At 70.1% G+C, this 57,192-nt stretch carries 49 protein-coding genes and 1 pseudogene (1 of these 50 only partly in view); 23 read left to right on the forward strand and 27 right to left on the reverse strand.

Annotated elements, in window-relative coordinates:
• From ACIBCK_RS27975 to glgB, 3 genes are all read left to right on the forward strand, one after another.
• Positions 1-942 (forward strand): alpha-glucosidase C-terminal domain-containing protein (locus tag ACIBCK_RS27975; RefSeq protein WP_399394644.1); only part of this gene is annotated, 942 nt, incomplete at its 5' end.
• 120 nt (positions 943-1,062) lie between these two features.
• Entirely contained in the window at positions 1,063-2,475 is a 1,413-nt protein-coding gene (locus ACIBCK_RS27980) for a maltokinase (RefSeq protein ID WP_399394646.1), read from the forward strand.
• A 159-nt stretch (positions 2,476-2,634) separates the two neighbouring features.
• A complete protein-coding gene (glgB, locus tag ACIBCK_RS27985) occupies positions 2,635-4,869 on the forward strand; it encodes a 1,4-alpha-glucan branching enzyme (RefSeq protein ID WP_399395301.1) in 2,235 nt (744 codons plus the stop codon).
• 25 nt (positions 4,870-4,894) lie between these two features.
• Here the strand turns inward: glgB and ACIBCK_RS27990 are convergent, their stop codons facing one another.
• The 7 genes from ACIBCK_RS27990 to ACIBCK_RS28020 form a co-directional block, all read right to left on the reverse strand.
• Entirely contained in the window at positions 4,895-7,135 is a 2,241-nt protein-coding gene (locus ACIBCK_RS27990) for a HelD family protein (protein WP_399394648.1), read from the reverse strand.
• A gap of 161 nt (positions 7,136-7,296) precedes the next feature.
• On the reverse strand, positions 7,297-7,635 hold the full coding sequence (trxA, locus tag ACIBCK_RS27995; RefSeq protein ID WP_399395303.1) for a thioredoxin: 339 nt from the start codon (positions 7,633-7,635) through the stop codon (positions 7,297-7,299).
• Positions 7,636-7,674: 39 nt separating this feature from the next.
• Complete coding sequence (locus ACIBCK_RS28000) at positions 7,675-8,067, reverse strand: MerR family transcriptional regulator (protein ID WP_399394650.1); 393 nt, start codon at positions 8,065-8,067, stop codon at positions 7,675-7,677.
• A gap of 42 nt (positions 8,068-8,109) precedes the next feature.
• Positions 8,110-8,472 (reverse strand): VOC family protein, encoded by a 363-nt coding sequence (locus tag ACIBCK_RS28005; protein ID WP_367045051.1) that lies wholly within the window; start codon positions 8,470-8,472, stop codon positions 8,110-8,112.
• A 33-nt stretch (positions 8,473-8,505) separates the two neighbouring features.
• On the reverse strand, positions 8,506-9,390 hold the full coding sequence (locus tag ACIBCK_RS28010; protein ID WP_399394652.1) for an NAD(P)-dependent oxidoreductase: 885 nt from the start codon (positions 9,388-9,390) through the stop codon (positions 8,506-8,508).
• Between the two features lie 183 nt (positions 9,391-9,573).
• On the reverse strand, positions 9,574-9,657 hold the full coding sequence (locus ACIBCK_RS28015; protein WP_399395305.1) for a hypothetical protein: 84 nt from the start codon (positions 9,655-9,657) through the stop codon (positions 9,574-9,576).
• Positions 9,636-9,956 (reverse strand): hypothetical protein, encoded by a 321-nt coding sequence (locus ACIBCK_RS28020; protein WP_399394653.1) that lies wholly within the window; start codon positions 9,954-9,956, stop codon positions 9,636-9,638. Before ACIBCK_RS28020 ends, ACIBCK_RS28015 begins: the two co-directional genes overlap by 22 nt.
• Positions 9,957-10,364: 408 nt before the next feature.
• Here ACIBCK_RS28020 and ACIBCK_RS28025 point away from each other — a divergent pair.
• A pseudogene (locus ACIBCK_RS28025) lies at positions 10,365-11,222 on the forward strand (glycoside hydrolase family 16 protein); the annotation flags it as partial.
• 33 nt (positions 11,223-11,255) lie between these two features.
• On the opposite strand, the gene ACIBCK_RS28030 reads toward ACIBCK_RS28025, so the two are convergent.
• From ACIBCK_RS28030 to ACIBCK_RS28040, 3 genes are all read right to left on the reverse strand, one after another.
• Entirely contained in the window at positions 11,256-12,140 is an 885-nt protein-coding gene (locus tag ACIBCK_RS28030; protein ID WP_399394655.1) for an SGNH/GDSL hydrolase family protein, read from the reverse strand.
• 462 nt (positions 12,141-12,602) lie between these two features.
• On the reverse strand, positions 12,603-13,073 hold the full coding sequence (locus ACIBCK_RS28035) for an HIT family protein (RefSeq protein WP_399394657.1): 471 nt from the start codon (positions 13,071-13,073) through the stop codon (positions 12,603-12,605).
• Between the two features lie 741 nt (positions 13,074-13,814).
• A complete protein-coding gene (locus tag ACIBCK_RS28040) occupies positions 13,815-15,557 on the reverse strand; it encodes an MFS transporter (protein ID WP_399394660.1) in 1,743 nt (580 codons plus the stop codon).
• 204 nt (positions 15,558-15,761) lie between these two features.
• Here ACIBCK_RS28040 and ACIBCK_RS28045 point away from each other — a divergent pair, with 204 nt between their 5' ends.
• Positions 15,762-16,400, forward strand: coding sequence for a TetR/AcrR family transcriptional regulator (locus tag ACIBCK_RS28045; RefSeq protein ID WP_399394662.1), 639 nt, complete (start codon positions 15,762-15,764; stop codon positions 16,398-16,400).
• Here ACIBCK_RS28045 and ACIBCK_RS28050 read toward each other — a convergent pair.
• Positions 16,397-17,809, reverse strand: a complete 1,413-nt coding sequence (locus ACIBCK_RS28050; protein ID WP_399394664.1) for a cation:dicarboxylate symporter family transporter — start codon at positions 17,807-17,809, stop codon at positions 16,397-16,399. The genes ACIBCK_RS28045 and ACIBCK_RS28050 overlap by 4 nt on opposite strands.
• A 19-nt stretch (positions 17,810-17,828) precedes the next feature.
• Positions 17,829-17,954: a hypothetical protein gene (locus ACIBCK_RS28055; RefSeq protein ID WP_399394665.1), complete on the reverse strand. Its 126-nt coding sequence runs from the start codon at positions 17,952-17,954 to the stop codon at positions 17,829-17,831.
• Positions 17,955-18,055: 101 nt separating this feature from the next.
• Here ACIBCK_RS28055 and ACIBCK_RS28060 point away from each other — a divergent pair, with 101 nt between their 5' ends.
• The 6 genes from ACIBCK_RS28060 to ACIBCK_RS28085 all read left to right on the forward strand — a co-directional run bounded on the left by ACIBCK_RS28060 (position 18,056) and on the right by ACIBCK_RS28085 (position 26,547).
• Positions 18,056-20,041, forward strand: coding sequence for an ATP-binding protein (locus ACIBCK_RS28060; RefSeq protein ID WP_399394667.1), 1,986 nt, complete (start codon positions 18,056-18,058; stop codon positions 20,039-20,041).
• A complete protein-coding gene (locus ACIBCK_RS28065; RefSeq protein WP_399394669.1) occupies positions 20,038-20,724 on the forward strand; it encodes a response regulator in 687 nt (228 codons plus the stop codon). The genes ACIBCK_RS28060 and ACIBCK_RS28065 overlap by 4 nt, the downstream gene beginning before the upstream one ends.
• A gap of 210 nt (positions 20,725-20,934) precedes the next feature.
• Positions 20,935-22,296, forward strand: coding sequence for an extracellular solute-binding protein (locus ACIBCK_RS28070; protein WP_399394671.1), 1,362 nt, complete (start codon positions 20,935-20,937; stop codon positions 22,294-22,296).
• Between the two features lie 129 nt (positions 22,297-22,425).
• Positions 22,426-23,370: a carbohydrate ABC transporter permease gene (locus tag ACIBCK_RS28075; protein ID WP_399394673.1), complete on the forward strand. Its 945-nt coding sequence runs from the start codon at positions 22,426-22,428 to the stop codon at positions 23,368-23,370.
• 36 nt (positions 23,371-23,406) lie between these two features.
• On the forward strand, positions 23,407-24,234 hold the full coding sequence (locus tag ACIBCK_RS28080; RefSeq protein ID WP_399395307.1) for a carbohydrate ABC transporter permease: 828 nt from the start codon (positions 23,407-23,409) through the stop codon (positions 24,232-24,234).
• Positions 24,235-24,294: 60 nt separating this feature from the next.
• A complete protein-coding gene (locus tag ACIBCK_RS28085; protein ID WP_399394675.1) occupies positions 24,295-26,547 on the forward strand; it encodes a protein kinase in 2,253 nt (750 codons plus the stop codon).
• 6 nt (positions 26,548-26,553) lie between these two features.
• Here the strand turns inward: ACIBCK_RS28085 and ACIBCK_RS28090 are convergent, their stop codons facing one another.
• Entirely contained in the window at positions 26,554-26,934 is a 381-nt protein-coding gene (locus tag ACIBCK_RS28090; RefSeq protein WP_399394677.1) for an HIT family protein, read from the reverse strand.
• Between the two features lie 215 nt (positions 26,935-27,149).
• Between ACIBCK_RS28090 and ACIBCK_RS28095 the strand changes: the two genes are divergently transcribed.
• The 4 genes from ACIBCK_RS28095 (at position 27,150) to ACIBCK_RS28110 (ending at position 30,887) form a co-directional block, all read left to right on the forward strand.
• Positions 27,150-27,974: a hypothetical protein gene (locus ACIBCK_RS28095; RefSeq protein ID WP_399394678.1), complete on the forward strand. Its 825-nt coding sequence runs from the start codon at positions 27,150-27,152 to the stop codon at positions 27,972-27,974.
• A 130-nt stretch (positions 27,975-28,104) separates the two neighbouring features.
• Positions 28,105-28,758, forward strand: a complete 654-nt coding sequence (locus tag ACIBCK_RS28100) for a hypothetical protein (RefSeq protein WP_399394680.1) — start codon at positions 28,105-28,107, stop codon at positions 28,756-28,758.
• On the forward strand, positions 28,746-29,789 hold the full coding sequence (locus ACIBCK_RS28105; RefSeq protein ID WP_399394682.1) for a hypothetical protein: 1,044 nt from the start codon (positions 28,746-28,748) through the stop codon (positions 29,787-29,789). The genes ACIBCK_RS28100 and ACIBCK_RS28105 overlap by 13 nt, the downstream gene beginning before the upstream one ends.
• A gap of 465 nt (positions 29,790-30,254) precedes the next feature.
• Positions 30,255-30,887, forward strand: coding sequence for a helix-turn-helix domain-containing protein (locus tag ACIBCK_RS28110; RefSeq protein ID WP_399394683.1), 633 nt, complete (start codon positions 30,255-30,257; stop codon positions 30,885-30,887).
• A gap of 29 nt (positions 30,888-30,916) precedes the next feature.
• Here the strand turns inward: ACIBCK_RS28110 and ACIBCK_RS28115 are convergent, their stop codons facing one another.
• Positions 30,917-31,942 (reverse strand): 6-phosphofructokinase, encoded by a 1,026-nt coding sequence (locus ACIBCK_RS28115; RefSeq protein WP_399394685.1) that lies wholly within the window; start codon positions 31,940-31,942, stop codon positions 30,917-30,919.
• Positions 31,943-32,255: 313 nt separating this feature from the next.
• Between ACIBCK_RS28115 and pta the strand changes: the two genes are divergently transcribed.
• From pta to pyk, 3 genes are all read left to right on the forward strand, one after another.
• Positions 32,256-34,343 (forward strand): phosphate acetyltransferase, encoded by a 2,088-nt coding sequence (gene pta / locus ACIBCK_RS28120; RefSeq protein ID WP_399394687.1) that lies wholly within the window; start codon positions 32,256-32,258, stop codon positions 34,341-34,343.
• Positions 34,340-35,578, forward strand: a complete 1,239-nt coding sequence (locus ACIBCK_RS28125; protein WP_399394688.1) for an acetate kinase — start codon at positions 34,340-34,342, stop codon at positions 35,576-35,578. The genes pta and ACIBCK_RS28125 overlap by 4 nt, the downstream gene beginning before the upstream one ends.
• A gap of 109 nt (positions 35,579-35,687) precedes the next feature.
• Positions 35,688-37,118: a pyruvate kinase gene (pyk, locus tag ACIBCK_RS28130; protein ID WP_399394690.1), complete on the forward strand. Its 1,431-nt coding sequence runs from the start codon at positions 35,688-35,690 to the stop codon at positions 37,116-37,118.
• Between the two features lie 76 nt (positions 37,119-37,194).
• Here pyk and ACIBCK_RS28135 read toward each other — a convergent pair whose 3' ends face one another.
• The 4 genes from ACIBCK_RS28135 to ACIBCK_RS28150 all read right to left on the reverse strand — a co-directional run bounded on the left by ACIBCK_RS28135 (position 37,195) and on the right by ACIBCK_RS28150 (position 41,410).
• The gene (locus ACIBCK_RS28135) at positions 37,195-38,532 is read right to left on the reverse strand and encodes a hypothetical protein (RefSeq protein WP_399394692.1); all 1,338 of its coding nucleotides are present in this window, start codon (positions 38,530-38,532) and stop codon (positions 37,195-37,197) included.
• A complete protein-coding gene (locus tag ACIBCK_RS28140) occupies positions 38,522-39,076 on the reverse strand; it encodes a DUF6114 domain-containing protein (RefSeq protein ID WP_399394694.1) in 555 nt (184 codons plus the stop codon). Before ACIBCK_RS28140 ends, ACIBCK_RS28135 begins: the two co-directional genes overlap by 11 nt.
• A 138-nt stretch (positions 39,077-39,214) precedes the next feature.
• Complete coding sequence (locus ACIBCK_RS28145; protein WP_367045029.1) at positions 39,215-39,832, reverse strand: DUF6230 family protein; 618 nt, start codon at positions 39,830-39,832, stop codon at positions 39,215-39,217.
• A 591-nt stretch (positions 39,833-40,423) separates the two neighbouring features.
• Positions 40,424-41,410, reverse strand: coding sequence for a tetratricopeptide repeat protein (locus ACIBCK_RS28150; RefSeq protein WP_399394696.1), 987 nt, complete (start codon positions 41,408-41,410; stop codon positions 40,424-40,426).
• A 407-nt stretch (positions 41,411-41,817) separates the two neighbouring features.
• Here ACIBCK_RS28150 and ACIBCK_RS28155 point away from each other — a divergent pair, with 407 nt between their 5' ends.
• The gene (locus tag ACIBCK_RS28155; protein WP_399394698.1) at positions 41,818-42,465 is read left to right on the forward strand and encodes a TetR/AcrR family transcriptional regulator; all 648 of its coding nucleotides are present in this window, start codon (positions 41,818-41,820) and stop codon (positions 42,463-42,465) included.
• A gap of 649 nt (positions 42,466-43,114) precedes the next feature.
• Here the strand turns inward: ACIBCK_RS28155 and ACIBCK_RS28160 are convergent.
• Together ACIBCK_RS28160 and ACIBCK_RS28165 are read right to left on the reverse strand one after the other, a co-directional pair.
• On the reverse strand, positions 43,115-44,134 hold the full coding sequence (locus tag ACIBCK_RS28160; protein WP_399394700.1) for an SDR family NAD(P)-dependent oxidoreductase: 1,020 nt from the start codon (positions 44,132-44,134) through the stop codon (positions 43,115-43,117).
• On the reverse strand, positions 44,131-45,312 hold the full coding sequence (locus ACIBCK_RS28165; RefSeq protein WP_399395309.1) for a UDP-N-acetylglucosamine--N-acetylmuramyl-(pentapeptide) pyrophosphoryl-undecaprenol N-acetylglucosamine transferase: 1,182 nt from the start codon (positions 45,310-45,312) through the stop codon (positions 44,131-44,133). The genes ACIBCK_RS28160 and ACIBCK_RS28165 overlap by 4 nt, the downstream gene beginning before the upstream one ends.
• A gap of 79 nt (positions 45,313-45,391) precedes the next feature.
• Here ACIBCK_RS28165 and ACIBCK_RS28170 point away from each other — a divergent pair, with 79 nt between their 5' ends.
• Both ACIBCK_RS28170 and ACIBCK_RS28175 read left to right on the forward strand, forming a co-directional pair.
• Complete coding sequence (locus tag ACIBCK_RS28170; RefSeq protein ID WP_399394702.1) at positions 45,392-46,132, forward strand: response regulator transcription factor; 741 nt, start codon at positions 45,392-45,394, stop codon at positions 46,130-46,132.
• The gene (locus ACIBCK_RS28175; protein WP_367045022.1) at positions 46,129-47,514 is read left to right on the forward strand and encodes a HAMP domain-containing sensor histidine kinase; all 1,386 of its coding nucleotides are present in this window, start codon (positions 46,129-46,131) and stop codon (positions 47,512-47,514) included. Before ACIBCK_RS28170 ends, ACIBCK_RS28175 begins: the two co-directional genes overlap by 4 nt.
• A 14-nt stretch (positions 47,515-47,528) precedes the next feature.
• Here the strand turns inward: ACIBCK_RS28175 and ACIBCK_RS28180 are convergent, their stop codons facing one another.
• The 5 genes from ACIBCK_RS28180 to ACIBCK_RS28200 form a co-directional block, all read right to left on the reverse strand.
• Positions 47,529-48,629 (reverse strand): alpha/beta fold hydrolase, encoded by a 1,101-nt coding sequence (locus tag ACIBCK_RS28180; protein ID WP_399394704.1) that lies wholly within the window; start codon positions 48,627-48,629, stop codon positions 47,529-47,531.
• Between the two features lie 201 nt (positions 48,630-48,830).
• Positions 48,831-50,531 carry a methylmalonyl-CoA mutase gene (locus ACIBCK_RS28185; RefSeq protein ID WP_399394706.1) on the reverse strand — a complete coding sequence of 567 codons (1,701 nt, stop codon included), beginning with the start codon at positions 50,529-50,531 and terminating at the stop codon, positions 48,831-48,833.
• A 107-nt stretch (positions 50,532-50,638) separates the two neighbouring features.
• A complete protein-coding gene (locus ACIBCK_RS28190; RefSeq protein ID WP_399394707.1) occupies positions 50,639-50,971 on the reverse strand; it encodes a DUF3817 domain-containing protein in 333 nt (110 codons plus the stop codon).
• A gap of 68 nt (positions 50,972-51,039) precedes the next feature.
• Complete coding sequence (locus tag ACIBCK_RS28195; protein ID WP_399394708.1) at positions 51,040-51,549, reverse strand: MarR family winged helix-turn-helix transcriptional regulator; 510 nt, start codon at positions 51,547-51,549, stop codon at positions 51,040-51,042.
• A gap of 10 nt (positions 51,550-51,559) precedes the next feature.
• A complete protein-coding gene (locus ACIBCK_RS28200) occupies positions 51,560-52,873 on the reverse strand; it encodes an MFS transporter (protein WP_399394709.1) in 1,314 nt (437 codons plus the stop codon).
• Positions 52,874-52,945: 72 nt separating this feature from the next.
• Between ACIBCK_RS28200 and ACIBCK_RS28205 the strand changes: the two genes are divergently transcribed.
• Both ACIBCK_RS28205 and ACIBCK_RS28210 read left to right on the forward strand, forming a co-directional pair.
• Positions 52,946-53,932: a DUF5937 family protein gene (locus ACIBCK_RS28205; RefSeq protein WP_399394711.1), complete on the forward strand. Its 987-nt coding sequence runs from the start codon at positions 52,946-52,948 to the stop codon at positions 53,930-53,932.
• A 100-nt stretch (positions 53,933-54,032) separates the two neighbouring features.
• Positions 54,033-55,064 carry a glycoside hydrolase family 6 protein gene (locus tag ACIBCK_RS28210; protein WP_399394713.1) on the forward strand — a complete coding sequence of 344 codons (1,032 nt, stop codon included), beginning with the start codon at positions 54,033-54,035 and terminating at the stop codon, positions 55,062-55,064.
• 28 nt (positions 55,065-55,092) lie between these two features.
• On the opposite strand, the gene ACIBCK_RS28215 is transcribed toward ACIBCK_RS28210, so the two are convergent.
• On the reverse strand, positions 55,093-57,057 hold the full coding sequence (locus ACIBCK_RS28215; protein ID WP_399394714.1) for a galactose oxidase-like domain-containing protein: 1,965 nt from the start codon (positions 57,055-57,057) through the stop codon (positions 55,093-55,095).
• Between the two features lie 3 nt (positions 57,058-57,060).
• Positions 57,061-57,192, reverse strand: the end of a protein-coding gene (locus ACIBCK_RS28220; RefSeq protein ID WP_399394716.1) for a glycosyltransferase family 2 protein. Its footprint extends 1,686 nt past the window's final position; only the last 132 of its 1,818 coding nucleotides appear in the window; its start codon lies beyond the right edge, outside the window — the gene reads right to left on this strand; the stop codon is at positions 57,061-57,063.

A 57,192-nucleotide genomic window follows, 5' to 3' on the forward strand; every position in this document is an offset into this window, starting at 1 on the left:
GACACCGTCCTCCTCGCCGAAGCCAACCAATGGCCCGAGGACGTCGTCGACTACTTCGGCGACTTCAAAGACGGCGGCGACGAATGCCACATGGCGTTCCACTTCCCCGTCATGCCCCGCATCTTCATGGCCGTCCGCCGCGAATCCCGCTACCCCGTCTCCGAAATCCTCGCGAAAACCCCCGCCATCCCCGCCGGCTGCCAATGGGGCATCTTCCTGCGCAACCACGACGAGCTCACCCTCGAAATGGTCACCGACGAAGAACGCGACTACATGTACGCGGAATACGCCAAAGACCCCCGCATGCGCGCCAACATCGGCATCCGCCGCCGCCTGGCCACCCTCCTGGACAACGACCGCAACCAGATCGAACTCTTCACCGCCCTGCTCCTGTCCCTGCCCGGCTCGCCGATCCTCTACTACGGCGACGAGATCGGCATGGGCGACAACATCTGGCTCGGCGACCGCGACGCCGTACGCACCCCCATGCAATGGACCCCCGACCGCAACGCGGGCTTCTCCTCCTGCGACCCCGGACGTCTCTTCCTCCCCGCGATCATGGACCCCGTCTACGGCTACCAGGTCACCAACGTGGAAGCCTCCATGTCATCACCCTCCTCACTCCTGCACTGGACCCGCAGGATGATCGAGATCCGCAAACAGAACCCCGCCTTCGGACTCGGCTCGTACACGGAACTCCCTTCGTCGAACCCGGCGGTGATCGCGTTCCTGCGCGAGTACAAGGACGACCTCGTGCTGTGCGTGCACAACTTCTCGCGGTTCGCGCAGCCCACGGAGCTGGACCTGCAGGCCTTCAACGGCCGGCACCCGGTGGAGCTGATCGGCGGGGTGCGCTTCCCGGCCATCGGCGAGCTGCCCTACTTGCTGACTCTCGCCGGACATGGCTTCTACTGGTTCCGGCTGCGCAGGGACGCGGCGTAGGCTCCACCCCTGCTACACCGGTGCGGGGCGGTTTCCGCCGCCCCGCCCTGGGCACTCTCCCCGCACAACCGGCACTCCCGCACTCCTCCCTTGTCCGCACCGCGGAAAGGACGCGACGCCATGTCGGAAGCCGTCACCCGCCCGGGGATCACCGCGGACGCGCTGCTCGCCTCGCTCGATCCGCTCCTGCGCGCGTGGCTGCCACGGCAGCGCTGGTTCGCGGGCAAAGGCCGCCCCATCACCGACTTCAACCTGGTCGCGGCAACCGAACTCCTGCCACCGACCGCCGAGTTGGGGCTCCTGCATCTGCTCCTCCGGGTCCGGCAGCCCCAGGTGCCCGAGCAGGGCGGCGATACGCCCGCGCAACCGGCCGACTGCTATCAACTCCTGCTCGGCGTACGGCGTGAGCTGCCACCTCGGCTCGCGCCCGCGCTGATCGGACACGTGACGCGCGGGCCCCTCGCCGGGTTCACGCTCTACGAAGCGCTGCACGACTCCCGTATGTCCGGCTTCCTCCTTGAGGCACTGCGGGTGCGGGCACGCGTCGGCAAGCTCCGCTTCGAGCGCGACCCGCGCAAGGACATAGCCGACGACCTGGCACCGCGCCTGCTCACCGCCGAGCAGTCCAACTCCTCGCTCGTGTACGGAGATACGTTCATTCTGAAGTTGTTCCGCCGCGTGGTGCCCGGCACCAATCCGGACCTGGAACTGCCCCTGATGCTCTCCCGCGACGGCTGTCCGCAGGTCCCCGCGCCCGCCGCCTGGTTCCTGGCGGACATCGGGGACGACGAACATGTACTCGGGGTGCTCCAGCCCTACCTGAAGGGCACGGTCGACGGCTGGGAGCTGGCCCTGCGGGAGCTCGCCGCGGAGCGGGACTTCAGCGGTGAGGCGCGGGCGCTCGGCCGGGCCACCGCCGAGGTGCATCTGGCGCTGGCCCGCGCACTGCCCACCGTCACGCTGGGCCGCACCCAGCTGGAGCTGATCGCCGAGGGCATGGCCGAACGCCTGGACACGGCGGCCAGGGCGGTGCCCGCCCTGCAGCCGTACGCGCCCGCCCTGCACACCACCTACGAGGCGCTCGCCGACCTGGGGCGAGGTGAGGAGACCTGGACGGCACAGCGCGTCCACGGCGACCTGCACCTGGGGCAGTGCCTGCGCTCGCCCGCCGGGGAGTGGTCGGTCATCGACTTCGAGGGCGAGCCCTCACGCCCGCCGGCCGAGCGCAGGATGCCGCAGCATCCGGTGCGCGACGTGGCGGGCATGCTCCGGTCCTTCGACTACGCGGCGCGCTCCCACGAGCCATGGGCGCCCGAGTGGGCGGGCGACTGCCGGGCGGCGTACTGCACGGGATACGCGGAGGTCACCGGCCGTGACCCGCGTATGGACCCGGTGCTGCTGCGCGCCTACGAGACGGACAAGGCGGTCTACGAAGTCCTCTACGAGGCCCGTCATCGCCCCGACTGGCTCCCCGTACCCCTCGCCGCGATCAAACGCCTCGCCACGAACGGCCCCGCCACCGAAGCCCACTGACCCGCCATCGCCGAGGAGGCTCCCCCCGTGACCCCCCGCCCGCAGCCGCGCAAACCGTCCGACGAGGCCAGCAAGAAGGGCAAGCGGAAACCGGAGCCCACCGACCGGGCGCCCCGGCCGCCCCAGCAGAAGCAACCGAAGCAGCCCAAGCAGCCGAGGCTGCCCGAGCAACCTGGACAGCCGCCGCAGTCCGGCCGCCCCGCGTCGCCCGTCTCCCAGGCCGACCGTGCCCGTCTCCTGGACGGCACGCACCACGACCCGCACGGCGTGCTCGGCGCCCACGTCGTGCGCGAGGGCATCGCCTTCCGCGCGCTGCGGCCCTACGCCCGCTCCGTCGCCGTCGTCGCCAAGGATCTGCGGGCGGAGCTGCACGACGACGGTGACGGGTTCTTCTCCGGGGTGCTCCCGCTGCGCGAGGTCCCCGACTACCGGCTCCACATCACGTACGAGGACGCCGAACTGGAGATCCACGACGCGTACCGCTTCCTGCCCGCGCTCGGCGAGTTCGACCTGCATCTGATCGGCGAGGGACGGCACGAGCAGCTGTGGCACGCGCTCGGGTCGCGCCCGATGGTGCACGAAGGGGCGACCGGCACCCGCTTCACGGTGTGGGCGCCCAACGCCCTCGGCGTGCGCGTGGTGGGGAGCTTCAACTTCTGGGACGGCTCCGGGTTCCCGATGCGCTCGCTCGGCGGCAGCGGCGTCTGGGAGCTCTTCGTGCCGTCCGTCGGCGAGGGCGAGCTCTACAAGTACGAGATCACCCGGCCCGACGGCACGAAGACGCTGCGGGCCGACCCCCTCGCCCGCCGTACGGAGGTCCCGCCCGCGAACTCCTCGGTGGTGCACGAGTCGCACCACGAGTGGCATGACGCGGAGTGGCTGGTGCGCCGGGCCGAGCTGCCGGTGCACGCGTCACCGTTCTCCGTCTACGAAGTGCATCTCGCCTCCTGGCGACCAGGCCTGACCTACCGCCAGCTCGCCGAGCAACTCCCGGCATACGTGTCCGACTTGGGGTTCACACATGTCGAGCTGATGCCCGTCGCCGAGCATCCCTTCGGCGGCTCCTGGGGCTACCAGGTCACCGGCTTCTACGCGCCGACGGCCCGCCTCGGCACGCCCGACGACTTCAAGTTCCTGGTCGACGCGCTGCACCGGGCGGGCATCGGCGTCCTGATGGACTGGGTGCCCGCGCACTTCCCGCGCGACGACTGGGCGCTGGCGGAGTTCGACGGTCGGACGCTGTACGAGCACGAGGACCCGAACCGGGCGGCGCACCCCGACTGGGGCACCCTGGAGTTCGACTACGCCCGCAAGGAGGTCCGCAACTTCCTTGTCGCCAACGCCACTTACTGGTGCGAGGAGTTCCACATCGACGGCCTGCGCGTCGACGCCGTGGCCTCCATGCTGTACCTCGACTACTCGCGCGAGGACGGCGAATGGTCCCCGAACATATATGGGGGCCGCGAGAACCTCGACGCCGTCGCCTTCCTCCAGGAGATGAACGCCACCGTCTACCGCCGCGCCCCCGGCGTCGTCACGATCGCCGAGGAGTCCACCGCCTGGGACGGCGTGACCCGCGAGACGCACCACCAGGGCCCCGGCGGCTTCGGCGGCCTCGGCTTCGGTCTGAAGTGGAACATGGGGTGGATGCACGACTCGCTCGACTACGTGACGAAGGAGCCCGTGCACCGCAGGTTCCATCACCACGAGATGACGTTCTCGATGGTGTACGCGTACAGCGAGAACTACGTCCTGCCGATCTCGCACGACGAGGTCGTGCACGGCAAGCGGTCCCTGGTGTCGAAGATGCCGGGCGACTGGTGGCAGCAGCGCGCCAACCACCGCGCCTACCTGGGCTTCATGTGGGCCCACCCGGGCAAGCAACTCCTCTTCATGGGGCAGGAGTTCGCGCAGGGCGCCGAGTGGGCCGAGGGGCACGGACCGGACTGGTGGCTGCTCGATCCCGCCTACGGGGCGGAGGCCGACCACCGGGGCGTACGCGACCTCGTGCGCGACCTCAACACCGTCTACCGTGGCCGGCCGTCGCTCTGGCAGCGTGACACGGACCCGGGCGGCTTCGCCTGGGTCGAGGGTGACGCGGCCGAGGAGAACGTCTTCGCGTTCCTGCGGTACGCCGCCGAGGAGACGGACGAGGCGCCCCTCTTGGCCGTCTCGAACTTCTCGCCGGTGGTGCGGCACGAGTACCGCCTGGGCGTTCCCGGCGAGTTCACCGCCTGGCACGAGGTCCTGAACACGGACGCGGCACGCTACGGCGGCGGCGACGTCACCAACCCGGACCCGGTCAAGACCGAGCCGGTGGCGTCGCACGGCCGCCCCGCGTCCCTGCGCCTCACCCTGCCGCCGCTGGCCACGGTGTGGCTGCGACCCGTGTGAGGCGGCGCCCTGGGCGAACTGCTCGCTAGTCGAACCGCTTGAGCGCCACCGGCAGCTCCTCGGCGTGCAGGATGCCGAGGCGCTGTGTGGCCCGGGTCAGGGCCACGTACAGGTCACTCGTGCCGTAGCGGCCCGGCTCCACGACCAGGACCGTGTCGAACTCCAGGCCCTTCGCCTGACGCGGGTCGATCAGGACGACCGGCCGCGTCAGGTCCGGGGCCTCCCCGGCCGTCACACCGGGGAGCTTTCCGGCGAGCCGCTCATGCAGCTCGCGCGGGGCGATCACCGCGAGGCGGCCCTCGTCCCGCGTCTCGTCCGCCACCGCGTCGGCCACGGCCGCGGCGAGGTCGTCGGTGCGGCGCGCCCAGGGCAGCACGCCCGTGGACCGCACCGAGCTGGGCGGCTGGAACTCGGGGTACTCGGCGCGCGGCACCTCGGCGGCCACATCCATGATCTCCACCGGGGTGCGGTAGTTGACGCCGAGCCGTGTGTACTCCCAGCGGTCGTCGACGTACGGGGACAGGATCGTCTCCCAGGAGCCGCAGCCGCCGGCCTCCGCCGTCTGCGCGGGGTCGCCGACCAGCGTCATCGAGCGGGTCGGGCAGCGCCGCATCAGCAACCGCCAGGCCATGGCGGAGAGTTCCTGCGCCTCGTCCACGATGATGTGCCCGAAGGCCCAGGTGCGGTCCGCCGCCGCGCGCTCGGCGGCGCTGCGGTGGTCGGCCTCCTCCTGGCGCTCGGCCATCCGCTCCGCGTCGATGATGTCGTGCGCGAGCAGGACCTCGGAGTCCTCATCGTCCTTGTCCTCGAACTCGTAGGTACGGGACGCGTACGAGACGTCGAGCACACCCTGGGCGTAGGCGATCTGCTTGGCACGCTCGGCCTCCGCCATCGCCTTCGCCGCACTGTCGTCGCTGCCGAGCAGCTCGGCGGCCTCGTCCAGGAGCGGGACGTCGGCGGCCGTCCAGGCGGCGCCGCGCTCGCGCCGGACGATCCTGGCCTCCTCGTCCGAGAGATGCGGCGTCGGCTCCTCCAGGAAGTCGGCGAGAAAGCCCTCCGGGGTGAGCTGGGGCCACAACTCGTCGATGGCGGCGTGTACTTCGGGGCTGGCGGCGATCGCCTTGCCGAGCTGGGCGATGTCGTCGGGGCCGAGGAAGTTCGGGCCGCCGTACGGGTCGGCGCCGAGCCGCTCGGCGAGCTGCTCGGTGAGCATGTCGATGACGCGGAAGGCGAAGTGCGGGCGCCCGAGGTTGTGCGGGACGTCCGCCTCACGGGCCGCCTCCCGGGCTTCCTGCGCGATCGTCCAGTCCAGGACGAGGTCGCCGTCGTCGTGCTCGATGATCACGGGGGCGCCGGGCTCCGGGGTCCGCTGCCGGTCACGTACGGCGGCGGCGAGGACGTCCGCCATCTCCGCGCGGCCCTTCACCTCGGCGGCTTCGGGCGTTTCGGTGCCGGTGGCGTGCACGCCGGGGAACAGCTCACCGACCGTCGAGAGGAGCACGCCGGTCTCGCCGAGCGCGGGCAGGACCTCGCTGATGTAGCCGAGGAAGGCGGGGTTCGGGCCGACGATGAGGACCGCGCGCTTGGCGAGCAGCTGGCGGTGGGCGTAGAGGAGGAACGCGGCACGGTGCAGCGCCACGACCGTCTTGCCGGTGCCCGGCCCGCCCTCGACGACCAGGACACCGTGGTGCGGGGCCCGGATGATGCGGTCCTGCTCGGCCTGGATGGTCTGCACGATGTCGTGCATGCGCCCGGTGCGGGCCGAGTCGAGCGCGGCGAGCAGCACCTCGTCGGCGTCCGCGCCCTCGTGGCCGGTGCGGGTGTCGTCGCTGAGGTCGAGGATCTCGTCGTGCAGGGCCGTCACGTCGCGGCCCTCCGTGGTGATGTGCCTGCGCCTGCGCAGCCCCATCGGCGTATGACCGGTCGCGAGATAGAAGGGGCGCGCCACTTCCGCGCGCCAATCGATCACGAGTGGGGTGCGTTCGATGTCGGACGCGCGGATTCCGATGCGCCCGATGTGATGGTCACGGCCGTCGCGGAATTCGAGCCTACCGAAGCAGAGCCCGTTCTCTCCCGCGTTGAAGGCGGCCAGCAGTCCGGACCGCTCCGCCACCAGGACGTCACGCTCAAGCCTGGCCTGCAGACCGTTGCCCACCTGCGTCAACGACGCCTGCACGGCGGCCTCCGCCTCCTCGCGCAGCGCGTCGAGGCGCGCGTACAGCCCGGAGACGAATTGCTGCTCTTCCCGCAATTCCTCGGTTGACAATTCAGCCCCTCGCCAGTTACAGTGCTCTTATACAGATTCTCGCGATTCCGGTGTGCCCAAATGGGTAAGGGGTCGCGAAAGGATCCAATATACGCCAGGAAAAGCCCCGGACGCCAATGCGTCCGGGGCTTTTCTCTTTCTTGCTTGCCGCCGTATGCGCGTCAGAGCACCTCGGCCTCGGCGAGGTCGGCGAGCAGCTTGCGCTTGGGCCGCGCGCCCACCATGGACTTCACCGGCTCACCGCCCCGGAACACCAGGAGGGACGGCACCGAAAGAATCCCGTACGTGATCGCCGTCCGCGGATTGTGGTCCACGTCCAGCTGCACGATCTTCAGCCGGTCCTCCTCCTCGCGCGCGATCTCACTGAGCACCGGCGCGAGCTGCCGGCACGGCCCGCACCACTCCGCCCCGAACTCCACGAGTACCGGCAGATCCGCCTTGAGCACCTCGCCCTCGAAGTCGGCGTCCGTCACCTCGGCCACACCCTCGGCCTTGACCATCCCCATGTCCGCGTTCCCTCTCCCTCAGCCCGTCGCCCGTCAGCCCGTCAGCTCGCACTGCGGGTCCGGGCCGCCCGGGACCGCCGCCTCGGCGCGCACCAACTGCGCACTCACCTGTTCGCGCACCGCACTCAACTCGCTGATCAACGCGTCGAGTTCACCGATCTTGCGGCGGTACACGTCGAGCGAGGCGGGGCATGAGTCGCCCTCCGGGTGCCCCGACCGCAGACACTCCACGAACGGCCGCGTCTCCTCCAGACCGAACCCGAAGTCCTGGAGGGTCCTGATCTGCTCCAGGAGACGCACGTCGTCCTCGTCGTAGGTGCGGTAGCCGTTGCCACTGCGACGAGCGGGCAGCAGTCCCCGTGACTCGTAGTACCGAAGGGTCCGCGTGGTGGTGCCGGCCCGCTCCGCAAGTTCGCCGATGCGCATGCGTACGACGGTAATCCTTGACGTGGGCGTCAAGGCCAGCGTTCAGGACGCCCGGGGCGGCTGGTGCAGGCCGAAGGTCGACCCCTGGTCGTCCTTGCAGAGCCGGAACCGGCCGAACGCCGCATCCGACTCCTCGCTCTCGCCACCGATCGGCGCCTCGACGGTGCCGCCCAGCTTGATGACCTTGGCCAGAGCGGCCTCCAGGTCGTCGACCTGGAAGAAGAGGTAGGGCGCTGCCCCCGCGTCACCGCCGTGCATGCCGCCCGGCACACCCGGGGTCCCGATCACATACCCGTGCCCGGACGGCCCCGGCTCGAAGGACCAGCCGAGCAGTTCCCCGTAGAAGGCCCGCCCCCGCTCCGGGTCCTCGACACCGATCTCGAAGAAGCTCGGTTCACCAGTCATCTCACGGCTCCTGATCTGTGACGGCGGTCACTTTCACCGTACGCCGCGTACCGCTTCGATGGTGGCCGTCCAGCCGTCGGCGCCGTGCCCCTTGGCGATGGCCCGGTCCAGGACGGCCTTGATGCCGCTCAGGGCGCCCACGTCGAGGCCCCGGTGCTCGGAGGCGTGGATGATGTGGTCGACGTTGACGGCTTCCGTGACGAGCGGTGCCTGCTCGCCCGGGTACTTGCCGGAGTCGACCTCGCTGCCCATCTCCTCGATGATCGGCGGGAGGATGGCGATCAGGGCGCCCAGGTACGGGGCGAGCTCCACGCCCTTCACACCGTCCGCATCGGCCAGAGCGTACGCGTGGACGAGGCCGGACATGCTGGTCCAGAAGAAGTCCAGCAGGGCGTTGTCGTAGACCGCCGCGAGGCCGTGGTCCTCACCGAGGTACACGGTGTTGCCGCCGAGCACCTTGAGCGTGCCCTCGTGCCGCTCGTACACGGCCTTCGGGCCGCTGTGGAAGAGCAGCGCGTCGGGGGTGCCGATCACGGTCACGGGCACCAGGATGGCGCCGTCCAGGTAGTCGATGCCGTGCTCGGCGGCCCAGGCCGCGGCCTCGCGCGAGCGCTCCGGGGTGTCGGACGTGAGGTTCACCAGGGCGCGCCCCGGCAGGTCGGCGGCGATCGGGCCGAGCACGGCCTGCGAGACGTCGTAGTCGTAGAGGCAGACGACGACCAGGTCCGAGGCGCGGACGGCGTCGGCCGCGGTGTCGGTGCGCGTGGCCCCTGCGGCCACGAGGTCATCACCCTTGCCGGGCGTGCGGTTCCAGACGGTGGTGGGGTGGCCGGCCTTGAGGAAGGCACCGGCGAGTGCCTGTCCCATGGCACCGAGGCCGAGGACGGTTACGGGGGTCTTGAGCTGCTGTTCTGTCATGACGACCATGCTTGGCGCTCGCCTGCGTCCCTACAAGTACCGACTAATTAGTCAGGTACTTACGAAGAGGTAAGCATGCGGGGGGACTTGGGATCGGCGGCGGGCGGCGGGCGGCGTGCGGCGGGCGGCGTGCGGCGTGCGGCGTGCGGCGTGCGGCGTGCGGCGTGCGAGGGGGGGCAGGGGTCAGTCGAAGTCGAGTTCGCCGTACGCCCGCTTGAGTTCGCTGAAGTCCTGGACTCCCGCCATCAGGACCACCCCGTCCCACAGCCGTCCCGCCGCTGCCCCCTTCGGTGCGGGCGAGACGACCGGGCCGAGACCGCGCCCACTCCCTGGACGGAGAGCACCGGCGTGCCGACGTCGGTGCCGACCAGCTCGATTCCTTGCTCGTGCGAGGCTCGCACGGCGTCGTCGAACTCCTGCGTCCAGGCCACCGCGGCGAGCCCCGCGGGCAGTCCGGCGTCGGCGAGTGCGCGCTCGGCGCCGTCCCATTCGCCCCGCTCGTGCAGCCGCACCCCGAGCGCGTCGAAGTACGCCCCCAGCGCCTCGCTCCCGTGCCGCGCGGCCACGGCCGCGCAGACCCGGCCCGGACCCCGCAGGTAGTCGCCCCACTGCCCCTCGGGGTCCTCGGGGTCGACATCGCCAGAAGTCGACGTTCTGCGGCCTGCTCGTCATCCAACTGCCGTACCTGTTCGGGGAGTTGAGGCGCCGGACCCATTGACGTCCGGCATGGCTGCAACTACAAAACCCGGAGAGCAGTCTGAGAGCGCTCTCAGACTGCTCTCCGGACGTACGCATACGTACGCACACTCCCCCCACGGAGGTGTTCCATGAGCACCACTCGCATCACTCGCACCGCGCGCATCGGTCGCGCACCTCTCATCGGTCGCGCACCTCGCATCAGTCGCTTCACCCGGTCCCCCCGCACCGGGCCCGTCCTGGCCGCACTGGCCGCCGTCGGTCTGCTCGGCGCTCTGATGACGCCCGGCACGGCCCGCGGCGACGTGCCGCCCGCGCCGGGCTGGTCGCTGGAGTGGAGCGACGACTTCAACGGGGCCGCGGACTCCCGGCCGTCCGCCGACAACTGGCAGATCGACCTGGGGCACAACTACCCAGGAGGCCCGGCGAATTGGGGCACGGGCGAGATCCAGTCGTACACCGACTCCCCCGAGAACCTAGCCCTGGACGGAAACGGCAGCCTGCGGATCACCCCGCGCAGGGACGGCGCGGGGAACTGGACCTCGGCCCGCATCGAGACCAAACGCAGCGACTTCAAGGCTCCGGAGGGCGGCACGCTCGCCATCGAGGGCCGCATCCAGATGCCGGACATCACCGGGGAGAGCGCGCTCGGCTACTGGCCCGCATTCTGGGCCCTCGGCGCGCCCTACCGCGGCAACTACCAGAACTGGCCGGCGATAGGCGAGTTCGACGTGATGGAGAACGTGAACGGCATCAACTCGGTCTGGGGCGTGCTGCACTGCGGCGTGAACCCGGGCGGCGACTGCAACGAGACGCAAGGGCTTGGCGCCAACCGCGCCTGTCCCGGAGCTAGTTGCCAGTCGGCGTACCACACGTACCGCTTCGAATGGGACCGCTCGACGACGCCGAACCAACTGCGCTGGTACGTGGACGGGGAGCAGTTCCACACGCTCTCCCAGGACCGCTTCTCCGCGGCCACATGGTCCAACATGACGGAGCACGCGGGCTACTTCATCCTGCTGAACGTCGCGATGGGCGGCGCCTTCCCCGACGGTGTCGCCGGCAGGGCGACACCGGTCGCACAGACGGAGCCGGGGAAGGCGATGGCGGTGGACTACGTGGCGGTGTGGACGAAGCGGCCCTAGGCGGGCCCTGGGCCGGGGTCCGGCTCAGCCCAGCTTCAGTACGGAGATGGCCTGGTCGGCCATCCTGGACTCGCCGAGGGCGTTCGGGTGCACCGGAACGAAGTTCGTGCCGAACAGCACGGGCTCGATCCAGCGCGTACCCCGCGGCTTGCAGGCGTCGTGCCCCTCCGAGGCGGCGGCCATGTCGACGAACGTGGCACCCGTCTCGGAGGCGGCGCGCTGCATGGTCTTGTTCAAGTGGGCCTGCAGATCCCGCAGATAGGGGACGTCGCCGGTGGCGATCGGCATCTTGGCGAAGCAGGCGCGGTCGGCCTGTGCCGGCACGATCCAGGGGTAACCGAGCACGCCGATGCGCGCGTTCGGGGCCTTGGCCTTGACCGCTCGCAGGGCGTTCTTCAGCGCGGGGTACGTACTGGTGTCGATCGCCTTGGTGAACTTGTCCCCGTTGGCGTCCTTGCAGGGGCTGCCCTTGCCGCCGGAGAGCACTCCGGCGGAGCCGCAGGCGACGATCGCGCCGATGAAGGTGTTGTTGTCGTTGCCGCCGATGGTCAACGTCACGAGATCCGTGTCGGCGTCGACGGCGTCGAGCTGCGGGGCCACACCGGGGTACTGCGCTCCCGCGAAGTCCTTGGTCTGGGCCCCGCCGCAGGTCACGTCGGTGAGCCGGGCGCTGGTCCGGTTGGCCACGATGTGCGGGTAGTTGGCCGTCGAGCGCGCGCAGAGGAGGGGTGCGGTCGGGTCGATCGGGAGGACGCCGGATCCGGCGCTGAAGCTGTCGCCGAGGGCCACGTAATCGAGCGGGTCACTGCCGGTCGCCTGGGCGGGTGCGGCGGCCAGACCGAGGGTGGCGGTGCCTGCGGCGGCGAGTGTGGTGGCTGCCAGGCGCAGGGCGCGTGCGCGGATCACCATCTGGAGTCTCCTTTGAATCCGATGAATCCGATGGGGGGTCAGTTTCGGAGAGGAGTGAGTGAGCGAGCGAGCGAGGTGCGGGCGCCAACAGCCGTGCCGTGAGGGAGATTTGGGCAGGCTTCAGCGGATTTCGGCGGTTCTCGGTGGTGCAACGCTGAAGTTACTGGCAGGTTTGAACAAGAGTCAACAGATGGCGCACGCGTCCACCTGGATGGCGGAGCTTTCGCTGGGCGGGTTCGGGGCCCTCGCTCGGTGGCGGGGGATCTCGCGCTCGGTGGCGGGGCTCCCAAGGCTCGGCGCGACGGCTCCCACGATCGGTGCGGGGGCTCCCACGATCGGTGCGGGGGCTCCCACGCTCGGTGCGGGGACTCCCACAATCGGCGCGACGGCTCCCTCAATGGGCGCGGGAGCTCCCACGATCGGCGCGGGGGACCCTCGCCGCGCGGGGGATCCTTCGTCCCTCTAGTCCCTCAGCGCGCGTCGCACCCGCGCACAGAACTCCTCCACCGCGCTCTGCTCCGGCTCCGCGCCCTCGTCGAGCATCGCCGTCTGGAGACCGGGGCCGTACGCGCCGCCGTGGCGATCGATGTCGGCGGTGCGGGCGGGCTGCACGACGAAGTGGATGTGACCGGGCACGCGCCCGGCGTGTGACCAGAGGCAGACGTACACCTGCTCGCACTCCTCGCCAACCGCCGTGCGTACGGCGGTGGTTACCCGTGCGAGCAACGGACCGAGCTCGGCGCCTTCCTCGACGCCGAGCTCGTGTACGCCTGTGATGTGCCGCAGCGGCTTGACGATGAGGGTGCCGAGGCCGAGGGTGCCGACGCAGTGCTCTACGGTCCAGTGCGGGGTGCGCAGCAGGGTGCCGCCGGGCGGAGGGGCCCTGCTGCTGGCTAGCGCGCAGGCGAGGCAGTCACGATTCTTCTCCGGCACGTCATTCCTCCCCTCAGCTCGGGGCGACACGTTGCCCCCCCGGTCCAGCTAACCGGCTCACCCCGCGGCTCGACCAGCCGGCCCGCGGCCCAGCACCATCCCGCCGCTCCGCGGCGAATCTTCCCCACCCACCCACCCGTTCACCCCGCAGCTCACACCAGCTGGCACGCCGCCTCCATCGTCCCGCCGCTTCGCGGCGAATCTTTCCCGCCCACCCACCCGATTACCCCGCAGCTCACACCTGACGGAACACCACCCCACCGTCCTGCCCACCCGTTTACCGGGCAGCACGCACCAGCCGGCCCGCCGCTTCGCAACCTTCCCCGCCCTCCCACCCGTGCTCCCGGCGGCTCACACCAGACGGCGCACCAGCCCCACCGCCGCGTCCAACCGTTTGCCCCGCAGCTCTCACCAGACGGCCACCGAGTCCCGCCGCTTCGCGACGGACCTTTCCCGCCCACCCACCCGTTTGCCCCGCAGCTCACACCAGACGTAGGGCAACGACGCCTGCCCTCCCCAACGACCGCACCACGGGGCAATCGGGTGGGTGGGCAGGAAAGCATCCGCCGCGGAGCGGCGGTTCAGCCCTGAGCGGCGCCGCACCCGGGCCTCGGTGGGTGGGGAAGCATCCGCCGCGAAGCGGCGGCTCAAGCCCCGAGCGGCGCCGCGGCCGGGCCTCGGTGGGTGGGCGGGAAAGCATCCGCCGCGGAGCGGCGGCTCGGGCCCGGCCGGGGCGCGCAGCTACCGTCGGCCCGCAGCCTCGGGTGCCTCCGTGGACCCCGAGGACCCCGCGGACCCCGCGGACCCCGTAGCCTCCGAGGACTCCGAGGCCGAGGGCCCGCCCGCATCCACCGCCCCCGGCGCCCCCTTCCGCCGCCCCGGCAACAGCAAGGCCACCACCACAGTCCCCACCCCCAGAATCACCGCACCGATCAGACTGGTGTGGGCCACCGCGCCAGAGAACGCCGAGCCCACCGCATCAGCCATCTGGTGCGCGCCCCCGGCGAGTTCCTGCGCCTGCGACTTCAGCTGCGCCGCCTCCTGGGGCGACGAAGCCCCCGCCGCCTTCTCCGAGAGCGCACGCGCCTGCTCGGCGATGCCCTGTGCCACGCCGTTGCCCGCGCCCACCGAGTCCTGTGCCGTGTCGAGCGCGGAGGCGGGCAGCTTGCTCCCGGCGGTCTCGTCGGCCAGCTTCGACCCGTACGAACTCGCGAGGACCGAGCCGAGTACCGCGATCCCCAGCGAACCGCCCAGCTCCAGCGAGGTGTCGTTCACCGCGCCGCCCACGCCGAGTTCCGACTCGGGGAAGGCGCCCATGATGACGTCCGTGCACGGCGAGACCGCGAAGCCGAGGGAGAGGCCGAGGATGATCAGCGGTGCCACGAAGTCCCCGTACGTGGAGCCCGCCTCGATCTGCGTGAGCAGGGCGAGCGCGACCGTGCCGCCCACCATGCCCGCCACCACCATGATCTTGCCGCCGATGCGCGGCGCGAGGATCCCGGTGACCGCCGAGCCCACGAACACCGCTCCGGCCAGCGGCAGCATGCGGACGCCGGTCTCCAACGGGTCGTAGGCGAGGACGAACTGGAGGTGCTGGGTCAGGTAGTAGAAGGCGCCGAACACCGCGAGGAAGAAGAGCGCCACGGCCAGGTTCGAGCCCGCGAAGCCCCGCTGCGTGAACTTGCGTACGTCCAGGACCGGGCGCGGGTGCTTCAGCTCCCAGATGATGAAGGCGATCAGGCCGAGGCCCGCCACCACCGCCGCGGAGATCGCCCGCACGCCCCACCCGAAGTGCGGGCCGTCGATGATCATGAAGATCAGGGAGCCGACCCAGACGACCGAGAGCAGTCCGCCCACGTAGTCGATCCGGCCGTGCTGGGCCGCCTTGGACGGCGGGACAAGGATGAACGCGCCGATGATCGCGAGCACCGCCACCGGGATGTTGATCAGGAACGTCGAGTGCCAGCCGTTGTCGCGAAGAAGCGCGCCCGCGATCAGCGGTCCCGCGGCGATCGCGATGCCGGACGTGGCCGCCCAGATGGTGATCGCCTTGGCCCGTTCCGCGCGGGGGAAGGTCGCCGCGAGCAGCGACAGCGTGGCGGGCATGATCAGCGCCGCGCCCACGCCCATCACCGCGCGGATCACGATGACCGCCGTGGAACTGTCCACCATGGCGCCCGCACCCGCGCCGACGGACATGATCACCAGGCCGAGCACCAGCGCGCCCCGGCGGCTGTACTTGTCGCCGATCGCGCCGAGCAGCAGCATCAGCGCGGCGTACGGGACGGTGTAGGCGTCGATGACCCACTGCAGGTCGGAGCTGGACAGGCCGAGGTCCATGGTCATGTCGGGCGCGGCCACCGTCAGGGCGGTGTTCGCCATCACGGCGATCAGCAGACTCAGACACAGGACGCCGAGGGCCCACCAGCGGCGGGCGTACGGACGGTCCATCCGTTCGACCGGTTCCTTGATCAGCAGAGGCATCGGATTCCACCCATCCCGTTTGTCGCTCACACATTTGTCGCTCACGCATTGCACACGCTTGTGCAACTACACACTGCTGTGCAAGATACCCGATGTTGCACATGTATGTGCAAGTGGGGGGCGCGGGCACGGCTGGGTGGGGGGGCGCGGGCACGGCTCAGTGCGCGGCACGGGGCCGTGGATCGAGTGGGCAGAATGGGGGCCATGAGCCCCCGCCCAGCGAGCAGCGTCAGAGCCGACGCCAACCGCCGCCGCATCCTCGACGTCGCCGTCGCGGAGCTGCTGCGCGACCCCGACGCGTCCATGGACCAGATCGCGCGCGCGGCGGGCGTCGTACGACGGACGGTGTACGGGCACTTCCCCAGCCGTGACGCGCTGGTCGAGGCGATCGTGGAGCGGGCCATCGCGGCGGTGGAGACCGCGCACGCCGCGGGCCGCGCCGGCGTCGACGACCCCGCGGAGGCGGTGGCGAGTTCGCTGCTCGCCGTGTGGGAGGTCGCCGACCGCTACCGCCTGCTGCTCTCCCTCGGCGAGCGGAGCGTGACGATGGGCGCCATCCGCGAACGGCTCGGCCGCGTCCACGAGGAGGGCCTGGAGACGTTCCAACGCGGCCTGGACGACGGCACCTTCGTGTCACCGCTGCCGACGCGGGCGCTCGGCTACGTACTCGAAGGGATTCTGTTCGCCGTGATGGAGGCCGTGAACGACGGTGTCGTACCCGCGGAAAAGGCGGGCAGGTCCACCGCGATCACGTTTCTGACCGCGGCGGGCCTGCCCGCCTCACAGGCCACCGAGCTGGTGACCAGGGTCGCCGACAGGAGAGCGGCGACCACCGACGCCTAAGGCGTCAAGGACTTCTTCTCGGTGCTGACCGGCTGCGTCGGCACGGCGTCCACCGTCTCCCGCTCGGCAGGACCGGGCTCGTGGGCGCCGTCGTCGAGCAGGGTCTTCTCGTCGAACGGCAGCTTCCCGTCGAGCACCAGCTCGACCCGCTCGCGGTCGACCTCCTTGGTCCACGTGCCGATCAGGAGCGTCGCCACCGCGTTGCCGGCGAAGTTGGTCAGCGCGCGGGCCTCGCTCATGAAGCGGTCGACGCCGATGATCAGGCCGACGCCGTCCACCAGGCCCGGCTTGTGCGACTGCAGGCCACTGGCGAGGACCGCGATGCCCGAACCGGAGACGCCCGCCGCGCCCTTGGAAGCGATCATCATGAACAGCAGCAGGGAGATCTGCTCGCCGATGCCGAGCGGCTGGTCCATCGCCTCGGCGATGAACAGCGACGACATGGTCAGGTAGATCATCGTGCCGTCGAGGTTGAAGGAGTAGCCCGTCGGGACGGTGATGCCGACGACCGGGCGGCTGACGCCCAGGTGCTCCATCTTCGCGATGAGCCGCGGCAGGGCGGACTCGGAGGAGGAGGTGGAGAGGATGAGCAGGAACTCGCGGCCCAGGTATTTCAGGAGCTTGAAGAGGTTGACGCCGGTCACCAGGCGCAGCAGCGTGCCGAGCACGATCAGGATGAACAGCGCGCAGGTGACGTAGAAGCCGACCATGATCGTGGCGAGGGCCTTCAGGGCGTCCGTGCCGGTCTCGCCGACCACCGCGGCCATCGCACCGAACGCGCCGACCGGAGCGGCCCACATGATCATGCCGAGTACGCGGAAGACGAGCCGCTGGATGTGTCCGATGCCGCGCAGGATCGGCTCCCCGGAGCGGCCCATGGCCTGCAGCGCGAAGCCCACGAGCAGTGCGACGAGCAGCGTCTGCAGGACCTCGCCCTCGGTGAATGCGGAGACGAGCGTCTTCGGGATGATGCCGAGCGCGAAGTCGACGAGCCCCTTGTCCGCCTCTTCGGCGGCGTCGTGGCCCGCGCCCTTCTCGGAGTCGCTGATGTCCATGCCCGAGCCCGGGTGCAGGATGTTGCCGACGATCAGGCCGATGGCGAGCGCGACGACCGACATCGCGACGAAGTAGGCGAGCGCGAGGCCGCCGACCTTGCCGACCTTGGCGGCCTTTCGGACGGAGCCGACACCGAGGACGATCGTGCAGAAGATGATCGGCGAGATCATCATCTTGATCAGGTTCACGAAGCCGGTACCGACCGGCTTGAGCTCCTTGGCGAAGTCGGGCGCGAGCAGGCCGACACCGATACCGAGGACCACGGCGATGATGACGGCGATGTACAGATAGTGGGTCCGGTCCCGCTTGGCAGCGGGTGCCGGTGTCACCTGGCTGTCGGTGGTGTCGGCCACGAGGGCCCTCCTTGAACGACTACGTCGGCGTTTTCGGCCAGTGCGTGGGCTTCACGTCCTGGTACGGCCAGTCCGTGGGCTTCACGTCCTGGTACGGCCAGTCCGTGCGGCTCACGTCCTGGTATGGCCCGTGCGTGCGGCTCACGTCGTGGGCAGGCGAATCCCGGTGACTATCTCTCGCCCTGTGAGGGCGGTCACCCTTACGTTCATTTAGTTCGCACTTACGGGGCCAGGCAGACTGGCCCCATGTCCCTCGCCCGTCCGCCCCGGCCGCGCAGCCTCGCCGGGCAGCTCTTCGCGATGCAGATCGTGCTGGTCACCGTCGTGGTGGCCGGGTGCGCCCTCTTCACGTTCCTGAGCGACCGGCAGCAGGCGGAGGAGGGCGCGCGCCGCCAGGCGACGGCCGCGGCGCGGGCGGTCGCGGACTCGCCTTCGGTACGGGAGGCCGCGCGTGGCGAGAATCCGACGAGGACCCTCCAGCCGTACGCGACCGACGTGCGCCGCCACACCGGCGTCGACTTCGTTACGATCATGGACCCGGACGGCATCCGCTGGACCCACCCCGACGAGGACGAGATCGGCGAGCGCTTCCTCGGGCACCGGGCACAGGCGCTGCGGGGCCGGACCTTCACGGAGACGTACACGGGGACGCTCGGCCCCTCGGTGCGCGTGGTCACGCCGATCCTCGCCGACGACGGCACGGACCGCATCACCGGCCTGGTCAGCGCGGGCATCACCATCGAGGAGATCAGCGAGAAGGCGCGCGGCCAGCTCCTCGCCCTGCTCGGCGTCGCGGCGGGGGCGCTCGCGCTCGGCGGCATCGGTACGTACGTCATCAACGCCCGGCTGCGGCGCCACACCCACGGCATGAACGCCGCCGAGCTGAGCCGCATGCACGACTACCACGAGGCCGCGCTGCACGCGGTGCGCGAGGGGCTCCTGATGCTGGACGGGCAGCGGCGCATCGCCCTCATCAACGACGGAGGGCGCGAGCTGCTCGGCGTATCGGGCGACCTGGTCGGCCGCAACGTCGCCGAGCTCGGCCTACCGGCACCGCTGACGGGCGCGCTGCTCGCTGCCGAGCCGCGGGTGGACGAGCTGCACCTGACGGCGGACCGGGTGGTCGTGGTGAACACCTCGCCCGTGTCGAGCGGTGAGCGACGCGGCACGGTGGTGACGTTGCGCGACCACACCGAGCTCCAGGCGCTGACCGGCGAGCTGGACTCGGAGCGCGGCTTCACGCGGGCGCTGCGCTCGCAGGCCCACGAGGCGGCGAACCGCCTGCACACGGTGGTCTCCCTCATCGAACTGGGCCGCGCGGACGAGGCCGTCGACTTCGCCACCGCCGAGCTGGAACTGGCCCAGACGCTGACGGACCAGGTCGTCGCGGCCGTGAGCGAACCGGTGCTCGCGGCCCTGCTCCTGGGCAAGGCCGCCCAGGCGAACGAACACGGCGTGGAGCTCGTCGTCTCCGCCGACAGCAGCATCGACGACGGCATGCTCCCCGCGGACCTGCCGGCGCGAGACCTGGTGACGGTCCTCGGCAACCTGATCGACAACGCGGTGGACGCGGCCCAGGGTTCGCCCGCCGCCCGCGTGACGGTGACGGCACGCGCGGACGACGCGGGACTGACGCTACGGGTGTCCGACACCGGCCCCGGAGTAGACCCGGCCCACACGGAGGCGGTCTTCCGGCGCGGCTGGTCGACAAAGGCCACGGCGGGCCGCGGCCTCGGCCTGGCCCTGGTCCACCAGACGGTGACGAAGCACGAGGGGACGCTCACGGTGCGGGAGGCGGCCGGAGGCGGTGCGGAGTTCGAGGTACACCTGCGGGCGGCGGCGGGCTTGCTGCCGGGTGGGGAGGATGCGGCGTCCGGTGCGGAGGATGCCGCGTCCGGTGCGGAGGGCGCAGAGGACGCGGCCTCCAGTGCACCCACCGCGGAGAGCGCGACGTCCAGTACACCGGGCGCGGAGGACGAGCCGTCCAGCACACCGGCCGCGGAGAGCCAGGCGTCCAGCCCGCCGGGCACGAAAAACGAGACGCCCCGCGCACCGGCCGCGAAGAGCGAGCCGCCCAGCACACCAGCCACGGAGGCCGCGGCGTCCCGCACCCCGGGCGCAGAGAGCGAGACGCCCAGCACACCGGCCGTGAAGAGCCAGACGCCCCGCACACCCGCCGCGAGGACCGAGCCGTCCACCGCACCGGCCGCAGCGGACGGAGGCAGTAAATGACTGAGCCGATACGGGTCCTGGTCGTCGAGGATGACCCCGTGGCCGCCGACGCCCACGTCCTCTACGTGAACCGCATCCCCGGTTTTCACGCCGTGGGCAAGGCGCACAGCGCCGCCGAGGCGAGACGCTCGCTGGACCGCACCGAGGTGGATCTGCTCCTCCTGGACCTCCATCTCCCCGACGGCCACGGGCTCCAGCTGGCCCGCACCCTGCGCGCCGCGGGCCACCGCGCGGACGTCATCGCCGTCACGTCGGCCCGCGATCTCGCCGTCGTACGCGAAGGCGTCTCCCTCGGTGTGGTCCAGTACGTACTCAAGCCCTTCACCTTCGCCACCCTGCGCGACCGCCTCACCCGGTACGCCGAGTTCCGCACCGCCGCGGGCGAGGCCACCGGGCAGGACGAGGTGGACCGCGCCCTGGCCACCCTGCGCGCGCCGGGCCCCGCCGCCCTGCCGAAAGGGCTCAGCGGCCCCACCCTGGAGAGAGTGACCCGCGCGCTGCGCGACGCGCCCCCCGAGGGCGTCACCGCCGCGGCCACCGCGGAGACCGTGGGCATCTCCCGCATCACCGCCCGCCGTTACCTGGAGCACCTGGTCACCACGGGCCGCGCCGCCCGCACCCCGCAGTACGGCCACGTCGGCCGCCCCGAGTACGCGTACCGCTGGCTGACCTCGAACACCTGACGCCCCAAGTACCCGCCCGGGTACGCCGATTCACACCACCCGGCGTCCCCGGCAGGGTCCGCGCGCCACTGTCAATAACAACGTTGTCACGTTGGTGACAAGGGGCGACGCACGGGCATTGACCTTGCTCCGAACCCGCCCTTACGTTCACCGGGCAGCCCCGCGTTGCGCCCTGCGTGGTAACCCAGCCGCGTCGGCCAGTAGGAGGTCGTGCCCGTGCGTCCCACCACCCCTCTGCTCCTCGCCACCGCCCTGGTCGCCGCCGGCACCCTCACCGCGTGCGGCGGGGACTCCGGCGACGATCCGGACACCGTGAAGGTCTCCTTCAAACAGTCGACGGACAACCAGGTCAAGGTCATGGACACCTTCCTGGCAGACATCAAGAAGCAGTTCGAGAAGGAGAACCCCGGCAAGAAGGTGAAACTGGTGCCGATCAAGGCGCCGGACTCCGAGTACTACACCAAGCTCCAGCAGATGATGCGCTCCCCGAAGACCGCGCCCGACCTGGTCTACGAGGACACCTTCCTCATCAACTCGGACATCACCAGCGGGTACTTGAAGCCCCTCGACCCCTACCTGGACAAGTGGAAGGACTGGAACCAGTTCATCGACACGTCCAAGTCGGCGGCGAAGGCGGCGGACGGCAAGACGTACGGCGTGCCGGACGGCACCGACACCCGCGGCCTGTGGTTCAGCAAGGCCATCTTCAAGAAGGCCGGGCTGCCGGCCGACTGGCAGCCCAAGTCGTGGGACGAGGTCCTGCAGGCGGCGCGCACCATCAAGAAGAAGGTCCCCGGTGTCACGCCCATGAACGTCTACACGGGCAAGCCCGCGGGCGAGGCCGCCACCATGCAGGGCATGGAGATGCTCCTGTACGGCACGGGCGAGGACCCGATGTACGACCCGAAGTCGAAGAAGTGGGTGACGGGAAGCCAGGGCTTCAAGGACTCCCTCGAATTCGTCGAGACCGTCTACAAGGAGAAGCTGGGCCCGGAGGTCACCGACGCCCTCGACCCGAACTTCGCCACCCGGGTGCGCGGTGAACTCCTCCCCGAGGACAAGCTCGGCATCAACCTCGACGGCTCCTGGCTGCCACAGGACTGGGGCAAGGGCGCGGGTCACGAGTGGCCCGAGTGGTCGAAGAAGCTGGGCCTCGCCCATATGCCGACCCAGAACGGCGAGGCGCCCGGCAAGGTGAGCATGTCCGGCGGCTGGACCTGGGCGATCCCCTCCAAGGCCGCCAACCCCGACCTGGCCTTCAAGTTCATCGAGCAGATGCAGACCAAGGCCAACGCCCAGAAGTGGTACGTGGCGAACTCGGGCATCGCGGTCCGCAAGGACGTCGCCGCCGACCCCGACTACCTCAAGGCGCAGCCAGGCCTGAAGTTCTTCACCGACCTGGTGTCGTCGACGCACTACCGGCCCGCGTATCCGGCGTACCCGAAGGTCTCCACGGCGGTGCAGGAGGCCATGGAGAAGGTCACGACGGGCGACGCTTCCGTGGCGGAGGCGGCGAGCGGGTACGACGAGGAGGTCAAGGCGGCTGCGGACGGCGAGGTCGTCGAGAAGTAGCCGCGGCCCGCGATCCGGCAGCCAAACACCGTCGGCGGGCAAGCGAGTCGGCAGCAAACCCCGCCGGCAGGCAAGCGAGTCGGCAGCAAACCCCGTCGGCAGGCAAGCAAGGGAAGTGAGACCCCCGAGGTGACCACCGCACCCCCCGCCGGGCCCGCCGGCGTCGTCAAGGCTCCCGGGGCGGGGGCCTCACGCCCCCCGTCGCGCCGCAAGCTGACGGGCAGGGCGCTGACCCGCGCACTGCCCGTCTCCCCCGCCGTGATCCTGCTGCTCCTCTTCCTGGCGGGGCCCATCGGCTACTGCGCCTACATCGCCTTCACCGACCTCCAGCTCACCGGCCAGGCGGAGTCGAGCTTCGTCGGGTTCGACAACTTCCGTAAGGCGTTCGGCGACGAGGCGTTCCTCAACGCGGTGTGGCTGACGCTCGTCTTCACGGTCGTGTCGTCCCTGATCGGCCAGAACACGATCGGCTTGGCGCTCGCGTCCCTGATGCAGCGGGCGTCCAAGCCGGTCCGCACGGTCACCGGCGCGATCGTGATCACGGCGTGGGTGCTTCCGGAGGTGGTGGCGGCCTTTCTCCTGTACGCGTTCTTCCGCCGCGAGGGCACGCTGAACGCGGTCCTGGACCTCCTCAACCTGCCGTCCCAGAACTGGATGTACACGCTGCCGATCCTTGCGGTGTCCTTCGCCAACGTATGGCGGGGGACGGCGTTCTCGATGCTGGTCTACTCGGCGGCCCTGAACGAGATCCCCAAGGAGATCACCGAGGCGGCCGAGGTGGACGGCGCGGGCGGCTGGCGCCGCATGTGGCACATCACGCTCCCGATGATCCGCCGCTCCATCGGAACGAACCTGATGCTCAACACCCTCCAGACCCTGTCCGTCTTCGGTCTGATCTGGGTGATGACGCGAGGCGGCCCGGGAAACCGCAGTCAGACGCTCCCCCTGTTCATGTACGAACAGGCCTTCCAGAAGAGCATGATCGGTTACGGCACGGCGGTGGCGCTGCTGCTCCTGGTCGTCGGCTCACTCTTCTCCCTCGTCTACATGCGCCTGCTCCGCACGGAGGTCTGAGTGTCCGCCAACACCGTCAAGTCGCCTGCCCGCACCATGGGTTCACGCCGTACGACACGGCGGCTCGCGGCGGACGCGGGGCTGCTCGTGGTCGCCGCCGCGTTCGTGCTTCCGCTGGCCTGGGTGATCCTGTCCTCGCTCGACACCGAGGCCGACCTCAAGGTGAAGGTCCCCGACGGCATCACCCTGGACAACTACGACGCGGTCCTGACCCCGGAGATCACCTTCACGCCCCTGCTCAACAGCCTGCTCCTGTGCGGCGGCGGCACCCTCCTGACGGTGGTCTGCGCGGCGCTCGCCGCCTACCCGCTCTCCCGCTTCAAGTCCCGTCTGAACCGCCCCTTCATGCTGACGATCCTCTTCGCGACGAGCCTGCCGATCACGGCGATCATGGTCCCGGTGTACGCGCTGTTCGTCCAGGTCGACCTGATCGATACGATGCAGGGCACGATCTTCTTCTTCGCCGCGTCCCAACTCCCCTTCGCCATCTGGCTGATGAAGAACTTCATGGACGGCGTCCCGAAGGAACTGGAGGAGGCGGCGTGGACGGACGGCGCGTCGTCGTTCCAGTCCCTGCTGCGGATCGTGCTCCCCCTGATGGGACCGGGGGTGGCGGTGGTGACGGTCTTCTCCTTCGTGATGATGTGGGGCAACTTCTTCGTCCCCTTCATGCTCCTGCTCACGCCGGAGCAGATGCCCGCGTCGGTGAGCATCAACGACTTCTTCGGCAACAAGGGCACAGTGGTCTATGGCCAGTTGGCGGCATTCTCGATCATCTACTCGACGCCGGTGATTCTGCTGTACGTCCTCATCTCGCGGCGCTTGGGCGGCGGTTTCGCGTTGGGGGGTGCGGTGAAGGGCTGACAGCCCCTGCTACGTCCACCCCTCCCTCTGACTAGGATCACCGGGTCTTAGGGAGGGCATATGCGGGGGCGTTTGCTGAACGGCCGGTACGAGCTGCTCGAGCGGCTCGGCGCGGGCGGCATGGGAGAGGTGTGGCGGGCGCGGGACGAGAGCCTGGGCCGCGAGGTGGCGGTCAAACTCTTCCTGCCGGGGGGCTCGGGAGGCGGGGAAGGCGACGCGGCCGAGCTGGAGCAGCTCCTGGCACGCTTCCGGCAGGAGGCGCGCGCCGCGGCCTCGCTGGACAGCCCGTACATCGTGGCCGTCCACGACCACGGCACGGACGGCACCGAAAGCTCCCGGCCCCCGACCCCGTACCTGGTGATGGCCCTTGTGCAGGGGCGCTCGCTCGACCGAGTGCTGCGCGAAAGCGTGCGCGTCCCCGTGGCGGAGGCGCTGAGCTGGGCGGCGGACATCTGCCGCGCCCTCGACACCGCCCACGCGGCGGGCGTCGTGCACCGCGACATCAAACCCGGCAACGTCATGATCACGCAGGACGGCTCCGCCAAGGTCGTCGACTTCGGCATCGCGACGTTCATGGAACGCGCGACGGGCGACTCCCGCCTCACGCGGACCGGTCAGCTGCCGTTCGGCAGCGTGCCGTATCTGGCGCCGGAGCGGTTCCGCCAGGAGGCGGGTGACGGCCGCACCGACCTGTACGCGCTCGGCTGCGTACTCTACGAACTCCTCGTCGGCAGGCCGCCGTTCACCGGCACGGCGGCCGGCGTCATGTACAATCACGTCAACGACGCACCGCTGCGGCCTTCGCGGGCACGGGCAGAGGTGACGGCGCCGGTGGAGCGCTTGGTCCTGGACCTCCTGGCCAAGGACCCCGCGGACCGCCCGGCGGACGCCGCGACGACGCTGGAGCGGATTCTGGCGGCGGCGGAGTCGCTGCACGACGGGGCGGCGGCGCGGGACGTACGGGGCGCGGGGGCCGCAGAGGCCCCCGTACCGGAGGCCATAGCCGACGCCGTCCCCGCCCCCGTGGAGGTGGAGGACGCTCGCCCCCACCTGTCGGCGGTCCGCAAGGAAGCCACAGCCTCGACCACGACCCCGCCCGCGCCCCCGCCCCCGCCACGCCGCCGCTCGCGCGGACGGCGGCTGCTGCTCCCCGCCGCGCTCGCCTTGGCGGTCAGCATCCCGGCGGGCCTCGGCATACGGTCCCTCACGGCACCCGACACCGACCCCGCGTCCGCGTCCGGCGCCGGGGGCGCCCCGACGGTCTACGAGATCGGCGTGGCCCACAGCTACACCCATGTCGGCGCAGGGGGATCACCCGACGCGTACGAGAAGTCGGAGTACACCCAGTTCACGACGCAGCAGAAGCGCACAGTCAAGTCCGCCTTCACGGAGACACTCGGCGCGAAGGCCGGCAGCCGTTTCCGCCTCGTCCCCGTGTCCGCCGACCCGGACACGACGTCCCGCGACATGCTCGCGAAGCACCCCAGGATGCTCACCGTCATCGGTGACACGGTCGACTTCTCCTGGGTGCACGACACGGACGAGGCGTTCCTGCCGGAAATCAGCACATGCCACGAAGTCGCCCACGCCGGAGGCGCGTTCGCGATCCCGGCCGACGAGGCGCGGCAGGGCGAGGCGATGGCCGAGTACCTCCTGGATCGGACCGATGCGCGCCGGGTCCTGGTGGCGGAGGACAAGATCTGGACGGACCGCGAGGACGGCATCGGCACGGCGCTGCGCAGGGCTGGCGTGACGGCCAGGGCGCTGGACACCCGCCCGGACGAGGTGAAGACGGCACAGATCCCGGAGTTGGCCGCAGGGGCGCGGGCGGACGCGGTGGTGGTGCCATCCGGTTCGGACGTGACCCGATGGACCGCCAAGCTTCGCACCGACGGCTTCAAGGGCCCGATCCTCACCCAGAGCGCTCCCGAGGGTGTCTGCGAGGACTCGGAGGAGCGAGCGAGGGCGGAGCGGTCGGCCAAGTCCATCCCTGAGGGCGTCCTGCGCACCCGCAACTACTCGGGCGAACCCGACGACAACCTCCCCGCACGCGGCAACCAGGAGCTGTACGACGGCGCCCTGGCCCTGGCCACCGCGCTCAAGAAGCTCCCGGAAACCGGCTCGCCCACATCGCTCCGGCACACCCTGGACCGCGAGATCCAGAACGTCTCGGTGAACGGCATCCTCTCCGAGGTGTCTTTCGAGAAGCGCCGCTCAGCACGCGAACGCCCGGTGTGGTTCGACCGCCGGAACAAGGACGCCTGGTCCGAAATAGGCAAGGTGGAAGGGGAGTTCGAGCCGACGAAAGGGTAGTGACCACTAGGACATGATGGCGTCCCGAAGCCGCGAAGCGAGCGCGGCCATGTGGTCCGGGGGCACATCCAGGACGCCGTCCTCCGTCATCAACACATGGAACTGCTGCTCCTCGTAAGGGACTCCGGGCGGCAGGGCGGCAATGTGCCAGTGGAGATGACTGTTCCCTTCCTGGCTCCCGAGGGAGTAGAGATAGGTCCGCTCGGGCTCCAGGACACGCTCGACGATGAGAGCAACCTTCCGCACGAAGGACATGACCCGCACGTACGCCGCCTCGTCGAGGTCGCGAACGACGTGCTCCACGTGGGCCTTGGGCGCGACGAGCACCTTCCCGGGAAGGGTGGGCCACCGATCGAGAAACGCGACGTGGTCCTCGTCCTCGTACACGGTGTGATGCGCGTATCCCGGCTCACCACCAAGAAACGCACAAACAAAACAGGGCCCACTGCGCGCCCGCTCCATATACCCGTCAAGATCCATGGCTTTACGCCGCGGCCCACCCACCACCACACACTCCCAGATCGCGTCTCCACCTAGTTCTGCTTCTGACTCGCCTCCAGTAAGGGCAACTCTTGCACTTCCAGTCGCCCCGCACGTTCCGAATGTGGCGCTATGGAGTGGGCTACTCCCAACTCCTGCTCCGCTCAATCCCGGAGGGCACCGACACCACATGCCTCGACGTGCACTTCGAGGGGGTGGCCGCCGTACAACTCGGGACCAGGTACACGGCACTCAGGCTGCGCCTGGCGAACAGGGACGAGCGAGCAACACTGAAGACACCGCTCGGGCAGGCCGTGGCGGTCGCGATCGACTCCGAGACGGGCAGCGGTCTGGTGCTGTGCCGGACGGTGAGCGTCCTGAGGGGCGGCACCGACGCGCTCGACGGCATCGAGCGGAGCAAGACGCTGTGGAGCCACTCGCCGGGCCCCTTCTGGAACGCGCCCCTGACGGAGGCGGTGTGGTCGGAGCTGTCAGCCCCGGTGCGAGCGGCGATCGCGCGGTGTGACGCGGAACGGCTGCAACGCGAACGGTCCCGCCTGGCGCCACGCCTGCGGCCGACGGTCACGGCCCCGGTGTACTCGATGGCTGCCCGATTCGCGTCCTGGGAACGGCTCGTACGAAGACTGGAGCGCGACGAGGAGACAAGCGACCAAGCCCACGACCCCTACCCCATAAGCGCGTTCAGCAATGACCTCGACTCCCGGGACTCCCTGGCCGAGGCGATGGCCACGCTCCCACCGGTGGCCCACGACGGCGCCTTGGGCCACCTCCTCACTTCCCTCGACAACCGCTACACCGCCGCGACGGCCCCAGACCCGCAGGGCTCGCTACGCCCATGGGTGCGGCCGACGGCCAAAAGAACCGAATCCGAGTCGAACCTCGGGGCATGGTGGAAACGCAAACCGGTGCGCGATCCCTGGATTTAACGCCCGCCCGTATTCACCGGGATGAACCCCTCACGCCCCATTGCTCAGCAGATATCTCCCTGGTGCCACCGATCAGCTCCCACTAGCGTGCTTAGCTCGCGCCAACTCCCACCCTCACCAGGAGCCGTCAGTGAACCGCCCTCTCCGTCTCGCGACGGTCGCCCTCACCGCGTCCGCGGCCCTGCTGCTGACAGCCTGCGGCAGCGGCGGCGACGAAGCCAAGGACAACGACAAGATCGCCGGGGCGGACAAGGGGGGCGAGGAGAAGTCGGCTTCGCCGAGTGCATCGGACGCTGAGGCTGTTGAGCGCCCGAAGGTCGAGCTGCCCTCCGACCTCACGTACGCCTTCGACTGGCCGAAGACGGGCAAGAAGGCCGACGACGCGATTTTGGCCGACGGTGAGCAGTCCATCAAGGCGGTCGACATGGCCATCGCCGAGCAAGACCCAATGCACAAGGCCTACCGCTTCTACTACGAAGGGGAAGCCGCCGCTCAGACGCAGAAGTTCATCAAGGCGTACGTCGAGGCGAAGGCGCGCACCACCGGCGCCTATCGCTACTACAACCCGGTCGTATCGGGCGACGGCAAATCCGCATCCCTTGTCTACTGCGAGGACCAGAGCAAGGCCTACGACAAGTACCTCAAGAAGGACAAGGTCAACAAGACGCCCGCGACGAAGAACAGCTACGTCCTCTATGCCACGAAACTGAAGAGGAACGAAGCGGGCGTCTGGGTCATCACACAGATCAATTCCACTCGGGGGAGTGCCAAGTGCCAGCCATGAGAAGCCGCCTGAAAACACTGACTGCCGCAGCCGTGGGCTGCGTGCTTCTTTCAGCCGCACCGGCAGCAGCTGACAACGAGATCGGTGGTGGCGCCCAGAATCCGGGATCCGACAGCCACGCTTCCGGCAACGCCGACGAGGACGGAACGGTCTCGTCCACCGCATCCGGCATCGTCTACGACCGCTCCAAGAACGGGACCGGCGCCAAGACCGGCGCCGTGACGCCCGCGACGAACTGGACCCCGCCCGCCTGCTGGTACGCCCCCAAGTACTCCCCCGCCCAGTTCAAGAAGTACGTAGAGCCGATCTGGCAGGCCGAATCGACGGGCTCCCAGTGGGACTTGGAGCAGCGGAAGCGGTACGTGGACGGGGGACCGTACAAGAACTTCAACCTGGACAAGGCCGGCGAGGGCTACTGGTGGACGTCCTTCTCCAACGACAGCTACCCACCCGGCTGGGACGCCTGCAAGAAGCCCGTCTTCTGGGTCGACAAGGGCGACCCGCCCCCGGCTGACACCCCCGAAGCGATAACCCCCGAGATCCTCGCCAAGCTCGCGTACGCCGAAGTCCGCGTACCCGGCACCGAGGTGACCCTCGCCCCGGAAGGCGAGACCAAGGTCAACCTGCCGACCTGGGCCTGGCTGGACAAGGCGGAGTTCAAGCCCGTCTCGGTGACGGCCTCGATTCCCGTACTCGGCATCCAGGCGACGACAACTGCCGAGCCGGTCTCCCTCAAGATCGACCCAGGCACGAAGGACGCCGAGACCTACCCCGCCTCCGGCGTCTGCCCCATCGACGAGAACGGCAAGATCGGCGAACCGTACGCCAAGGGCAAGTCCAAGCAGGACCCACCCTGCGGCGTGAAGTACCTCCGCTCCTCCGGCGACGGCTCGTACCCACTCAAGGCGACCGTCACGTGGAAGATCAGCTGGACTGGTACGGGGGTCAACGACCCGGTGGGACTGCCCGACGGGGAGTTCGGCGCGGATCAGGAAGTGGTGGTCGAGGAAATCCAGGCCATCAACAGGTAGACGGCGGACGGCGAGCGTGACGGGGAACAAGGTCCGAGATGGAAGAAGACATGGAAGACGACGCGCCCCGCCCGACGACAGCCTCGGGAATGGCATCGATCTCGGCGAGATCGAGGAGGTCTGTGAAGCTGCCACACCCGGGCCTTGGTTCGTCAGGAACCTGGACGACGACTCCGCGATGAATCTCGTCGCCATCAGCACCACGGAAGATTCTGGGAACGGCTGCTCGCTGCATCTGAGTCCTGAGATCCGTGTAGCTCGGCCGGACCGTGAACCCACCCCCGTAGCTTCGCACCATCCGCAACCTCGTAGGAACGCACCGTAGTCGCCGGCCCCCCGCACCCATACCGTGTGCCCGTGCAACCGAGCCAACCGCCGCACCAGCCCTCCCAGCCCTCTCAGCCCAACCAGCCCACACCCCCGTTCAACTTTCCCGCCGCCCGGCGCCTTCGTGAGGCGCTCGGGATGGCGCATGGGCATGTTGCCTATGGCATGCGGGCGAGCTACGGGCTCACCTACATCACCCCGGACACCATCGCCGCCTGGGAGCGCGGGCTCGCCGCGCCCACCTCCGCCGAGCTCACCGCCCTCGCGGGGACCCTGTGGTGTTCCCCCGGTGAACTCATGGGCGCCGCGACCACCCTGCGCGAGCACCGGATCGCCCGTGGGCTCGCGCCCGAGGACGTGGCGCGGGGGGCCGGGGTGGAGATCCAGGTCTATCTGCACATGGAGGAGACCAACACCTGGCGCGGCAACGAGCGGCAGTCCGCCGCGCTCGCCGAGGTGCTGCAGCTTCCCCTGCCCGACTTCATCAACATCACCGGGCGCGGCGACGAACTCGCCGACCTGCTGCGCAGTGCCGTGGCCACCCGCTGGCAGGGGTACGTGCGGCCCATCAGCAAGATGCTGCCCGTGCAGAAGCGGCACGTGGAAGATGTGCTTCAGCAGTTGCACACCGACTATCAGGCGCGCATGGTGCGCACGCTGAGCTGGGGCGGCGGCGCCGGGGCCGATGCCTCGGGGAGCGCCGGGCAGGACTTCCTCGACAAGATCCTGGAGCACTTCTGGGCCCAGGTGCGCGGCACCGCCGGGAGCTGACAGGCGGCGGCCGGGACGGAAAGCGGCTCCTAGAACACCGACTCCGCCTCGTCCATCCGGTCCTTCGGCACCGTCTTCAGCTCGGTGACCGCCTCCGCGAGCGGCACCATCGTGATGTCCGTGCCCCGCAGCGCCGTCATGCGGCCGAAGTCCTCGCGATGTGCCGCCTCCACCGCGTGCCAGCCGAAGCGGGTGGCGAGGACACGGTCGTACGCCGTCGGGGTGCCGCCGCGCTGCACGTGGCCGAGGATGACCGGCTTGGCCTCCTTGCCGAGGCGGGTCTCCAGTTCGTACGCGAGCGCCGTACCGATGCCCTGGAAGCGCTCGTGGCCGAACTGGTCGATCGCGCCCTTGCCGTAGTTCATGGTGCCGTCGGCCGGGTGCGCGCCCTCCGCGACGCAGATCACCGCGAACTTCTTGCCGCGCGAGAACCGCTCCTCGACCAGCTTCACCAGGTCGGCGGGGTCGAAGGCGCGCTCGGGCAGGCAGATGCCGTGGGCGCCGCCCGCCATGCCGGACTCCAGGGCGATCCAGCCCGCGTGCCGACCCATGACCTCGACGACCATCACACGCTGGTGGGACTCGGCCGTCGTCTTGAGGCGGTCCATCGCCTCCGTCGCGACACCCACCGCCGTGTCGAAGCCGAAGGTGCGGTCCGTGGAGGAGATGTCGTTGTCGATCGTCTTCGGGACCCCCACCACCGGCAGGCCCGCGTCCGACAGCATCTTGGCGGCCGTGAGCGTGCCCTCGCCGCCGATCGGGATCAGGACGTCGAAGCCGATCTCCTTGGCGAGCGCGCGCGCGTCCTCGCAGGCCGCGCGGAAGCGGTCGCGCTCCAGGCGCGAGGAGCCGAGGATCGTTCCGCCGCGGGCGAGGATGCCGCTGACCGCGTTCAGGTCGAGCCGGCGGTAGCGGCCGTCGAGCAGGCCCGCGTAACCGTCCTCGAAGCCGATGACCTCGTCGCCGTAGTGCGTGACGGCTCGGTGCACGACCGACCGGATCACTGCGTTGAGGCCGGGGCAGTCGCCGCCTGCGGTGAGAATTCCGATGCGCATCGTGCTGTGTCTCCTGCTCGCTGTTGATGCGTGTGAGCCGGTCTGATTGTTCCATGGCCGCGAACCCGTCGCCGCTCACGCACCAGGCGTCGCCGCCCACGGCTGCTCCGGCCGATCCTGGGGAGGAGGCCCTTGGGCCCGCTCCACGAGGCCTTTCGTCCGGCGGGCGACCTAGCCAGCCGCAGAGGTATTGTCAAGAGGGCACGGCAACCATATCGGGTCATTTGTCCGGCCCGATGGAACCGGCCCTGATGGAACTGGCCCGGTCCCGCCGGGTCCCCAGGACACCGCAGCGAAGAAGGGGAGAACACGCGTGACGCGCAGCGTGTACGTGACCGGGATCGACCGGGGCGACGGCCGCCAGGTCATCGAGCTGGGAGTCATGGAACTCCTGACCCGTCAGGTCGACCGGGTGGGGGTCTTCCGTCCGCTGGTCCACGACGGTCCTGACCGCCTCTTCGATCTCCTGCGGGCCCGCTACCGGCTCGCACAGGACGCGGCGTCCGGATACGGCATGGACTACCACGAAGCGTCCGCCATCCAGGCCGAGCAGGGCACCGACGAGCTGGTCTCCCAGCTCGTCGACCGCTTTCATCGGGTGGCGCGGGACTACGAGATCGTCCTCGTGCTCGGCACGGACTTCGCCGACACCCAGCTCCCGGACGAGCTCTCCCTCAACGCCCGCCTCGCCAACGAGTTCGGGGCGTCGGTGATAGCCGTCGTCGGCGGCAAGAACCAGCCGGCCGACTCCGTCCACGCCGAGACGCGCAACGCCTACCGCGCGTACGAGAGCCTGGGCTGCGACGTCCTGGCGATGGTCACCAACCGGGTGGCGCCCGCCGACCGCGACGAGCTCGACGAGAGCCTCGCGGCCGGGCTCCCCGTCCCCAGCTACGTGCTGCCCGACGAACCCGCCCTCGCGGCGCCCACGGTCGCCCAGATCACCCACGCGCTCGGCGGCCGCGTCGTACTCGGCGACGATGCGGGCCTCGCACGAGACGCGCTCGACTTCGTCTTCGGCGGCGCGATGCTGCCGAACTTCCTCAACGCCCTGACCCCGGGCTGCCTCGTGGTCACCCCCGGCGACCGCGCCGACCTCGTCGTGGGCTCGCTCGCCGCGCACAGCGCCGGTACGCCGCCCATCGCGGGCGTCCTGCTCACCCTCAACGAGCAGCCCGGCGAGGCGATCCTCAAGCTCGCCGACCGCCTCGCGCCCGGCACCCCGGTCATCGCCGTCTCCGGCGGGTCCTTCCCCACCGCGGGTGAACTCTTCGCCCTGGAAGGGAAGTTGAACGCCGCCACGCCCCGCAAGGCGGAGACGGCCCTCGGGCTCTTCGAGCGGTACGTCGACACGGCGGAGCTGCTCAGCCGCGTACAGGCCCCGAGCAGCGACCGCGTCACGCCGATGATGTTCGAGCACAAGCTCCTGGAGCAGGCGCGCTCCGACAAGCGCCGCGTCGTCCTGCCCGAAGGCACCGAGGAGCGCGTCCTGCGCGCCGCCGACGTGCTCCTTCGCCGCGGCGTCTGCGACCTGACACTGCTCGGCCCGGCCGAGCAGATCCGCAAGAAGGCCGCGGACCTCGGCGTCGACCTCGCGGGATCGCAGCTCATCGACCCGCACACCTCCGAACTGCGGGACGCGTTCGCCGCCAAGTACGCCGAACTGCGCGCCCACAAGGGCGTCACCGTCGAGCTCGCGTACGACGTCGTCGCGGACGTGAACTACTTCGGCACCCTGATGGTGCAGGAAGGGTTCGCCGACGGCATGGTGTCGGGTTCCGTTCACTCCACGGCCGCCACGATCCGGCCCGCGTTCGAGATCATCAAGACCAAGCCGGACGCCTCGATCGTGTCGTCCGTCTTCTTCATGTGCCTCGCCGACAAGGTCCTCGTCTACGGAGACTGCGCGGTGAACCCGGATCCGAACGCCGTGCAGCTCGCCGACATCGCGGTCCAGGCGGCCGCCACCGCCGAGCAGTTCGGTGTGGAGCCGCGGATCGCGATGCTGTCGTACTCGACGGGTACGTCGGGTTCGGGCGCCGACGTCGACAAGGTGCGTGAGGCGACGGAGCTGGTGCGGGAGAGCAGGGGCGACCTGAAGATCGAGGGGCCGATCCAGTACGACGCCGCCGTGGAGCCCTCGGTCGCGGCGACGAAGCTGCCGGACTCGGAGGTCGCGGGCCAGGCCAGCGTGCTGATCTTCCCGGACCTGAACACCGGCAACAACACCTACAAGGCCGTCCAGCGCTCGGCCGGCGCGATCGCGGTCGGACCGGTCCTGCAGGGCCTGCGCAAGCCGGTGAACGACCTGTCGCGGGGTGCTCTCGTGCAGGACATCGTCAACACCGTCGTGATCACCGCGATCCAGGCCCAGGGCCCTGCCGTCGCCCCTTCCGTATGACGTCTACAGAAAGCATTCCTCCTGTGAACGCCACCCGCGTCCTCGTCCTCAACTCCGGCTCCTCGTCGGTGAAGTACCAGCTCCTCGACATGCGCGACAGCTCTCGCCTCGCCGTCGGCCTGGTCGAGCGCATCGGCGAGGAGACCTCGCGGCTCAAGCACACCCCCCTGACGGGTGGCGGCGGCGAGCGTGAGCGCGAGGAGCCGATCGCCGACCACGAGGCCGCCCTGAAGGCGGTCGCCGCCGAGCTGAGCGCCGACGGGCTCGGCCTCGACTCCCCCGAGCTGGCCGCGATCGGTCACCGCGTGGTGCACGGCGGCCTGAAGTTCACCGCGCCGACGGTCATCACGGACGACGTGCTCGCGGAGATCGAGCGGCTGGTGCCGGTGGCGCCGCTGCACAACCCGGCCAACATCACCGGCATCCGCACGGCACAGGCGCTGCGCCCGGATCTGCCGCAGGTCGCCGTGTTCGACACGGCGTTCCACACGACGATGCCGGAGTCGGCCGCGCGCTACGCGATCGACGTGGCCACCGCCGACGCGCACCGCGTGCGGCGTTACGGCTTCCACGGGACGTCGCACGCGTACGTGTCGCGCGAGACCGCCAAGCTGCTCGGCAAGGCTCCGGCGGACGTGAACGTCATCGTGCTGCACCTGGGCAACGGAGCTTCCGCGAGCGCCGTGCGGGGCGGCAGGTGCGTGGAGACTTCGATGGGGCTCACGCCGCTTGAGGGACTCGTGATGGGTACCCGTTCCGGTGACGTGGATCCGGCGGTCGTCTTCCACCTGGCCCGCGTCGGCGGGATGTCGATCGACGAGATCGACACCCTGCTCAACAAGAAGAGCGGTCTGGTCGGTCTCTGCGGCGACAACGACATGCGGGAGATCCGGCGCCGGGTCGATGACGGTGATGAAGCCGCCTCGCTCGCGTTCGACATCTACATTCACCGTCTGAAGAAGTACATCGGCGCCTATTACGCGGTGCTCGGCCGGGTGGACGCCATCGCGTTCACGGCGGGGGTCGGTGAGAACGCGGCGCCGGTGCGGGAGGCTGCCGTCGCGGGTCTGGAGGAGCTCGGGCTCGCGGTCGACGGAGAACTCAACGCTGTACGTTCCGACGGGGCGCGGCTGATCTCACCGGAGTACGCGCGGGTCGCGGTCGCCGTCGTCCCCACGGATGAGGAGCTGGAGATCGCGCAGCAGACGTACGCACTGGTCGGGAACCCGTCATAACCGCAATTCTCAGGAATTCAGAACGCCACGCCTGAGCGCAGTACCGCCCATTTGTAGATTCCACCAGACGGAATATTCCGTAGCGAAACAAACCGATAGGATCGCCCCTATGCGCCGTTCCAAAATCGTCTGCACGCTGGGCCCCGCCGTCGACTCCGAAGAGCAGCTCGTCTCGCTGATCGAGGCCGGCATGAATGTGGCCCGCTTCAATTTCAGCCACGGCACGCACGCCGAGCACCAGGGGCGGTACGACCGCGTCCGTGCGGCTGCCGACAAGACCGGCCGTGCCGTCGGCGTCCTCGCCGACCTGCAGGGTCCGAAGATCCGTCTGGAGACCTTCGCCGAGGGACCCGTCGAGCTGGTGCGCGGTGACGAGTTCACCATCACCACCGAGGACGTCCCCGGCGACAAGTCCATCTGTGGCACCACCTACAAGGGCCTGCCCGGTGACGTCTCCAAGGGCGACCAGGTCCTGATCAACGACGGCAACGTCGAGCTGCGCGTCGTCGAGGTGAGCGGCCCGCAGGTGAAGACGATCGTCGTCGAGGGCGGTGTCATCTCCGACCACAAGGGCATCAACCTGCCCGGCGCGGCCGTGAACGTGCCCGCGCTCTCCGAGAAGGACGTCGAGGACCTGCGCTTCGCCCTGAAGATGGGCTGCGACATGGTCGCCCTGTCCTTCGTGCGCGACGCCGGTGACGTCAAGGACGTGCACAAGGTGATGGACGAGGAGGGCCGCCGGGTCCCCGTCATCGCCAAGGTGGAGAAGCCGCAGGCCGTCGCCAACATGGAGGGCGTCGTCGCGGCCTTCGACGCCGTCATGGTCGCCCGTGGTGACCTGGCCGTCGAGTATCCGCTCGAGAAGGTCCCGATGGTGCAGAAGCGCCTGGTGGAGATGTGCCGCCGTAACGCCAAGCCGGTGATCGTCGCGACCCAGATGATGGAGTCGATGATCACCAACTCGCGCCCCACGCGCGCCGAGGCGTCCGATGTCGCCAACGCGATCCTGGACGGCGCGGACGCGGTCATGCTGTCCGCCGAGTCGTCCGTGGGCGCGTACCCGATCGAGACCGTCAAGACGATGTCGAAGATCGTCGTGGCGGCCGAGGAGGAGCTGCTCTCCAAGGGTCTGCAGCCGCTCGTGCCCGGCAAGAAGCCGCGTACGCAGGGTGGTTCGGTGGCCCGTGCCGCGTGCGAGATCGCGGACTTCCTGGACGCCGAGGCGCTGATCGCCTTCACGCAGTCCGGTGACACGGCCCGCCGTCTGTCCCGCTACCGCGCGGCCCAGCCGATCCTGGCCTTCACCACCGACCAGGCCACCCGCAACCAGCTCAGCCTGAGCTGGGGCGTGGACTCCTACGTCGTGCCGCACGTCGACAACACCGACGCGATGGTCGACCTCGTCGACGCCGAGCTGGTCAAGCTGAACCGCTTCAACGACGGCGACACCGTGATCATCACGGCGGGCTCGCCCCCCGGTGTCCCCGGCACGACCAACATGGTCCGGGTGCACCACCTGGGCGGCGTCGGCCGCGACTGACACACCCCTGGTACGACGCTGAGGGCGCCCCCTGATGCAGGGGGCGCCCTCAGCGCTTTGCGGCTCCCGGTGAAGATCAGTCGGTGATCGTCTGGCTCAGGCCGGGGACGTGCAGGTTGCCGCCGAACTGGCCCGCCTGCTGGACCTTCACGTCCGTGAAGTAGATCAGCGGGATGTTCAGGGGCGGCGGGTGCTCCGGGTCGAACGTGATCGGGATCAGGCCGAAGAGCTTGCCGGAGATCGACTCGGTGTACATCGTCGTCTCGCCGCCACGGATGGTGGACGTGGAGCCCTTCTCGGCCTGGACGTGGTACTTCTTGCCGGCCGGACCCTCGACGATCTGGTGCAGGTCGCCGATGTCCGTGTTCTGGACGACGTACTTCAGTGCCTGCTTGGAGCTTCCGTTGGGCATCGTCAGGTTCACGACGCCCTGGTAGTCCGCGCCCTTGAGGGTGAGTGAGCTGGCTTCCAGGTGCCACGGCTGGTTCGGGATCGGCGCGGGCGTCTGCTCGCCCTTTCCGTCGACCTTCTTCTCGACCACGCACGGGAACGGCTTCTTGCCGTCCTCGTCCGGTGCCATCGGGTCCGCGGACTCCTCGGCCTTGGCCTTGTCGGCAGCCTCTTCGGCGGCCTTCTCGGCGTCCTCCTTGGCCTTGTCGACCGTGTCCCCGGCCTTGTCGGCACCATCCTTGACGCCGTCCGTGACCCCGTCGACGGTGTCCTTGACGGGCTTGGTGACGTCGTCGACCGTGTCCTTCGCCGAGTCCTCGGCCTTCTCCTCGGAGGTCTTGCTCTCCTCGGTGGCGGAGGGGGTCGGCGTGGGGCTCGCGGATTCCTTCTCGTCGGGCGTGAAGAGGTCCTTGAGCGCGGGACCGACACCCAGCGGGTCGAGCGGGTTCTTGGTCTCGGAAGGCTCGGGAGCGGGCTCGTCGGCCTTGTCGTCCTTGCCGTCCGAGGGGGACGGGGTCGGCTCGGCCTTGTCGCCGTCGCCGGAGCTCCCGGAGTCCGAGCCCGCCTTGTCACCGGCGGAGGGCGAAGGTGTCGGCTCGGCGGCCTCGTCCTTCTTGGCGGCGTCCTTCTCCGCCTCCTCGGCCTTCTCCTTCTCCGCCTTCTCCTCGGCAGCCTTGTCGGCTTCCTTCTCGGCGTCCTCGGTGGCCTTGGAGGCGTCGTCCGGCGCCGTGACGCACGGGCCGTCCTGGAAGGGGTTCTTCGGCAGCGGCTTGGCCTGCGCGAGCTGGGGGGTCAGGCCCATGCCCATGAGGACGGCGGTCGGCATGGCCGCGATGGCTATCGCCTTGCCCGCCGGGACGTGCAGGCGGGTGAGGAGCGGCTTTCTGGGTGCCGCGTGGCGCGGCCCGGATCTCGCGCGGGGCTCCCCCGCGGAGTCCAGTTGGTGCACCTCGTCAGCCGGCACGGTGCCTCCCGTTCGTCCCGTTGTCCGGGCTCGTTCCTGACAGATCGTCCGTAGTGCCGCTCACCCCGTTCGCGGCCCCCGCGGCCGCGGGCTCCGGCGCCCCGTCGTCAGAGCCTTCGGCCCGCTTCCTCGTGGATTCCTTCGCCGGCTTGGCCGCAGCCCAGGAGATGCCGAGGGCACCGCCGAGCAGAGCGAGCAGGAAGCCGATGACGAAGCCGCCGAAGTTGGAGACCACCAGAGAGACCAGGGCGAGCAGAATCGCCGCGACACCCGCGAAGATCCGGGAATGCGGCTGGAACCACATGGTCAGGCCGAGCACGACAAGCAGGACGCCGATGATCAGCGAGCCGGCACCGGCGGTCGTCGCCATCCGGATCGTCATCGTGCCGAGCGTGAGGTTCGCGTACGGGAAGTACATGATCGGGATGCCGCCGAGCAACGTCAGCAGACCACCCCAGAACGGGCGCTGACCGCGCCACCCTCGGAACGATCGGCGCATCCGGCCGAGCTTGTCGCCCGGCCCCACTTGCGCTTCGGCGCTCATGTCGTACAGCTCCTCGGGGAATGGCGTTGGTTCTGTGTCCTGCGGATTCGGGCACGGGGACGGTTGAGGTCAAGATCCGTGCGCCCCCGCGCCCGGCCGTTCTTCGCTACAAGTACCGCTGTCGAGGCATCAGTTGCCTCAGTAGCACTCGTGCTTGCCCTTCTTGACCGACATGCCAAGACCGGAGAGCTTGAAGGTGCCGGCCGTGGTCGCCCACGCACGCTGCTTGACGTCGGTGAACCGCACCTTGTCGGCCTGCTGCGCGAACGAGTCGGGGGCGTACTTGTCGCCCTTCGACGGGCCCGGGCCCTTGGTGGTCCGGTCGACCGAGACGCCGATGTCGACGTTGGTGAACGTCGCGTCGGCCTTCAGGTCATCGGCGTCGATGTAGAGCTTCTTCGCCTCGACCTTGGGGCCGCCCTTGGCGCCGGCCTTGAGGGTCATCGACACATCGCCGAAGACGGGGACCGGAACGACGACGGACTGACACAGGTTGGTGATCTCGGCCGAGTCTAGGCCGACGACGGCGACCGGGTGATTACCCGACTTGCCGCTGTCAAGCGCCCCGTACTGGACGAAACCCGTACCGTCGAGCTGGTCGGCAGTCACCTTGAACTGCTGACCGGACACACTGAACGATGCCGCGAGTGCACCCTGCGAAAGGGCCACACCTATCGCGGCAGTCGCCGCGACGCTCGGCACCATGACTACGGCGAACCGCTTCCATCTGGTTCCGCCACGAGCCACGGACTCCATGACTTTCCTCCTTCTCGGACGTACATCTCCGGCCCTGACTGATCCCGTTCGGGCGGCTCAGCCGGGCAGGGATGGGAGAAGCGCTACGTCCTCGGGAGATCACCCCCGAGCGACAACCACTGGTCGCACGCGACACGCACAACCTGCCGGACAGGCCCTGCCGGATGGCAGAGACCCCCCTGTCCAAGGCCGGCGACGGGGTGTCTCCGGCCTGCTCGGTGGGGACCCAGAAAGCCCGCTCCCGACTGGCTTTCGGGCTGCGGGTTATTGGACCGAGCGTCGCCGATCGTGGTGCATTCTCGGTCCTCGCACAAGGGGGTTCGTTACTGGCTAGTAACGGCGCGATAACCGAAGCACGACCGCCCGGTATCGGTCGGCCACGGACGGTACACCCATGGCCAGGAGCAGACCGGGATGTTGAAGGGCACAACAGGACAGAAGGCTGGCCTGGGCTTACTCCAAGTAACAGTGGCCGCGTTTACCAAGTTTTGGTAAAGCGCGGCCACTGTGACGCCTGTGCGGCGAATTTTCACTCGGGCATCACAAGCCCCAACGTTTAGGGACTGGTCAGCGAACGGCCCGAGGGAGCGATCAGAAGAGCACCCGCGCGAGCTGCGTGCGCGCGGCGGTCACCCGGGGGTCGTCCGAGCCGACGACCTCGAGGAGTTCGAGCAGTCGCACGCGCGCGGCGTCGCGGTCGTCGCCCGCCGTGCGCCGGACCGCGTCGATGAGCCGCCCGAAGGCGTCCTCCACATGACCGCCCACCAGATCCAGGTCGGCGGCGGTGATCTGCGCGGCCACGTCCGCGGGCCGGTCGGCGGCGTCCTTGCGGACCTGCTGCGGGTCAAGGCCCTGGACACGCTGCAGCAGTTCGGCCTGAGCGAGGCCGAGCTTGGCCTCCGTGTTGCCCGGGTCGTCGTTCAGTACGTTGCGGTACGCCTGGACGGCGCCGCCCAAGTCGCCCGCGTCCAGCGCCTGGACAGCGGCTTCGAGCAGGGCGTCGTACGGCCCCGCGGGCACCTCGGCGACGGGGGCCTCCTGCTGCTCCGCACTCCCCGCGTCCGGGTCGACGGTGATGCCGGTCAGGCCGAAGCGCTCCTCGCCGACCTGGATCAACTGGTCCAGGGTCTGGCGGATCTGCTCCACCGGGGCGGCGCCCTGGAAAAGCGGCAGGGCCTGTCCTGCCACCACCGCGAAGACCGCCGGGATCCCCTGGACCCCGAACTGCTGCATCAGCATCTGGTTGGCGTCCACGTCGATCTTGGCGAGGACGAAACGGCCGTTGTACTCCCGCGCGAGGCCTTCGAGCAGCGGGCTCAGCTGCTTGCACGGCTCGCACCACTCGGCCCAGAAGTCGATGACGACGGGTACTTCGGTGGAGCGCTGCAGGACCTCGCGCTCGAAGCCGGCCTCGTCGACATCGATGACAAGGCTCGACGGCGAGACGCCCGACACGGCGCCCCCGCCCTGCCGGGCCGCTTCGGCGCGCGCCTGCTCCGCCTTCGCCTTGGCCTCCTGGGCCGCCTTCACGGCGGCGAGGTCGACGACTCCGCTCATGGACATGTTCCGTGGCTGCATGAGTACATCCTCCCCCAAGCCGTGCGGGAACCGCGCCCGTCCGAAGCCCCCCGCCGGATTGCGGGGCCGCGGACGGTCGTGGCGCCAAGGTCCCGAGGAGGACCGATGGTTGTCGGTACGGAGTCCCCACCCCGTACCAGGCCTGCTGTTGTGGTGTCGCTGTGCTTGTCGCTGTGACTGCGTGCTTGTCACTGTGGTTGCCGCTCTCGCAGCGACAGAGCGTGGGCGCCGAGGAGGAATTGCCGTTCGTCCCGCCCACCACTCTTTCGCTACGAGTCGTAGCGTAACTGCCGGGCGCCGACGTGTGGGCGGCGGGCCCGCGTGAACTTCGGTGATCTGCCTCACTCTCCATCTGCCTCACCCGCCACCGATCCGACCCATTCCGTACTGGCCGGTATGGTCGCGGGATGCAGAGCCGCATCCCCGCGCCCGTCCGCACCGGAGGCCGCCCCCGCAATGCAGCGGCGGACACCGCGATCCTGGAGTCGACCCGTCAGGCCCTGGTCGAGCTGGGCTGGTCCAAACTGACCCTGGGCGATGTCGCCACGCGTGCGGGCGTGGCCAAGACGACCCTCTACCGGCGCTGGGCGGGCAAGAGCGAGCTGGTCGTGGACGCGGTGGCGGAGCTGTTCGACGAGCTGGAGCTGCCGGACCGCGGCAGCCTGGCCGCGGACATCGAGGGTGTGGTGCTCCAGTTCGCGGCGTTGCTCGGCCGCCCCGAGACGAAGACCGCGCTGATGGCGGTGGTGGCCGAGTCGACGACGGACGAGCCGCTGCGGGAGCGGATCCGTACGTCGATCGTGGACCGCCAGAAGCGGTTGGTCCTCGCGGGGCGCAAGCGGGCGCAGGAGCGGGGGGAACTCCCCGCGGAGCCCGACCCCGTGGCGGCCGGCCGCACCGCGGATCTCATCTTCGACGTGATCGCGGGCGCGGTGGTGCACCGCGCCCTGGTCAGCGCGGAGCCGGTGGACGAGGCCTGGGCCCACCGCTTCACGCTGTTGCTCCTGGGGGGCCTGGCAGCGACAACTGGCCCCGGGGCCTCCACCAGCCCCTGACCGGGCCCGGCCCTGCCGGTGCCCGGACGCTTGCGCTGACTGGGACGGTGCCCTGCCCTGCGGCTGCGGCTGGGGCTGGGGCTGGGGCTGCGGCTGCGGCTGCGGCTGGGGCTGGGGCTGCGGCTGGGGCGAAAGCAGAACCGCCGCTGCGCGGCGGATGCCCCCCTCCCACCCACCCGTGCACCCCGCAGCACCTCCGCCACGACCCACGGCTCGTGTGGCACCGCCCCAGCCCGCCGCTTCGCGGCGGATATCCCCTCCCACCCACCCGTGCACCCCGCGGTACACCCGCGACGGTCACGGCACCGCTCCACCCACCCACCCATGCACCGCCGGGCAATCGGGTGGGTGGGTGGGGGATATCCGCCGCGAAGCGGCGAATTGAAACCCACAGCGGAGGGTCAGCCGAAGACACCTAGCGCACAATCCGGGGCAATCGGGCGGGGGGCGGGAGACATCCGCCGCGAAGCGGCGAATTGAAACCCACAGCGGAGGGTCAGCCGAAGACACCTAGCGCACGATCCGGGGCAATCGGGCGGGTGGGCGGGAAACATCCGCCGCGAAGCGGGCGGAAAGCAGTACGCAACCGGCAAGCACGCGCCGCGAAGCGGCGGTCACGGGCACTGCCAAGGCCGCCCCAGGCGACGACTCAGACCTGGTAGCGGTCCACCGCGAAGAGGTGGAGATTCTCGGCCACCCACTCCGACGTCCGCTTCAAGCCCTCCGTCAAGGACACCGCCGGAGTCCACCCCGCCCACTCCCTCGCCCGGGAGTTGTCCGAGAGCAGCCGCTGGACCTCGCTGCCCGAAGGCCGCAGGCGAGCCGGGTCGACGACCACCCTCGCCTCGCGCCCGGACGCCCCGATCAGCTCCCGCGCCAGCTCGCCGATCGAGATCTCCTGGCCCACCCCGAGATTCACCGCGTGGCCCACGGCCGCATCGCACCGCGCCAGCGCCATGAAGCCGCGCGCGGTGTCCGTCACGTACGTGAAGTCCCGCGTGGGTGTCAGCGAGCCCAGCTTGATCTCCGTTGCGCCGGAGTGCAGTTGGGCGAGGATCGTGGGGATCACCGCGCGGGCCGACTGGCGCGGGCCGTAGGTGTTGAAGGGGCGGACCACCGTCACCGGCAGCTCGAAGGCGTGCCAGTGCGAGAGCGCCATCATGTCGGCGCCGATCTTCGAGGCCGAGTACGGGGACTGCGGCTGGAGGGGGTGGGACTCGCTGATGGGGGCGGTCAGCGCGGTCCCGTAGACCTCGCTGGTGGAGGTGTGCACGAGCCGCCGCACCGAGTGCCGCCTGCACGCCTCGGCCACGTTCTCCGTGCCGACGACGTTCGTCTGGACGTACGCCCCCGGGGAGTCGTACGAGTACGGGATGCCGATCAGCGCGGCCAGGTGGAAGACGGTGTCGCAGCCCTCGACCGCGTCCATCACGCGCCCCGCGTCCCGCACGTCGCCCGCGAGCATCTCGACCCGCGGGTCCCCCATCAGATGCGCGAGGTGGCCCTTCTCCGCGTACGGCTTGTAGTGCACGAAAGCGCGGACCTCCGCGCCCTGTTCGAGGAGCAGGTCCACGAGCGTCGAGCCGATGAAGCCCTCCGCGCCGGTGACAAGGACCGTGCGGCCGGCCCAGCTGAAGGGGGTGTCCACGGTGACGTCGTTGCTGCTCATGCGTACTCCAAGTGCTGTGTGTGGTGGTGGGTGAGGTGGATGACCCGCTCGGCCAGGAGGTCGGCGGCCCGCGCGTGCGGGCCCGGATCGGCCGCCCCGCTCATCGCGGCGAGCCGCGCCGGATCGGCGAGCAGCGGGCCGACGAGTTCCGCGAGCCGCGCCGCCGTCGTCTCGCCGTCGGGCAGCAGAAGACCCGCGCCCGCGTCGGAGAGGACCCGCGCGTTGTGCGTCTGGTGGTCACCGGGCGCGTGCGGATAGGGCACGAGGACCGCGGGGACCCCGGTGGCGGCGAGTTCGGCGACGGTCGCCGAACCGGCGCGGCAGACGACCAGATCGGCGGCTGCGTACGCGAGGTCCATCCGGTCGAGGTAGGGCACGGCGCGGGCGATGCCCTCCACGCCCGCCTCCGTCAGACGCCGCCGCGTCTCGTCGAGCGCGGCGGGCCCCGTCTTGATCAGGAGCTGTACGTCGCTGCGGTGCCGCCAGCGCGCGGCGAGCCCCACGGCCGCCTCGGTCAGCCTGGCGGCCCCCAGGCTGCCGCCGTTGAACAGCAGCATGCGGGCCGCGTCCGGCACCCCGTACTCCCGGCGGGCCTCGGCCCGCAGCGCCCCCCGGTCGAGCGCGGCGAGCGGCGCCGCGATGGGCATACCGGTGGTGTACGCGCGCTCGCCGCCCGGCAGATGCTCCCGGCTGCGGTCGAAGGCGACGGCGATGTTCGGGGTGAGGCGGGCCGCGAAGCGGTTGGCACGGCCCGGCACCGCGTTGGACTCGTGGATCAGGCTGGGCAGCCCCGCCATGCGGGCGCCGACGATGACGGGGGCGCTGGGGTAGCCGCCCATCCCGACCGCGACCTGCGCGCCCTGCTCACGAAGGATCGCCCGGCACTGGGCGCCGGACTTCACCAGAGCGGCGGGCAGGAGGAACCGCTTGGCGCCGAGCGAGGGATCGAACGGGATCATGTCGACCGTGTGGAGGCGGTATCCGGCGTCCGGTATCAGCCGGGTCTCCAGGCCCCGTTCCGTACCGACGAAGGAGACGACCGCGCCCGGTACGGCTCGGCGCAGGGCGTCGGCGAGGGCGAGCCCGGGATAGATGTGTCCACCGGTGCCGCCCGCGCCGATGACGACGGAGAGAGGGGCCCGGCCGCCCGCCGGAACTCCTGACTCGGGGTATCGCATATCGGGTGTTCGCATGGCAATGGAGCATCACGAGCAGGTCTAAGAGGGTTTTAAGAGCCGCGTTTGGCACCGTGGGTCCATGAGCTTCACGAGCAGGCCGGGCCCACCCGTGACCGGCGGCGGCCCACCGCCGGCCAAGATCCTGGTCGTCGACGACGACCCCGAGGTCCGTGCGGCGGTGGAGGACGGCCTCACGATCGAGGGCCACCTGGTGCGCGGCGCCCCCGACGGGCAGCGTGCGCTCTCGGCGGTGGCCCGCTGGGAGCCCGACCTGCTGGTCCTCGACGTGATGATGCCGGTCCTCGACGGCCTCGCCGTCTGCCGCCAGCTGCGCGCCGCGGGCGACCGCACCCCGGTCCTGGTCCTGACCGCCCTCGGCTCGGTGAGCGAGCGCGTCGACGGCCTCGACGCGGGCGCCGACGACTACTTGGTGAAGCCCTTCGCCCTGGACGAACTCGTCGCCCGTGTCCGCGCCTTGCTGCGCCGCGCCGCGCCGGAGCAGCACTCCGCCGTCGAGGGCGACGGCCTCGCGTACGGCGATCTCGTCCTCGACCCGTCGACCCGCACGGGCCGCCGCGGCCACCGCACGGTCGAGTTCAGCCGCACCGAGGCCGCGCTGCTCGAACTGCTCCTGCGCAACGCCGGGCAGGTGCTCCCGCGCGAGCTCATTCAGGAGTCGGTCTGGGGACGCGACTTCGGCCCCGACTCCAACTCCCTTGCCGTGTACGTCGGTTATCTGCGCCGCAAGCTGGAGTCGGGCGGCGAGCCGCGCCTGGTGCACACCGTGCACGGCGTCGGCTACCGGCTGGGCAGCCCGTGAGTGCCCGGCGCAGGCTCGGCGCCCGGTGGCGGCGCAGGCGGCCGCTGCGCACGCGGCTCGCGCTCGCCGCCGCGGCGGCCGTCGCGCTGGTCGCGGTCGGGGTGTGCGTGGCCGCGTTCCTCGTCATCCGCTACAAGCTCTACCAGCAGCTCGACCAGAACCTCGCCCAGTCGGCGAGCCTCATCGCCCAGCAGCGGCACTACGACAACGAGCCGGGCGTCGTCACGGGCGAGTGCCGCTACCTCGGCGCCCCCGCCTGCTCGCAGATCGTCCCCGCCGACCCGGCCGACGATCCGTCGAAGCCCTATCTGCTCCCGGTCACGGAGTCCACGCGGCTGGTCGCGGGCGGCCGGGCGACGCCGTACTACACGAGCCTCACGCTGGAGGGGAGGCCGACGCGGATGTACACCACCAGCTACGGCAAGGGGGACGCAGTCCAGGTCGCCCTGCGCGCCGACATCGCGGAGCGCGGCGTGCGGCAGGCCGCCGGGCTGCTCTCCGCGGTGGGCGGCGCCGGGGTGCTCCTGTCGGGGCTCGGCGGTTACTGGGTCTCGCGCACAGGCCTCGCCCCGGTCGCGCGTCTCACCGCCACGGCCGAGCGCATCGCGGCGACCCGTGACGCCCGCCACCGCATCGAGCTGCCGCCGGGGCCGCCGGGCCGCGAGGACGAAGTGACCCGGCTGGCCGCCTCGTTCAACGCGATGCTGGCCGAGCTGGAGGAGTCGGTCACCGCGCGCCGGCGTCTGGTCGCCGACGCCTCGCACGAGCTGCGTACGCCGTTGACCGCCCTGCGCACGAACGCCGAACTCCTGGCCCGCGCCGACCGGTTGAGCGACGCACAGCGCGAACGGGCCTCCGGCGCGCTGGCCCGCCAGCTCCGCGAAGTCACCGGCATGGTCAACGACTTGATCGAGCTGGCCCGCGACGAGGAGCCGCAGCCGCTCCTGGAGGAGGTGCGGCTCGCGCCCCTGGTCACGCATGTCGTGGACGCGGCGCGCGGCCACTGGCCGCAGGTGCCCTTCACGCTCCAGGTGACGCCGGACGCCGACGGCATGAGCATCCCGGGCGTCCCCGCGCGCCTCTCCCGCCTGGTCACCAACCTCCTGGACAACGCGGCCAAGTTCAGCCCGCAGGGCACCCCCGTGGAGGTCTCCCTGACCTCCACGGCCCTGACGGTCCGCGACCACGGCCCCGGTATCGCGGAGGAGGACCTGCCGTACGTCTTCGACCGCTTCTACCGCGCGGAGAAGGCCCGCGCCCTGCCGGGTTCGGGCCTCGGTCTCGCGATGGCGCGCCAGATCGCCCACGCGCACGGGGCGGAGCTCTCGGCGGAGGGGGCGCCGGGCGGGGGCGCGCTGTTCAGGCTGACGCTGCCCGGCTGATCACTCGCGGTGGGTCAGTTGTTCTTCCAGGCACAACTGCCCAGCGTGGCCTTGTCCTTGGCGAGGAGCCGGTCGGCCTCGTCGGCGGGAAGTACGCGGGTGTTCTTCCCCTTGCAGACGACCGTACGGTCACCGTGTCCCGCCAGGTCGACCAGGATCTGGTCCCAGTGGCGGTACTGCACGTCGTGCCCGGAGTCCGCGTACGTACGCACGGTCGCCTCGCCCGGCAGTTCGTCCTGCCAGGTCTTGAGGGTCGCCGGCGGCACGGTCGTGTCCTTCTTGCCGCCGTAGAGGTAGACGGGAGCGTCGAGCTTCTTCAGGTCGGGGCCCGGCCGTCCGCAGTACAGCTTCTGCTCGTGCACCTGCGGCGCGGGGTCCGCCTGCTGGCCGCGCTGGTTGTAGGTGCGGGCGCCTTCCTCGTACGCCGTGTCGGCGAAGCCCGGTATCGACTTCACGGGGCTGTCGTCGGGGAACGCCCACCACTTGCGCGGGTCCTTGATGGAGTCCTGCACGGTGGCGGCGAGCTCGTCGTCGGACATCGAGCAGTACGCGGGCTTGGTGCCGTAGGGCGGCAGGGCCGCCGCGAGGTGCAGGGCGGAGATCCGCTCAGGGGCGCGCCCGGCGAGCTCTGCGGCGTACGGGCCACCACCGGAGATCGCGATCACGCTCACGTCGTCCACGCCGAGCTTGTCGAGTACTTCGAGGGTGTCGTCGGCGAAGTCCGCCTTGCCGAGCTTCTCGTCGTACTCCGTGTCCCCGAAGCCGTTGCGCTCGACGGAGATGAGGCGAAGACCCAGGTCCTCGCGGGTCGTGCGGAAGAAGTCCGTCATGTGCGCCGCACGGGCGCTCGTGCCGGTGCCGCCGATGAACAGGACGGGCTTGCCCTTCTTGTTCCCGGTGTCGGAGTAGTGAGCCGTCCGGCCGTTCGAGAGCTTCGCCGCGTGCACCTCGGGGCCGAGCGAGTCGAAGGTGTCCTGGACCTTCGGCTCGGCGGGCGGGCTCGCGCTCACCTCGCCGGTGCCGTACACCGTCAGCGCCCCGAGGAGGGTGAGCGTCGCGGCTCCGATGGCGATCACGGCGGTGCGGGTGGGGCCGGGCAGGCTCACGGGTGACACAGGCTGACTCCAGGGGCAGGACGGGTGGACGGGCGGCGCCTACCCAGCCCCGCGCATCTGACACCCACGAGTTTCCGCCGAATCCAGCGGGCCCTGAAGGGGCCCGTCAGGGGCGCGGGGCTGTGACATATGCGGCTCCGCCGCGCGGGCGCGACCAGCCACAACGGGCCCGCAGATCCCCACGCACCTGAAGCACCCGAACTAGAACCCCGGCGGCTCCGTGTAAATCCCCCACTCGTCCCGCAGGACACCACAGATCTCCCCAAGGGTCGCCTCCGCACGGACCGCCTCCAGCATGGGCGGAATCATGTTCGCCCCGCCCCGCGCAGCGGCAAGCATGGCGTCGAGAGAGGCCCGCACCCGAGACTCGTCCCGCGCGGCCTTCCGCGAGCCGAGGACCTTGACCTGCTCCCGCTCCACCTCGTGGGAGACCCGCAGGATCTCCAGATCACCGGTGACGGACCCGTGGTGGACATTCACGCCCACAACACGCTTGTCGCCCTTCTCCAGGGACTGCTGGTACTGGAAGGCCGACTCGGCGATCTCACCGGTGAACCAGCCGTCCTCTATGCCGCGCAGGATGCCCGAGGTGATCGGCCCGATCGGGTGCTGCCCGTCCGGGTGGGCACGGCGCCCCCGCTCCTTGATCTGCTCGAAGATCTTCTCGGCGTCGGCCTCGATGCGGTCGGTGAGCTGCTCGACGTACCAGGAGCCGCCGAGCGGGTCCGCCACGTTCGCGACGCCCGTCTCCTCCATGAGCACCTGCTGCGTGCGCAGCGCGATCTCGGCGGCCTGCTCGCTCGGCAGCGCGAGGGTCTCGTCGAGGGCGTTCGTGTGCAGGGAGTTCGTGCCACCGAGAACCGCGGACAGGGCCTCGACAGCGGTGCGTACGACGTTGTTGTAGGGCTGCTGGGCGGTGAGCGAGACCCCGGCCGTCTGCGTGTGGAAGCGCAGCCACTGGGCCTTGTCGGTCTGCGCCCCGTACACGTCCCGCATCCAGCGGGCCCAGATGCGGCGGGCGGCGCGGAACTTGGCGATCTCCTCGAAGAAGTCCAGGTGCGCGTCGAAGAAGAAGCTCAGGCCGGGCGCGAAGACGTCCACGTCCATGCCGCGGCTCAGCCCCAGCTCGACGTACCCGAAGCCGTCCGCGAGGGTGTAGGCGAGCTCCTGCGCGGCCGTCGCCCCGGCCTCGCGGATGTGGTAGCCGGAGACGGAAAGGGGCTTGTACGCGGGGATGTCGCGCGCGCAGTGCTCCATCAGGTCGCCGATGAGGCGCAGGTGCGGCTCGGGCTGGAAGAGCCACTCCTTCTGCGCGATGTACTCCTTGAAGATGTCCGTCTGGAGGGTGCCGTTCAGGACGGCCGGGTCGATGCCCTGCCGCTCGGCGGCGACGAGATACATGCAGAAGACGGGGACGGCGGGTCCGGAGATCGTCATCGACGTCGTCACGTCACCGAGCGGGATGTCCTTGAACAGGACCTCCATGTCGGCGGCCGAGTCGATGGCGACCCCGCAGTGCCCGACCTCGCCCAGGGACTGGGGCTCGTCGGAGTCCCTGCCCATCAGGGTCGGCATGTCGAAGGCCACGGAGAGCCCGCCGCCGCCGTTGGCCAGGATCATCTTGTAGCGCTCGTTCGTCTGCTCGGCGTTGCCGAAGCCGGCGAACTGGCGGATGGTCCAGGTCCGGCCGCGGTAGCCGGTGGGGTGGAGTCCGCGGGTGAAGGGGTATTCGCCGGGCCATCCGATCCGCTCGAAGCCCTCATAGGTGTCCCCGGACCGTGGCCCGTAGACCGGCTCGACCGGGTCGCCGGAGAGCGTGGTGAAATCCGCGTCGCGCTTCTTCGCGGTGTCGTACCGGGCCTGCCAGCGACGGCGGCCCTCCTCGATGGCGTCAGCGTCCATACCCTCGAATTTACTTGGACGTCCTAGTAAATGTCGAGGCGTGGCGCCACCGGCTACGCCGAAGCGCCGTCACGGGCAGGCCCGTGACGGCGCTTCGAGCGGTGAGGCTAGGCCTTCGCGGTGGCCGGGGAGTCGTCGACGATCAGCGGCTCGACCTCGCGCACGACCTTGCGCTCCACGAAGAACGCGGCGGTCGGGATGGTGCCGGAGACGAGCACCCACAGGAGCTTGCCGAACGGCCACTTCGCCTTGGACCCCAGGTCGAAGGCGAAGATCAGGTAGATGATGTAGAGGACGCCGTGGACCTGGGAGACGACCAGCGTCAGGCCCTCGCCCTTGTCGAAGCCGTACTTGAAAATCATGCAGGTGCACAGCACGAGCAACATGACGGCGGTGACATAGGCCATCACCCGGTAACGGGTCAGCACGCTTCGCTTCATGCCCACGAGCGTATCGGCCCGTTTTGCGCGATCTTCGGGCGGCCCCGGCACGAGCGGAACCCGAGGTTCTACTGCTCCTCGAAGTCCTCGGCGGCGACCCGCAGCGGCCGCAGCATCGCGAAGATCTCCGCGCACTCCTCGGCGTCGTACACCCCGAGCCCGAAGTCCATCGCCATCAGCTCGCGGGTGGCCGCCTCGACGACCTCGCGGCCCTTCTCCGTGATGGAGGCGAGGGTGCCGCGACCGTCGTTCGGGTTGGGGCGCTTGTCGACCAGGCCGGACCTGACCAGCCGGTCGACGGTGTTGGTGACGGACGTGGGATGGACCATGAGCCGCTCGCCGATCTTGGACATCGGCAACTCGCCCGCCTGCGAGAACGTGAGCAGGACCAGCGCCTCGTACCGCGCGAAGGTCAGTCCGTACGGCTTGACGACCGCGTCGACCTCGCCGAGCAGGATCTGGTGCGCCCGCATGATCGAGGTGATCGCGCCCATGGCCGGAACGGATCCCCAGCGCTGCTTCCAGAGCTCGTCGGCGCGGGCGATGGGATCGAAGGGGAGGCTGAGCGGCTTCGGCACGCCAAAGACCTTACCCGCCGGTCACATGGTGGTCTGCCCCGTCTCGCAATTCGGTCGGCTGTTCCAGCGGACCCGGGGAGGCGCCAGGGGCCGGGGCCGGGACCGCCGTACGGCGCGTCGCGCGGACCTCGGCGGCGAGGGCGAGGCAGCAGACCGTGCCGAGCACCCCCGACGCGGCGACGACGGTGCTCACCGCGAAGAACTCCGCGGCCAGCCCCGCGAGCGCCATCCCGATCCCCTGGATCGTCATGAGCCCCGCCGTGTGCACGGTCATGGCGCGCCCGCGCAGCTCCTCGGGCACGGCGTCGACGAACCACCGGTCCACACCCAGCGTGTACGCGGATCCGGCCCCGGCGAGCACGAGCGTGAGCATCGCCCACAGCAGGCCCGGCGTGAGCGCGTACACGGCCAGCGGCAGGAGCGTGCACGAGACGAGGGGCAGGGCGATGCGGGCCCGGCTGGTCGCGGAGAGCGCGGACCCGACGTACAGCTCCGCCGCGATCGTGCCGACCGGCAGCGCGCACATCAGGAGCCCGACGCCCGCGACTCCGACGCCGATCTGGTCGGCGTAGGGAGCGGCGAGTGCCTCCGGGGCGACCATGAACATCGGCGGTACCCACAGGAGCAGCAGCAGCGCCCTGATCCGCCGGTCGCCGAGCACCTGCCCGGCGCCGCTGAGCGAGTACTTCAGCAGGGCGGCGCCGCCGCTCCCGCGCGCGGGCCTGCGCCTGGTCCCGAAGCGCAGCAACAGCGCCGAAGCGGCGAACGTGCAGACGGTGATGAGGAGCGCCCCGCGCGGCGACACCACGGTGAGCAGCACGCCGCCGAGCCCGAATCCGACCAGGAGGGAGCTCTGCGAGACGATCCGCAGCAGGGAGCGCCCGAGGATGAACAGGTCGCCGTCCCCGAGGATGTCGGTGAGGGTGGCCATCCGCGTCCCGTTGAACACCGGCGACACGAGGGCGATGGCGCACCGCAGCGCGAGCAGCCCGAAGACCGGCGTGGCGGGCATGGCCATGAGCGCCGCGCACCCGGCGCACGCCACGTCGCACAGCACGAGCACCCTGCGCGGCGGGTACCGGTCGGCGATCCCGGAGAGCAGGGTTCCGCCGACGAGGAAGGGCAGCATCCCGAGCGCGAAGGTGAGCGCGCCGAGCAGCGGCGAGCCGGTGAGCCCGTACACGAGGACGGTGAGCGCGACCTCGCTGACGACGACGCCGAGCAGGGAGAGGGCGTGGGCGAGGAAGACGGCGCGGAACTCGCGGATCGTGAACAGGCGGAGGTAGCCGGTGGGTTCGGGGGCGACGGGTTTCTCTACGGGCATGCCCGCACCCTGCACGCGCACGTGCCCGTCGCCCTAGAGTTTCGGTTCCAGGCGAATCATGGGGGTGGGCGCGTGCCGAACCGGTTGCACTTCGGGCCCGACGATCTTTTGCGGTGCCGGTTCGCCGTGTCGCCTCTGTGGGAGACGCAGGAGGCCGTGCGGACCCTGAAGCGGCCCGAACGGCACGGCTATCACCCGCAGTGGCTGCGGCGGATCCGCGGGGCTGGCGACGGGCTCGAACTCGAGGCGCTGTGGCTCCTGATGCCGGTGCGCGGCTACGCCCCGGACTTCATCGGCCCGCCGCCCATCGGCCCCGCGGCCACCTTCGATGAGGAGATCGCGGCGGTGCGCGCGGCCGACCCCGAGGCCGCGCGCCAGGAGCTCGCGCGGTCGCTCGCCTGCACCGCGGGGGCGGCGGAGTCGGCCCGGGGCCGCGCGCTGCTCGCCGATCCCGCACGCGCGGTCCGGGAGCTCGCGGATGTCATGGAGGCCGCCTGGCACACCCTCGTCGAGCCGGACTGGCCCCGGCTGCGCGCCCTCCTGGAGGCGGACGTCACCTTCCACTCGCGGCGGCTCGCGGAGGTCGGCCTCGGCACACTGGTGGCCGAGCTGGACCCGCGGTTCGCCTGGGAGGCGGACACGCTGACCGTCGCGCGGCGTGACGACCATGTGCGGCATCTGGCGGGCCAGGGCCTGGTCCTGATGCCCAGCGTCTTCGCCTGGCCGGACGTGGTGGGCGGCCACGAACCGCCCTGGCAGCCGACCCTGGTCTATCCCGCCCGCGGTCTCGCCGGACTCTGGGCCGAGCCGGGCGACCGTACGCCCGAGGCGCTCGTACGGCTCCTTGGCCGGGGCAGGGCCGCCGTCCTCGCCGCGCTCACCGACCCCGCCACCACCTCGGCACTCGCACACCGGCTCGGACTCGCGCCCTCGTCCGTCTCCGCGCACCTCGGGGCCCTGCGCGGCGCGGGTCTGCTGGTCTCGCGGCGGTACGGGCACCAGGTCCTCTACGAGCGCACTCCGCTCGGCATCGCGCTGGCGAACGGCGGCGGCACCTGAGAGGGCCCGCCAGATCCGAAGGGGCCGCCCGGTGTCGTAACCAAGTGCGATTGGACCGTTATGTAACGATTGCCCGGTCACCGTCGCCCAAGGGGGCTGGATGTACCGGCTGCTCCGCACGTTCACCGCACTCACGGCCCTCACGGCCCTCGGGCTCACGGCAGGGTGCTCCGCCGAATCCGGCACGAAGAGCAAGGAACGGACGGCCACCGAGGCCGGACCCTCCACCCAGGCCTCCCAGAAGGCGGCACGAAGCGCCTTCTGGGTCGACCCGGAGAGCGCCGCCGCCCGGCAGGTCAGACAGTGGGAGCAGGAGGGCCGCACCCAGGACGCCGACGCGCTCAGGCGGATCTCCGAGCAGCCCATGGCCGTGTGGCCCGCGGGCGACGACCCGGCCCCGGACATCAAGGCGGCCGTCGACGGCGCCGCGCAGGGCGACCGCACCGCCGTGCTCGTCGCGTACAACATCCCGCACCGCGACTGCGGCAATCACTCCGCGGGCGGCGCGCACAGCTCGGACTTCTACCGGCAGTGGATCGACAAGTTCGCCGGCACCATCGGCGACCGGCCGGCCGTCGTCATCCTGGAGCCTGACGCGGTCCCGCACATCGTGGACGGCTGCACCCCCGCCGAATACCACGCCGACCGCTACCAACTGCTCTCCGAAGCCATCCAGCGGCTCAAGCAGCAGCCCCGGGTGAAGGTCTACCTGGACGCGGGCAACCCCAGCTGGATCACCCAGGCGGGCAAGCTCGCCGAGCCGCTCCAGCAGGCGGGGATCGCGCAGGCGGACGGCTTCTCGCTGAACGTGTCGAACTTCCAGAGCGACGAGACCATCAAGTCGTACGGCCGCAGCCTCTCCGGGCTCGTCGGCGGCAAGCACTTCGTGATGGACACCAGCCGCAACGGCAAGGGCCCGCTCGCCGGTAACCGTGAGGACGCCTGGTGCAACCCGCCGGGCCGTGGCCTCGGCACCCCGCCCACGGACAAGACCGGTGACGCACTCCTGGACGCGGTCCTGTGGATCAAGCGCCCCGGCGACTCGGACGGACCGTGCAGGGGCGGCCCGGCGGCGGGCCAGTGGTGGCCCGACTACGCGCTCGGTCTCGCGCGCAACGCCAAGGCCACCTGACCGCGGCCACCGGGGACGGCGGGTGCGGCTACTTCTGGCCCACGTGGATCCACTTCGCCTCCGACGACGTACCGTCCTGGTCCGTCACGAACAGCATGTACCAACCCGGCGGCACCAGCGCGGTGTCGCCCTTGGGTACCTGCACCGTCACCTCGCCCTTGCCCTTGGTGAGGCCGAGCGCGATCGACCGCTGCTCGACGTCCGTCGTGTGCGTCACGGCGCTGGGGCGCATCAGACGGGCCGAGGCGATCTTCCCGGGATTCTCCGTGCGGAACGTGGCGCGGTGGTCCGCCGCGAGCTCCTCCGGGCCCTCGCCGAGAACCGGACGGTTGTTGCCCGCCTTGTGCAGCGTGGGCGGCGTGAAGACCTCCATGCGCTGCTCGAAGTGGCCGAGCTTGGTGTTCTCCTGGTTGTCGAAGAGCGGGTCGGAGCCGAAGGTGACGACCCGTCCGTCGGGCAGGAGCAGCGCCTCGGAGTGGTAGTTGCGGCCCACCTTGGGGGACGCGGCCTCGTGGAAGCTGTTCGACTTGGGGTCGTAGAACTGCGCCTTGAGGATGTTGCTGCCGCCGCGCCCTCGGTAGTCCTTGGATCCGTTGGACGTGAACACGGAGTCGTCGGGCAGGATCACGCTGTTCAAGTAGCGGGTGCCCTGCGGCAGTTCGGGACCCGTCCTGAAGGCCGGGCTCTTCTCCTTGAGGTCCACCACGGCCGTGCGCCGGGTCGCCTTGTCGGACTCGCCGACGCCTCCGCCGCCCAAGATCATCACCTTCTGGTCCTGCGCCGGGGGCAGCAGGAGTGACGCGGACGTCTCGGTCTGGTCCTTGTCCACGAGGCCGGGGATCTTCTCGAACTTGTTCGTCTCCAGGTCCCACAGGCCCGGCTCACGGCCCTTGTCGGCGGGCCCGTAACCCGCGTTCGACGCCGGGTAGAAGAGCTTGCCGCCCTTGGTGAGGAAGAGCGCCGGGTAGGTCGGGAAGTAGCGCTTGGGGCCGTCGGTCCACTTCTTCGTCTTCGGGTCGTAGATCTCGTTGTCGCCCGGGTCGATCATGCCCACGTCGTCGAGGCCGGAGACCGCGAGCACCTTCCCGTCGTCGAGACCGACGAGCGTGGGATACCAACGGGCCTTGTCCATCGGCTCCACCGGGACATACTTCTCGGCCTTCGGGTCGAACTCGTACGCCGCCTTGATCCCCTGGAAGTCCTGCTTGTCCATGGTGATCTTCTCGGCGATCCCGTACGCCTTGTCCGCGGCCTTGCCGGTGAGGCCCTCGATCTCGTACTGCGCGGACTTCTCCGTGACGAACCCGTCGCCCTCCTGGGCGGCCTCCACGAAGACGCGCGCCTCGCTCGCCTTGACCGTCGTCTTCCAGGGCTTCATCACACCGGACTTGGTGTACGTGATCTCGTAGTCCCGCTTGGCCTTGGGGACCTTGACGTCGAACTTGCTCACGTACTCGATGCCCGACGGCGAGCGGAACCGGGTGCCCTTCTTGAGGGTGAGGGGCTTGTCGGGGTTCTCGTTCTTGACGCGCATGCCGCCGCCGGCGCGGTTGATCTCGCCGTCGAGGAGTTCGTAGCGTGCCGTGCCGCCGGCCACCAGGAGGCGGCCGTCGGGGAGTTGGGCGTGGCCCGCGCAGAAGAAGTCCTCCGGCGTCCTGACCTTCTTGAAGGTGTCCGTCTTCGGGTCCCAGAGGATCGTGTCGAAGGAGCCCTTGTCGAACTTCTTCTGCTCGTTCCCGGAGCCCGCGACGATCAGGACCTTGCCGGTGTGCAGGAGCGCGGCGTGGATGGCGTTGGTGCGGAACTCCTCGGGGATGCCGATCTGCTTCCAGGAGCCGTACTTGGCCTTGTAGCCGGGCTGGGCGATCTTGTACTCGTAGTACTGCTCCTCGGCGAAGGAGAGCGCCGCCGGTGCGTTGAGTCCCACGAGAAGAGCGCCTGCCCCGACTCCGAGGAGTGTCTTCTTCGTCCGCTGAGAGGGCCGGTAAGCCATGGGTCAGTTCCCTCCTGTCGTCGTACCGGTGGCGAACGCCGGCTCCGGCTCGCCGTCCGCACCCTGGGTGCCGAGCCCTTCCGCGTCCTTCCTGGCGCGCTGCCGGATCCGCTCGCGGGCCTTTTCCCGCACCGC

The sequence above is a fragment of the Streptomyces sp. NPDC051218 genome (assembly GCF_044455475.1).
Lineage (GTDB): Bacteria > Actinomycetota > Actinomycetes > Streptomycetales > Streptomycetaceae > Streptomyces.

Excerpts from the sequence above, each read along its gene's own strand:
- ACIBCK_RS27980 (WP_399394646.1), top strand. The coding sequence starts at position 1,063 with ATGTCGGAAGCCGTCACCCGCCCGGGGATCACCGCGGACGCGCTGCTC.
- trxA (WP_399395303.1), bottom strand. The coding sequence starts at position 7,635 with ATGGTCAAGGCCGAGGGTGTGGCCGAGGTGACGGACGCCGACTTCGAG.
- ACIBCK_RS28000 (WP_399394650.1), bottom strand. The coding sequence starts at position 8,067 with ATGCGCATCGGCGAACTTGCGGAGCGGGCCGGCACCACCACGCGGACC.
- ACIBCK_RS28005 (WP_367045051.1), bottom strand. The coding sequence starts at position 8,472 with ATGACTGGTGAACCGAGCTTCTTCGAGATCGGTGTCGAGGACCCGGAG.
- ACIBCK_RS28010 (WP_399394652.1), bottom strand. The coding sequence starts at position 9,390 with ATGACAGAACAGCAGCTCAAGACCCCCGTAACCGTCCTCGGCCTCGGT.
- ACIBCK_RS28030 (WP_399394655.1), bottom strand. The coding sequence starts at position 12,140 with ATGGTGATCCGCGCACGCGCCCTGCGCCTGGCAGCCACCACACTCGCC.
- ACIBCK_RS28040 (WP_399394660.1), bottom strand. The coding sequence starts at position 15,557 with ATGCCTCTGCTGATCAAGGAACCGGTCGAACGGATGGACCGTCCGTAC.
- ACIBCK_RS28045 (WP_399394662.1), top strand. The coding sequence starts at position 15,762 with ATGAGCCCCCGCCCAGCGAGCAGCGTCAGAGCCGACGCCAACCGCCGC.
- ACIBCK_RS28060 (WP_399394667.1), top strand. The coding sequence starts at position 18,056 with ATGTCCCTCGCCCGTCCGCCCCGGCCGCGCAGCCTCGCCGGGCAGCTC.
- ACIBCK_RS28065 (WP_399394669.1), top strand. The coding sequence starts at position 20,038 with ATGACTGAGCCGATACGGGTCCTGGTCGTCGAGGATGACCCCGTGGCC.
- ACIBCK_RS28080 (WP_399395307.1), top strand. The coding sequence starts at position 23,407 with ATGGGTTCACGCCGTACGACACGGCGGCTCGCGGCGGACGCGGGGCTG.
- ACIBCK_RS28085 (WP_399394675.1), top strand. The coding sequence starts at position 24,295 with ATGCGGGGGCGTTTGCTGAACGGCCGGTACGAGCTGCTCGAGCGGCTC.
- ACIBCK_RS28095 (WP_399394678.1), top strand. The coding sequence starts at position 27,150 with ATGTGGCGCTATGGAGTGGGCTACTCCCAACTCCTGCTCCGCTCAATC.
- ACIBCK_RS28110 (WP_399394683.1), top strand. The coding sequence starts at position 30,255 with ATGGCGCATGGGCATGTTGCCTATGGCATGCGGGCGAGCTACGGGCTC.
- ACIBCK_RS28115 (WP_399394685.1), bottom strand. The coding sequence starts at position 31,942 with ATGCGCATCGGAATTCTCACCGCAGGCGGCGACTGCCCCGGCCTCAAC.
- ACIBCK_RS28125 (WP_399394688.1), top strand. The coding sequence starts at position 34,340 with ATGACGTCTACAGAAAGCATTCCTCCTGTGAACGCCACCCGCGTCCTC.
- pyk (WP_399394690.1), top strand. The coding sequence starts at position 35,688 with ATGCGCCGTTCCAAAATCGTCTGCACGCTGGGCCCCGCCGTCGACTCC.
- ACIBCK_RS28140 (WP_399394694.1), bottom strand. The coding sequence starts at position 39,076 with ATGAGCGCCGAAGCGCAAGTGGGGCCGGGCGACAAGCTCGGCCGGATG.
- ACIBCK_RS28145 (WP_367045029.1), bottom strand. The coding sequence starts at position 39,832 with ATGGAGTCCGTGGCTCGTGGCGGAACCAGATGGAAGCGGTTCGCCGTA.
- ACIBCK_RS28150 (WP_399394696.1), bottom strand. The coding sequence starts at position 41,410 with ATGCAGCCACGGAACATGTCCATGAGCGGAGTCGTCGACCTCGCCGCC.
- ACIBCK_RS28155 (WP_399394698.1), top strand. The coding sequence starts at position 41,818 with ATGCAGAGCCGCATCCCCGCGCCCGTCCGCACCGGAGGCCGCCCCCGC.
- ACIBCK_RS28160 (WP_399394700.1), bottom strand. The coding sequence starts at position 44,134 with ATGAGCAGCAACGACGTCACCGTGGACACCCCCTTCAGCTGGGCCGGC.
- ACIBCK_RS28165 (WP_399395309.1), bottom strand. The coding sequence starts at position 45,312 with ATGCGATACCCCGAGTCAGGAGTTCCGGCGGGCGGCCGGGCCCCTCTC.
- ACIBCK_RS28170 (WP_399394702.1), top strand. The coding sequence starts at position 45,392 with ATGAGCTTCACGAGCAGGCCGGGCCCACCCGTGACCGGCGGCGGCCCA.
- ACIBCK_RS28185 (WP_399394706.1), bottom strand. The coding sequence starts at position 50,531 with ATGGACGCTGACGCCATCGAGGAGGGCCGCCGTCGCTGGCAGGCCCGG.
- ACIBCK_RS28190 (WP_399394707.1), bottom strand. The coding sequence starts at position 50,971 with ATGAAGCGAAGCGTGCTGACCCGTTACCGGGTGATGGCCTATGTCACC.
- ACIBCK_RS28200 (WP_399394709.1), bottom strand. The coding sequence starts at position 52,873 with ATGCCCGTAGAGAAACCCGTCGCCCCCGAACCCACCGGCTACCTCCGC.
- ACIBCK_RS28210 (WP_399394713.1), top strand. The coding sequence starts at position 54,033 with ATGTACCGGCTGCTCCGCACGTTCACCGCACTCACGGCCCTCACGGCC.
- ACIBCK_RS28215 (WP_399394714.1), bottom strand. The coding sequence starts at position 57,057 with ATGGCTTACCGGCCCTCTCAGCGGACGAAGAAGACACTCCTCGGAGTC.